This window comes from Nostoc sp., from assembly GCF_036917615.1.
Taxonomy (GTDB): Bacteria; Cyanobacteriota; Cyanobacteriia; order Cyanobacteriales; family Nostocaceae; genus Nostoc.
Map to the genome: position 1 here is coordinate 1 of NZ_JBALCZ010000065.1, position 57,671 is coordinate 57,671.

A 57,671-nucleotide genomic window follows, 5' to 3' on the forward strand; every position below is an offset into this window, starting at 1 on the left:
AGCTAAGAACATCGGGAGCCGTGTACACGGAAACGGGTACGCACGGATCTAACTGAGAGGTGCGGGGAATAATATCCCCCATCGACTCAACCAAAGCTTGGGCTGTTGGTATCCACGGCACAGCAGAGCCTCACGAAGCATTAGTGCAAGTTGGAGATATAACTGTTTGTAGAGATTTCAACAAAGATTTTAAACGGACTGGCGACAAACTTGATACAGGTGATGATTTTTCTGTAAATCAACACTGCGGCTTTGATTTTCCCCAGAATGATATTCGCCTTGCTAGTGCGGGTTGTTTAGTGGGACGTAGCCGTGAAGGACATAAAGAGTTTATGGCGATTATTAAACAAGATCGCCGTTATCTCGCTAATCGCAAATATACTTTCTACAGTACCGTGATTCCTGGGGATGATTTATTCAAAAAGTTTCCAGGATGAGGTGATAGGTAATTGGTAGCAGTTGTCGTTGTGATGCAATGTTTGGTAGGAGCACACATCTGTGCATTGGTGTCAACTTAAGGTAAAAGCCAATAAGCGAGAATGCTTTGAGACATTACCTCGTTACCTCGTTAAGAGTCTCTGACTCTTAATGCCCCTGATTGAGGCTCCGCCTCCCTTATACCGTTTCACTTTAATAATGATACAAATACGTTGGTAGGGGCACAGCAATGCTCATTGGTGTCAACTTAACGTCAAACCCTTGTCAAAACGTGATATTCAGTTCTCTGGCTTCCCATCATGATCCGCGTTACCCCACCCTAACCCTCCCCTTGTCAAGGGGAGGGAACTGGATTTTTTTGTTTCCCCCCTTATAAAGGGGGGATTAAGGGGGGTAAAACGCCTGTGGTATAAGCGTTTGAGCTTAAGTTGACACCAATGAGCATTGCTGTGCCCTTACGAGAAATCTATATGTATCAGGGTTTGTGTAAAATGGTATTACTCGCGGCAGCAACCCAATGAAAGGGCATTTCCAGCCTCTGGCTAGAAACGGGGTTTTAAAGGGGTTTTGGTTTAAGTTGACACCAATGACAGGTGTGCATCCCTACTTAACGTGAGACAGCAATTTTGTCTAACCTTGTTCTTGTGGTTGCCCGATCTCTGCCGTCAGCTTCTCTTTATCTTGCCTGCGTTTTTTGGCGTAAAGTTGAATAGTGACTGCCATGAATATAATCATGGCAAAAATAGCCCAGGCAGCGATATCTGTAGGTAGATTGTTTTTAAATACAGCCAGCAGGACGATCGTTACTAACATAACTGTAGGTGCTTCATTTAAAGCACGTAATTGCTGACTATTCCAGCCACATTCATCTACTGCTAACTTCTTCATCAGCCGAGCGCAGTAATGATGATAGCCAATTAAAATGGCAACAAACAGTAGTTTGATATGCAACCAACCCTCTTTCAAAACGTCCGGTTCAGTGGTTAGTAAACCGATGGCCATTGCGATCGTCAAGAACATTCCTGGGTTAGTGATGATATAGTAGAGACGCTTTTCCATAATTTTATACTGATTTTTCAGTATCGTTCGCGCTGGTTCAGGTTCTTGGTTAGCTTCAACATGATATATAAAAAGACGTACCAGGTAGAACAAACCAGCGAACCAAACTACAAATCCGACAATATGAAATGCTTTAAACCATGAATAAGCCATGAATTCTAATCTCCATCAATGTGGTTGTGATCCATTTTGAATGGTAATAAAAAGTTCACAAATGCAGACGTGGATAACATTTATAAATCTCGCAAAAATCCCGAATCTATTTTTTAGCACAGATAAATATCTATGATTTATCTGTGTTTATCTGTGGATTTATTTTTATAATATCGATTTTTGCCAGAGGTATATTGTCAATGAGCATCTTTCCGACGCACAAAGGGTAAAAGGTCTTCCAAAATCGCCTCATGGTAGTGTTCTTGAGGATAATGTCCGACGTTATTAAGTTTTATTAATTCGGCATTTGGTGCAGAATCTGTAAAATTTTGGGCAATATCTACGGGTAACCAAGGGTCAATCATGCCCCATTGTATCAGAATTGGCTGTTGCCATTCTTTAAAGCCAGATTCGATTTCTGTCATTGCTGAATCAAGCTGTAAATTGCGAATACTTGCTAAGAGACTTCGACCAGATGCAGAAGCTTTCAAAAATGGTTTGCGATAAATATCTAAATCCTTATCTCCGATGCGATAACGGCTACCACCTTCTAGCGTTCGGTCAACTAATAGGGGGTCTTGGGTCATGACTTCACCTGCCAAAGGTAAACCCATTTGTTTAATTTTCCAGGGTAATTTAGCAGCAGTTGAAATTGGTGTATTTAGGATAGCTAAATTGGCAATTTGTTCTGGGTGACGTAAAGCATATTGTAGTCCTACAGAACCTAAAAAGCCTTGTACAACTAAAGAAAAATATTCAAGTTCTAGGGCTTTGATAAATCCTTCTAAAGCTGTGATAAAAGCATCGGGAGTGTAAGCAAAATCTCGTTTTTCTGGTTTTAAAGAATTGCCATAACCAATCCAATCTGGAGCGATCGCTCTTGTACCCTGATTCGCTAATGCAGGTATAATATTACGCCAACTATAACTTTGTGAAACTAAGCCATGTAGCAACAACACAGGCGCTAAGTCAGTTCTACCGATTGGTAAAGATTCGCGATAAAACCATTCCAGTGAATCTACATTGATTTTATGTTCTGTTATTGACACGCTATTTTCCTATGGATTTTTAATGTAAAAGCTTCACGCAAAAGCGCAAAGATGAAAAGATGTTTTTTATAAAAGGGATTGGGCATTGGGCATTAGTTATTCTTTTTCCCCCTGCCTCCTCTGCCTCCCTTGCCTCCCGTGCTCCCTCATCCCCCCACTGCCTAAGAAATAATCATCTCACGAATTGCATAAGCTGTGGCGGGTGCTAGTAAAACGCCGTTGCGATAGTGTCCGGTAGCTAGGAGGACATTACTAAACCCTGGCAACTTACCAATAACTGGGGCTGGGCGTCCTTCAGGACGGGGACGTAACCCCGACCAAGTGCGGAGAATAGTTGCTGTAGCTAACTCTGGGCAAAATGCGATCGCTTGTTCTCTAACAGATTCTAGTAGTTCTTGATTTGGCGGTATCTCACCCTCCGGGTTCGCCAGTTCCTTTAACGGGGGGAAAATACGCAACGGACTGGACTCATCGCCATTGCTAGGAAATTCCACTGTTGCACCCACCCAATAATCTCCCCCGCCCACAGGAACAATATGAACATCGTTACCTGTAATCGCTGGCTGGAAGTCGGGATTGCCTAATGGATATCCTACACGTAATTGCAATGCTTGCCCCAGTACAGGGCGGATATCAATCAGTTGGTTTAATTTTGCTGTCAATGGTGTTGAACCTAGCCCAGCTGCGATTACAAACCAATCAGCGGCTATTTTTCCTTCTGTAGTCTCAAGTTGATTGCAAAATTGGGGGGAAGACTCAGCTGCTGAGATTTGGGCATCCAAAACAGCCACACCAAATTTGAAAGTTACACCGTTATGCTGGGCAGCCTCAACTAAAGCTAACGTGAGGGCAGTTGGATCAATTTGACGGTCTTGAGGAGAATAGACAGCGCCAGTAATTTTTTCGTCAACTTGAGGACACATATTTTGAAGTTTAGCAGTGTCCCATATTTCTAAATGCCAGCCTTGAGAGTGGCGAATTTCTACAAGTTTTTCCCATGCTGCCAAATTTTCCTTTTCCAAACCAAGACTGAGAATTCCCTGGCGATTAAAAGGGATTTTGCGACCTGTTAAAGCTTCTAATTCAGGAATCAAAGTTTCATAGCGTTGGATGCTAGTTTGTCGCATCTGCCAAGCTTTGCCCTTAATTTTTTGGCTGATTGCGCCCATCAAAACGCCAAGTGCAGCGCCTGTAGAAGCTTGTGCTGGTGGTTGTCGATCGCAAACTGTGATTTTCAGCCCTTTTACTTGACTCAGTTCATAGGCGATCGCAGCCCCGATTACACCACAACCGATAATAACTACATTCATGACTTGTGCTTAGAGTTAGAAGTGAGAAGTTAGGAGTTAGAAATGAGAGTTAAAAATTCCTAACTCCTAACTCCTAACTCCTAACTCTTAACTCTTAACTCCTAACTCTCTTCTGCTTTAGGAAGCAGATCGAGGAATTTGTCAATCTCTGCGAAAGCAGCTTGGGAGTTACTCAAGGCAGTTTGAGGATTGCCAGCACTAGTAGCTCTATCAAGTTTAACCAGGTCGTTAAACAAATCTCGCGTTATTTGACGTGCTGTGGGTTGGTCTTTGGGTAGAAGGTTGGGAGTGACATAAGTCAGGTTCAGCCTTGCTTCTGTTACCGGCCCATGTATAAAGTTACGCACGTTGATCCAATCACCTCTTTGAATCAGGGTTTTCAACTCTTGTGAGCGATCGCGTACAGCCTGAATTTCAGGAACGTATGTCTGAATTCTTTCAAGTTGCGTTGCTGTGTAAGTCGGAGGTGCCACCGCGACACCAGGACCGCCACAACTAATCAGGAATGTAGCCAATAATACTAGAATAAATGAAAAAATCGAGCGTTGATGCGCCATACACTGAACTTAATTGCTTTTTGTTTGCCGATTACCAGTGTCATTTTAGATCGCTAGCGCAATTTATCGTTCACTCTCGAAATTTTTGTTATTTGGGGAATCACTCTCTCGGTAAACTTTTACTAATTCTCTGAATAACATCCGCGCTCCTTTGGCTGCAATTCGGTTTGTGACAAGTTTCACCGGGCGATCGCGAATTTGGACAAATCGGCGCGAGTATTGAGAAAGAATCGATCACAAGTGGGAGCGAACTGAAGATGAATTCCAAGGGGTAAAAACTAACATAAAAGAGCCTCAAAGCTTTCTTCAGAGAAAAAACGACTTTAAAATCTGGGAATAACTCACTGGAGATTCTTGTCAGCCAAGGATTTTGCAGAAAATCTTGATACTTTTTACAAAGGACTGAGTTTCATCTGCTTTGGAGGTATTTTTAAGTATAATTACTTAATAGGTGTTACCCAGTCCCAACAAGAAGCGATTTTTGGCATCTGTTACCAACCAGGATTGTTAGGAAAGTCTGATTTAGAGTTGCTAAATTTCAAAGGTCTTGATAAGCTGAAACACCAATATTATAAGCTTTCTGGCGGTTTTACTGTCTTCACATTCCCCCAGATGCTGACACAATATAGGAGTATTTTTTAGTGAACGCAGCTGAACAGGCAACGAACCTTGAACTCGCCAGCAAGATTGCTACGGTGGTTAATTTGTTCAAATTCGAGTTTCCTGATGCCAAATCTGATCTCAAACCCTGGAAAAATGACCCGGAGACTAGGGAATTAGTCGATCCAGATTCTATAGATATTGGCTTTCACTTTCCTGGTATCAGCAAATCTTGGCGAAGTCGCAGTATTTTGATTCAAATCCGATTTTATCAAGATCCCATCCACAACTCACGCCGGGCGATCGGCGTGGAGGTAGCTGGATTTGATCATCGCGGCGAAGCGTGGCGACTTTCTACGGTAGAAAACTGGAGTATTGTTGGCGCATCTTCGCCTTCTGGTGAAATTGGGGATAAGCTCAAACAGATTTGCCGACAGATCTTAGAAGTTTTTAATAAACCAAGTGAATGAAATCAACTTGTTAAAGAGTGCGATCGCAAATGCAGTGAAGCAAAATAATGCGATCGCAATGACTAAAATTGCTTCTCTAGGATATGCTCTGCGAACGGAGCGATCGCAATAACTATAAATATTTTGTTTATCTACTTAATGAGCCTCTGAACCCCATTAATGAGTCTTTTAGCTCCATTAATGAGCCTCTGAATTCCATTAATGAGTCTTTGAACTCAATTAATGAGCCTCTGAACTCTATTAATGAGTCTTTTAGCTCCATTAATGAGCCTCTGAACTCCTTTCATTATTCATTTACAGCAATTTCAGATCCCCGATTTCTTAAATAAATCGGGGATCTAAATCTAGCTTAAGTACGTAACCCATCATCCAGGTTTTCGGTGCGTTAGCCTACGGCATAACACACCCTACGAAACTACGAGGCTACCAGTTACCTGCAAGTTGAGCAGTTGCAGCAAACATTGAAGGATCAATTGAAATGCCCAATCCTTCAGCGACACGACGACCATAAGAAATATCTGCCCGGAAGAAGTGGCAAAGTTGGCGCATTTGGACATCCTGTCTCGCTTGAGAGAGACTGCCGACGATATTATCAGCAAGACGCTCTTGCTGCTCAGAAGTCATTAACCGATACAGATTACCTGCTTGGGTGTAATCGTCGTTTCCTTCACGATGACTGTAACGATCAACTGTGACATCGCCCAAATGACTAGGTGGTTCTGCATAAGCTGGATTTTCTTTGGGCGTACCCTCAGCACTATTTGGTTCATAGTTAGGAGCGCTACCGTGGTTGTTCCCCGGTGCCATAAAGCCATCTCGCTGATAATGCATCACTGGACATTTAGGCTGGTTGACAGGTAGTTGCTGATAGTTACCACCCAAGCGATACCGTTGAGCATCTGGGTAAGAAAAGATGCGAGCTTGAAGCATTTTGTCTGGAGAGAAACTAACGCCCCCGACCACTGCACTAGGGCTAAAAGCGGCTTGCTCAACTTCGGCGAAATAATTCTCAGGGTTCCGATTTAGCTCTAATATCCCGACTTCAATTAAAGGATAATCTGAGTGCTTCCAAACTTTGGTTAAGTCAAAGGGATTATCTGGATGTTTGGCTGCTTGCTCCTCAGTCATTACCTGAATACACATCCGCCACTTAGGATAATCTTTGTTAGCGATCGCTTCAAACAGATCGTGAGTCGCATGATCGGGATCTTCGCCTTTAATCTTGGCTGATTCATCCTCCGTCAAGGTTTGATGCCCTTGCAGAGTCTTAAAGTGAAATTTACACCAGACGCGATTGCCTTGAGCATTAATCAAACTGAAGGTGTGGCTACCAAAGCCATCCATGTGTCGAAAGGTTTTCGGAATTCCCCGGTCTGAAAACAGGATCGTCACCTGGTGAAGCGATTCTGGACTAAGTGACCAAAAATCCCACTTTGCATTCTGGTCTTTGCAATTGGTTTGGGGATTGCGCTTTTGAGTATGGATGAAATCAGGAAACTTCAAGGGGTCGCGGATGAAGAAAATAGGGGTATTGTTGCCTGTAATATCCCAGTTGCCCTCTTCAGTATAAAACTTGATAGCAAAGCCTCTGGGGTCACGCTCGGCATCTGCTGAACCCTTTTCTCCCCCAACTGTAGAAAAGCGCAGCAAGACTTCCGTTTTCTTGCCAATCTCAGAAAAAAGTTTAGCTTTAGTGTAGCGGGTAATGTCATTGGTAACGGTAAAAGTACCATGAGCAGCAGCACCTTTGGCATGGACAACGCGCTCAGGAATACGTTCCCTGTTGAAATGAGCCAGTTTTTCTAGGAGGTGGAAATCCTGTATCAATACAGGCCCACGCGAGCCAGCTGTGAGTGAGTTCTGGTTATCACCAACAGGAATACCGTCAGCAGTTGTCAAATTTTGGGGTTCAGTCATGGATAAAGAAGTTCTCCGTTAATTTTCTCAGATTGCCAAAGTGCATTTTAGTCAGCAGATAGACAGATGTCACTGATGGAGTTAATTAGTTCATAGTCATAACGAGTTTATAAATTAAGCATACTCGATATGACTATGAATTGCCAGGAAAATCTTTTGTATTTTTTGGATGTGTATGTATGCATATTTATGCATTAGTGTCAACTTAAAGCCAGGGCAAAGTTCATTCGCGGCTCAGACAAACGTTTGCCCTACAGCCCTTCTCAGAGAGGAGACGCTGTTCGCCTTCGGGCATCCTACGGCATCCCGTTCGCGTAGCGTCTCCATCAGCACAAGGATAGTCAGCCTACACTGAACAAGGGGCTTAAGCCCCTTGTGTGGAATCCACGCAGGTGGGTATTTCGTGTAGACGCGGTTTCTAACCGCCCTTTTTACTTCTGATTTAAATGTTTGAGAATCAACGAGCAAACATCTGTAGGCTCAATTTGATTTTCATTAACTAAGTGAGTTTGATGGGTGATAAATAGAGCACCTTCGGCTAGAGAAGTGGTAATGTGTCCGTGAGAGCCACGTACTAGGGAAGCATCCAGAGGAATCACGTCCATTAAATAGCGAAAACCCAGTTGTTTCTTAAGTAGCTTGAGAGCAATTTTTCCTTGAGGAAATTTAATCTGCGGATCAAGGAAAAGTTCTACAGGATCGTAACCAGGTTTGCGGTGGATATCTACAGTTTTAGCAAAATCAGGCGCTTTTGCATCATCGAGCCAATAATAATAGGTAAACCAAGCGTCAGGTTGAGCGATCGCCACTAATTCCCCTGATCTAGGATGATTAAGATGGTAGGTTTGTTTACCTTCTTCATCCAATACCTGGGCTACGCCCTCAGTTGCTTCTAAAAGCGATCGCACTTTCGAGATGTACGCCGGATCATTCACATACACATGAGCAATTTGATGATCAGCAACGGCAAAGGCAATGCTAGCGCCAAAATCGAGCAGTTCTCGCCCCAATTCTTCTCGTACAGCAATTAAACCATTTTCCCGTAATATGCGGTTGACATCCACTGCTTTGGAGACTGGCGTAATCCCATACTCAGAAAGAATAATTACCTGAGTATTACGTGCTTGATAATATTCAATTAAATCACCACAAACAGCATCAATTTCTCGCAAATCAGCTTGAATCTGTGTTTCATTCCTACCAAACTTTTGCAGACAGTAATCTAAATGTGGTAGATAAACTAGTGATAGTGTAGGGCTGTAACGTTCCTCAATCCATTTTGCCGAATTAGCAATCCATTGACTAGAACTAATGGTAGTTTTTGGCCCCCAAAAATCGAATAGAGGGAAGTTACCTAAATCAGATTGGATTTGCGATCGCACATCAGCCGGATGGGTATAAATATCGGGTAATTTTCTCCCATCTGCGGGATACATTGGGCGCGGTGTAATGGCATAATCTACTGAGGAATACATATTGTACCACCAAAAAAGGTTGGCACAAGTGAAGTTTGGATCAATTGATTTAGCTATTTCCCAAACTTTGGGAGCCTGTACTAGCTTATTAGATTGTCGCCAAAACTTCACTTCACATTCATCGCGGAAGTACCAACCATTAGCGACAATTCCATGCTCATCAGGCAATTTTCCTGTTAAATAAGTAGCCTGAACCGAACAAGTCACAGCAGGTAACACTGTTGCGATGGGAACTACCTGCCCTTTATCAGCCCAAGAAGATAAAAACGGCGTGTTTTCTCCTAGTAAGCTAGGCGTTAATCCCACGACATTTATAATAACTGTTTTTTTCATAAACTTAGTTCCTTGTTAATTCGTGGCAAATTTTTTTAATACCCACTCATATTCCCGCTGAATAGAAGTCAGTAAATCTATCTTCATTTCTAATGGCAATACATCCCAAGTGTAAGTCTCAATTTCTAGATGTTGACAAGCATTGTTTGTTTGAAGTAGATGCAATGCAGTAGCAATGTCATCTTGAGTAGACTGTAAAATTTGATAATCATGAATAAAAATTGGGACATGGAAGTGAGTGCGCCATTCTTCAGCTAGAGATTGTTCTAAGTGTGGTAATGCAGTTATTAAGTCAGGATAGTGATATAGCGTACCGTCACTACGACGTTCTATTACTTGGTGAAGATAGGTAGATTCTGCAAAAGGACGTAAGCGTTCAACTATCAAACTACGCTTCTCAATATCAGCAGGTATTTTTACTTTAATTGCTGCACTGATTTGAATTTTGCCAATCTTAATTCCTGCCGATTGCAAACGCGCAAACACAGACTTTGGCTGCTCATATTCCACTGAAAAATGGCAGGTGTCATAGCAGATACGAACGTGTTCTAGCAATTTAGTCTCTGCTAAACTCTGCTCAATATTTAATTTTTCTGATAAGTAATTACCGCCAATTGGCAATAAATAATTTTGATAGAAATCAATTATTTCTGAGGTATTTTCAATTAATCCATCCGGCTCAGGTTCTAAATCAATATGGAGTATTTTTCCTGTTTCTTCACGGATACGAATCATTTCTACAACAACTGATCCTATATTCAAACAACTCTTTTTCAGAACTGTCTCGAAAGTTGCTTGGTCTTTTCCCCACCAAGGTTTATAGGACAATGGCAGTGTAGAAATTCCGCCATCCAGTCCTTCTGGTAACAGAGTAGCTAAAATTTGTGTCAAGTTTAATGTATAGTTTACCCGTTCTTGTGTAGACCAATCTGGTGCATAAACTTGGTCTTTTACCACCTGTCGATGGAATCCCCCATAAGGAAATCCATTTAATGTAAAAACATATAAATTGTGTTGAGTTAGCCACGCTTGAAAGTCAGCTAAGTTATTACTTTCTAATAGTTGTTTGGCGGCTGCATCTGCTAATCTCAAACCAATGCCAAAAGGTTCTGTAGGTGATAAACGTGACTTGAGATTGGGAATATAGTTTTCTAAATTGGCGAAAACCTCTAGCCAACTTTCGCCAGGATGAATATTGCTGCAATAAGTTAAATGAAAGTTGCTGCCTTTTGTAATTTTCATTTTCTAGCTTTATGCCCTATATACGCTAATAATCTGTTTTTTTTGGCTTATACCATTTCACAAAATACTTGCCACATATTCATGAGTAGGAGCGCACATCTATCATTGGTGTCAACTTAAGCTCAAACCCTTTTAAAACCTCGTTTCCAGCCTCTCACCTCATTGGGCTGCTGCCGCGAGTAAGAAGGCAAAGCCGAGCCTACTAGGAGGCATTAAGAGCCACACGCTCTTAACGAGGCAATCTCTCAAAGCTCTGTATAGACTGGTTTTTACGTTAAGTTGACACAAATGCACATCTATGAATTCCTACAGCCGATTCATTTGTTGTAAAGATTGTTGAATATGGTATTACTGGGTGTGTACATTCAAATTTAAGTAACGGCAAATATTTGTGCTAACTTGCTCGAAATTGGCAGCAAGATTAGAACTAATAAACCGTAATACAAACCAGCAAAACCAGATGCAACAGTTGCATCTAAGACTATTAGAGATAACACGCCTCCTTTCACAGCAGTTCGGATATTTTCGGCTATCGGTTCACGCGCCGCTTTGATAAAATTAGGCACTACTCGAATAGCTAATAAAGCTGCAAAAGGTAGTGCGGCGATCGCTGTATACTCTCCTAATAATCCTAAAGCTAAAATTGCCGTCAAAACTATTGCAATCAGCAGTAATGCTAAAACTCCTGTAATCTTCTTACCTCCGTGAACTTCTCCCTGACTAATTGCGGTGATCGCAGCAATATAAAGAACAGGAATCAGCATTAAATACCAACGTTCTCCGATGATTGCGGGTACAGCACTTACACCTAATAATAAGTTACTACCACGGCACAAACCCATATTTAAAGGGCCAAAAAAAGGATGATGTTTGGCGAGTGAGTCATATAAAAGACATGAAAGAGTGATAAATATAGCGATCGCAGCACTCAACCAGGATACTTGAAAAGCGGCTCCAATGCCGATTCCAAACAGTATACTCCCCAATAAAGTAGCATTTTGACGAGATACGCGACCACTGGGAATTGCTCTATTTGGTCGCTCTTTTGCATCTAATTCAGCATCGAAAACATCATTAAAAACTATACCGCCGCCATATAAACCAGTTGTCGCCAATAACAACCAAGCTAATGGAATTAGTATCGCAAAAGTTGCTTCTCCATTGATTAATTTAGCAAAAATCATCCCAGAGCCAGAAGCCGCAAAACCAACAAGAATATCTGCCCAAGCAGTAACAATATTAGCCGGACGCATCAATTCCAGATAACCTCGCCAGCCTTGAAAATTTAAGCTTGCAACATTCACTTATCTGCCTCCCTGGCTAGTAATTTCTCAAAATAAATCGCATATTACAAATGAATCAGATATTTATGCAAGAGACACTCATGAACTATGATTCACAACTCAGGATGAAAATTCCTCTTCGCCACTCCCTACTCCCGACTCCCCACTACCAATTTTCTACTCAATCAACACATAATCTGAAACTGATTTGATTCCTGGTTCCTGTCCCCGCAACACAGAATTACCACTGAACATCTGACGTTGATCAACAGATTGGGAATTGAGCCAGTCTGATGCTTGCATCTGCCCAGTTTGACTGTAAGCAGCGAGGGCGTTTTCATAACAAACTGCTCGTACATGTTCTTCAGGAATGCCCCTGTCTAACATCAACTGAGCAGTTTTCGGGACTGCCAAAGGATCGCTAATACCCCAATCAGCGCTACTATCTACAATTATGCGATCGCATCCATACTTGCGGACAACTTCTACCATTCTGGCATTACCCATCTTTGTCTGTGGGTAAATCGTAAAAGCTGCCCAAAAACCGCGTCCTAATACTTCCTCAACGGTTTCCTCATTGTTGTGGTCAATAATCACTTGTGAAGGATCTAAGCCATATTCGACGCACCGATCCATACTCCGACTAGCACCCGCCTGCTTATTTCGGTGGGGAGTATGAATTAATACCAGCATATCGAGTTCTTTGGCTAATTCTAACTGTTTACAAAAGTACTTATCCTCTGCTTCTGTCATGTCGTCATAGCCAATTTCGCCAATAGCAACAACTCCTTCTTTACAAGCATAAAGTGGTAGCAGTTCTATAACTTCTGCTGCTAGCGCTTCGTTGTTGGCTTCTTTTGGATTTAGGCCGATTGTGCAGTAGTGTTGGATGCCAAACTGACTAGCACGAAACCGTTCCCAGCCCACAAGACTACTGAAGTAGTCTTTAAATGTGCCAGCGTTGGTTCGGGGTTGTCCTAACCAAAAGGCTGGTTCAATAACGGCAACAATGCCATATTCCCGCATTACTAGGTAATCGTAGGTAGTACGGGAACACATGTGAATGTGAGGATCGATAAACATCATGGTGTGGTTTAATGAGCGATAAATTTTATTAGGGATAGGGAATTGGGTACTGGGTATTAGGTTTTAGGTATTGGGTATTTGGAGAACTTTTCCCCAGTCCCTTTCATTTGTAAACAAAGAGGCGTTAGCGCAGCCCGCCGCAGGCATCGCGGCTAAAACTGCTCCAAGTCAGATTACCTTGTTGAATGGATGACTGTAAATCTGGGTAACGGGAAAGTAATGCTTGCGCTTGGGGTAAAGACGACTCAGCGCAAGCTAGAGCTGCTGCTTTTTGCTCGTCTATATCCCCATTAGCCAGTACTTTTTCCAAATCTGTAATGATTGCGCTATCCGCAAACCGCCCTACAGGTCGCCAAAGTTCTGGGGTAACTGAGCGTTTAGCTGCCCAACGTTCATGGGCATAGTTTGCCAACATCCTCGCCAATTCTGGGTTAGCACGCCGATCTAGTCCCCAAATTAGATGCAACGGACTGCCGACAAATACAGCCTTCAGCACCATCTGATTCCAAGCAGCATTATCTAAATAATCCGCTGGATAAGGGTTACGCAGTGCTATAGCTTGGAATACATTACTCATATTGCTGCGAATTCCCTCAGCAGCGCGATGGCGATATAACTCTGGATGTGGTAGTAGGGGCAAACTTTGATAAAGCACAACTAACTCCCCCATATCGGCAGTGGAGAAGACTTGATCAAGAGTTTGCACATACCCCTGAGCATGATCGTGGGGCAAAGCTAGAAGCAAGAGTGTGCGACCCGCTTGATCTACACTCCAATGACTAGGATACCAACCGGGAATCACATCCTGTGCTGCTTCTAAGTCCTGGAATGTTAGCTGCAAATCCTGTTTACCTAGATAACGCGGCACAGCACTAAATGCCGTATAAAACACTCGTTCAGGAGCGCCGCTAGCAATCTGTGCCTGCTTCTGTTCCAGCCAAGCAAAAGCTTTCTCTGAAACAGACTTTAACAGCCAGTGATACAGTAACTTGTTTACTTTACTCATGATGAATTCAGGAGAAGTTGCCCAACGTTTTTGTGGCAACTAAGTATAAAATCTACCACTAAACTTGATACTTTGTGATTCAAACAGCTAGATAATATACTACTGAGATCAGAAATTCACTGAATCTATAAAAATCTCCCGACTTTAAATAAGATCATGTAAAGATATCATTTTGATTAGATAAATTCTCAAATTATCTTACGGAAAAAATTAGAATTTTATGTAATCATCATATTCATTGCCAACCTTAGATATAAAAGCTAGGTATGAATAAAATTGTAAAGTATGTGTAATTTTTGATTTTATTTAGTAGGGTTAACGCACTTCAAAATCATGATTATTTTATGAGATAAGTTTCTTTAGTAAATCCTTTTAAGATTGAATAAATAAAGGGATTCGCTTTGTTTATTTTTCTGCCAATTCTAATTGCATTCATGTAAATATTTACAGTTACTGAAAAAGTAATAATATTCAAATGGCTATTCAACAAAAAACCGCTCTTAATCTGCAACCAATTAACCAATGTGTCCGTGTGACCTTCAACTATGATGTTCACTTCACTAGAGGTCTGTTTCAGTTAGATAATCCTTTACTCGCACAAGTAATTGCCGCAAATGGGGAGACAACCCCAAAACAAGTGCTAGCAGTGGTAGATGGAGGATTTTTACAATACCAGAATGGGTTGCTAAAAAAATTATCAGTTTACGCCCAGTATTATGGAGATGTGCTCACCTTGAGCGGTGAGCCGATAGTAGTTTCGGGTGGAGAAGCAGTCAAGAACGATTCTAGATTTATAGAGCAAATTCATCAGCGGATTAATGTAGCTGGATTGTGCCGTCACTCCTACGTGTTAGCAATTGGAGGTGGAGCCGTCCTAGACATGGTAGGATACGCAGCAACAACGGCTCATCGAGGAATTCGGCTGCTACGAGTACCGACAACAGTATTAGGGCAAAACGATTCGGGTGTAGGGGTAAAGAACGGAATCAATGCCTTCGGCAAGAAAAACTTTTTGGGGACATTCATGCCACCTTATGCTGTCTTGAATGACTTTGATTTTCTTACTAGCCTTGATGATCGAGATTGGCGATCGGGTATTGCAGAAGCGGTGAAAGTCGCGCTGATTAAAGATGCAGATTTCTTCGATTTCATTATGACTAATGCCGATGAATTGGCTAATCGAGACATGGACATAATGGAAAAGCTGATCTATCGGTGTTCCCAGTTGCACTTAGAGCATATTGCTGGTAGCGGCGATCCGTTTGAAATGGGTTCATCGCGTCCTTTGGATTTTGGACACTGGGCTGCTCACAAACTAGAGCATTTAACTAATTACAGCTTACGTCACGGTGAAGCTGTAGCGATCGGTATAGCTTTGGACACAACCTACTCATATTTAACAGGGCAACTCTTGCAATCTGAGTGGCAAAGGGCTCTAACTACACTCAAGAAATTAGGCTTTACTTTGTACGTATCGGCACTGACAGAGCAATTAGATCAACTAGACCATCCGCATTGTCTATTTAGGGGGCTTACCGAGTTCCGTGAACACTTGGGAGGAAAATTGACAATCACCCTTCTACAAGGAATCGGGCAGGGAATAGAAGTTCACCAGGTGGATTTGTCTTTGTATAGAGATGCTATTTTGATGCTGAAAGATTGGGAACCTTTGCATTAATTCTCCTTTGGATAGAATCAGCAGAAGCGATGTCTAACGACAAGCCGCTACGCTCGAAGTGCTTATTAATGCACAAATTTACACTTGATGGAGATTGGGTTGGCTTGGAGTATTGGAGTTACATGGACTACAACCCTTGACAGCAGCCCAATAACCAAATTCAATATGGCTTGAGATGAAGCCTGCTAAGTGTCCCATTTCGTACAGAACGATCGCTAAATTATTTTTATCAAAGTGAGATATTTTTAAACTACGCCCAATTGCGATTCTTTTATGCAAATATATTGCTTAATTTTTAAGGCGATCGCTACTTCATTGTTTGGAATTATCAAATACTTTTTACTTCCTCTTCTTCTTCCTTGAGAACCTGGTAAAGTTCCCAATTTTGTTGCAGATTTTACCAAAACTCTGAACTATTTCCAAAAAATTTTGATAAACTTATTGCCGTACTAGGTGTATACCTCGCTTTTGATTTATAAGCTCATTTATTCGCTAATATAGAGCTTTCCATTCACATGCGTTACAACATTATATCGCTAAGTGTAAGAGGTTGTTTAAAAAGTGTTTCGCTGTGATTTTATGCACTTTTAGATCTCCCCTAACCCACACCAGTCGCTCCACTTGGGGAGATCCCAAGACCGCGCTGGCTCCCCTTAAAAAAGGGGGAACCGGAATCAAAGTCCCCCAATTTATCGGGGGATTTAGAGGTATCTATAACTTTTGATACCGAGAAGAGGACTTTTCAAACATCCTCTTACAGGTGTACCTCATGAAAACGAGAAACGACTATAAGGAACGTGAAGTGCATCTGCAAGTTCTCTTTGGGTTATTCCGATTGGGTCTTGAAAATTTTTAAGTAATATTTCACCGAATTTTAGATTTTAAATTTTGGATAAAAAGAAGATTCAAAATCCAAAATTTAAAAAGGTTTGTTCGCGCAGCGTCTCGTAGAGAAGCCCCCTAATTTATACTCGCTTCGCGAGAAGCAAGCTACGTGGAATAAATCTAAAATCCAAAATTTTTGCATTAAATGACAAGCCGACTTCGGCTCCCTTCGACGCCGCTCAAGACAAGCCGCTCAGTGCATCGCCTGACTTGATTGCTGGGGTCAATCTAAAATCTAAAATCTAAAATCCAAAATTGCTTGACCTGGATGTGATGGGGGTCTATAGTTTGGAACTCTCATCTGTTATTATTTCCTCAACCCACGCCACTTGGTGTTCACAATGAAAACCGCGATTCTCCCAAGCTTGCATATCTACTTGGGCAAGTCTTGTCACATTTGAGCATTGCGGTTGAATAATTTGACTTAAAATCGCCCAAAATAGGCTGCGTGTTACATCTAGTCCAGTTTTAGGCCAAGATTCATGATTACCAGGAACACCCAACTCCTGAACAATCTCTGTCTCTACCCAAATACCATGAGCGCCCAAAAGAATCTGTGCCATCCATTTGGCTCTGGGTAAATGACTTGACGAGGTAATCAACATGACTTTATGCACTCCCCAACGCCGCAGAATTGGAATACCATAATAAAAATTTTCAAAGGTAGAATTCGCGCATTTTTCTAACCAAACATTTTCTAACACTGCTAATTCTCGTTGAAAAATTAACCATATACAGGGGTCTGGGGAACCATGAGAAATTAAAATTGGGGTTTGCGGGTATTGTTTTGCTTGTTGGGCAACATAAGTTTCTCGATGAATACTGCCACCAAGCACCAAGAAGGCATCTACTGGCTGCAAAGAAGCAAAAACTAAGGTTATAGTGGTAAAAATCAGCCAAGTGCCCAGGACAAAGTACAATCCACCAGTTAGTTTTTGTAACACTTGCCACAGATTAGCAGAATTTCTTTTAATAGAAATTAATGATTTGATGGTAAATTTGCCTTTCATGACTTAGGTAATAAAACCTGATTTAATAGCTGTCTAACAGTGCTGCAATTGGGTGATCAAAGTGCTATCTTATAAAGGTAATGAAGAAGTGCAAACATGACGCTGATCAAAGTGTCACATGTTCAGTATAGCCTTCCGGAGAAGGCTAACAAACTGAGAAATGGTTGTTAAGAATGCAGTATTTTCGGTACCATTCAACGATAAGAATGATCAAGGGAGCATAGCTGAGTTTGGGGTATAAAAACTTAAAATTTTCTGGAAAGCCTGATTGCTAAACTGTCAACAACACAATTATTCCAACTGATATACATGAACCAATCTGCGAAAAGTTACTCACCGCTCCAAGTAGCCTTGATTGGTGGAGCGATCGCCACAACTGCTACTATGTCTGTGTTCGGCCCCGCTTGGACTCGTGGTGTCCGTGCTGCCCTAGCCTTACAAGACAGCCCAAAAGTGATAGTTGACCAAGTTTGGCAACTGGTGAATCATGAATATGTTGATGCTAAATTTAATCAACAAGATTGGCAAGCAACCAGGCAAAGCCTGTTGAGCAAAGACTATTCTACTCGTGAAGAAGCTTATGCTGCCATTCGCGAAGCTTTACAAAAGTTGGGAGATCCTTACACTCGATTCATGGACCCCAAACAGTTTGAAGCCCTGACTAGCCAAACATCTGGAGAGGTTTCTGGCATTGGCATTCGGATGGAAGTGAACGAAAAAACTCAGCGGCTCACTGTTGTCGAAGCCATAGAAAATTCTCCGGCGCTGAAAGCTGGGATCAAAGCAGGCGATGAAATTTTGGCCATTGACAGCAAACCTACTCTCAAAATGAAAGTGGATGACGCCTCCAAGCTAATTCGCGGCAAAGCGGGTACTCCCATCAGGCTACGACTAGGACGGGCGGGGCAAAATCCTTTTGAGCTGAAGCTGACGAGGGCAAGTATTGAAGTGCCAACGGTACGTTATACCCTCAGGCAAGAAGGAAATCGCCGCGTTGGCTATATCCGTTTGCGGGAATTTAGCGCCCACGCCGCAGATCAAATGCAACGAGCTATCCGCGATTTGAACACTAAGAAAGTTGATTCTTATGTCTTGGATTTGCGGGGAAATCCTGGCGGGTTGTTGCAGGCAAGCATTGAAATTGCCCGAATGTGGTATGATAACGGCGGCATTGTTAAGACTGTAGACCGTGTGGGCGGCACTGAGGAAACTAAAGCCAATAGCACTGCTCTAACAAATCGCCCTTTGGCGGTCTTAGTGGATGGTAATTCAGCGAGTGCTAGCGAAATCCTCACAGGGGCACTCAAGGATAATAAGCGGGCGGTAGTCGTAGGTGGTCAAACCTTTGGCAAAGCCTTAGTACAATCAGTTCATGAACTCGCAGATGGTTCCGGATTGGCAGTTACCATTGCCCATTACTATACCCCTGCGGGAACAGATATTAACCATAAAGGGATTACGCCAGATATCAAGCTAGATTTGACAGAGACACAAGAGCGTCAGTTGGCTTCTAATCCAGATTTAATCGGAACTAAGAGTGATCCGCAATATGCCCGGGCGATCGCAATTCTATCAAATAACAACTTTGCCCAGCCGCCGGCAAATCACCCCACTCGACCGATGAGTCGCGCTGGTGACTTGAAATTATAGATTGACGCGAATGATTTGTTAGCAGGTGTTTATATAGTAGTATTCCCAAATCCAGATTTTTGGAGTTATGAAAACTGCTTGATATACCGTTCCAGGATTTTGGTTTGGGAATACTAGCTAGTAATCCTATCTCCAAAATCTCAGATTTATGAATCATCAGCCAGTTGATGCAACCACCGCCACCAGCTTTTTACCAATGGTGTCGGTGGTTGTTCCTATTTATAACGGTGAGGCGGATTTACCAGAGTTAATCAATTGTCTATTCTCTCAAACCTACCCAAAAGACCGGGTAGAGTACTTGTTGGTGGACAATAATAGTAGCGATCGCACTCTCGCCATTCTCAAAACATCTGCCGAAAATTGCCCAATTACAATTCACCCCTTGAGCGAAAACCAAATTCAAAGCTCCTATGCTGCTCGTAATACTGGGATTCGCGCCGCTGTGGGTGAAATTATCGTTTTTACCGATGCTGATTGCCGTCCGCAACCGCAATGGTTAGATGCATTAATTCCGCCTTTTGTCAACTCAGAAGTGGTAATTGTCGCTGGGGAAATTTTGGCACTACCAGGCACAACTCTGCTAGAACAACACGCAGAGCGTCAAGAAACTTTGTCGCAAAAGCATACCCTTGAGCATTCCTTTCGTCCCTATGGTCAAACCGCTAATTTGGCGATTCGACGCATTGCCTTAGAAAAAGCGGGTTTATTTCGTCCCTATCTTACCACTGGTGGCGATGCAGATATTTGCTGGCGAATTTTGGGGGAAAACATCGGGCGTTTGGAATTTGCCCCAAATGCGATCGTTGGGCACCGCCACCGCGCCACACTTCAAGAACTGCAAAGTCAATGGCGACGCTATGGACGCTCAAATCGCTATTTGCACGAACTGCATGGTGTAGATTTGATGCGAGACATTACACCCAAAGAATGCGGTTATCGCTTAGTACGTTGGTTATTGAAGGAAGTACCAAGGGATATTAAGAAGGCGTTGGCGCAGCCCGCCGCAGGCATCGCCGGTCAAGCCACCCTTGTAGATTTATTAAATACTCCCATTGGTTTGTTCACTGCTAGGGCGCGTGCTGCTGGGCAACGAGACACCAAGCTGCTAGAGAATGCCAAGATAATTGATCGGTTGTAACAATACTAGGGGGCTGGAATATGAGCAGTCAGTTGTGTAGAGAGTGCAAAATGCCCCTCAGACTGTAAATCGCTGGCTCACAAACTCTCGTTTGCCTAGCCTTCTAGTACAGCGCGGCGGAAATAAACAACCCATTCCAAATCAACGAAACGCTTACGCTGTATTCATTTTGACTTTTGACCCTTCTTTGCGAGACGCTACGCAAACGACTGCGCTCAGGGTCAAGGCTGAGCGAAGCCTTCACTTTTGACTTTTGACTTCCGCCTTGCGGTACTAGTCCTTCAGCATTTATTTTTGCTTGCATTGGAATGCTTCCGTTCTGTATGACATTCCATAGCATCCCATGCTACTAGGCAGCTAAGTAAGAAAAAACGCTCTTGTCAGCCCAAAATCATCACCTAAAACCTTTATTATTTCGTTAAAATCACAAAATGGAATCTATCTTAAGTAGTATTTAAAAAAATAGGTACAGCAAATATACTGTTACTGAGAAAATTTTACTTTGATAAGTTGTATTTAATAAAGTAAAAATCTCCACAGGTAGGGCTAGCTCCAACTTTGTACTTTGGTCATTAATGGACAAGTTTGTGGTACTAAATAGGGCAAAGAGTTGATTTGAGCGTGGACAAATTTGATCGCTGCCTTATCATTGATAGACAAGTTAGTAAATCAAGAAAACAAGTTCTGCCATATTTCCATATTTATTTACAACCTGTCCGCTCTTTCAAGTAACCCCATCCTCCCCTATTCAATAGGGTCTGAAGCCTCCAGACAGGCATGGGGTTTGCTTCCCCGACTCTCTTTATTCATAGCATAGCTACGCTTGATAGTTTTGTAAGTTAAGCAACATGAACGTGAATGGATTTAGCCAACATATAGAAAAATTGCGCTCACAGGTCGAGGGAATATTAGAATGCGATACAACTAAGCCAATCTCACAACAAGAGATCATCATAGAGGCTTTCGAGGAACTCAACATTGCAATGGAAGAACTATTGACAGCCTGCGAGGAGTTAGAGGTAACACGAGCGGCAGTAGAGAAAGAGCGTCAACGTTACCAAGATTTGTTTGAGTTCGCTCCAGATGGTTACTTGGTAACTGATACCGCAGGGATAATCCAAGAGGCTAACTATGCAATAGCAAACTTGCTCAGTGTCCATCAAAAGTATTTAGTAGGTAAACCATTAATTGTCTTTATTGCTCAACAAGACCGCTAGTCCTTTAGCTCTCAGATGAATAATTTGCAGCAACTAGTGAACTGGGAAATTAACCTACAGCCACGGGGAGGAACGCCTTTCCCTGCTATGATTAAGGCGTCTGCGGTGTACAACCTTGAAAGAAAGCTGGTTAGCTGGCGTTGGCTGCTGTGCAACATCAGTGAACGCAAACAAGCTGAACAAATGTTGCACGAAGCTTACGATAAGTTAGAAATACGGGTGGCGCAACGGACAGCGGAACTGGTAAAAGCAAATGAGGAATTGGAGACTGAAAATAGAGAGCGTAAACGAGCCGAGTCACAACTGCTGCACCTTGCGTTACACGATGCACTGACGGGTCTACCAAACCGCACTGAATTTATGAACCGCTTAAGACGTGCGCTTAATTATTCAAAACGGCATTCAGATCATCTATTAGCTGTAATGTTTATCGACCTGGATCGATTTAAGGTGATCAATGACAGTTTTGGACACTTAAATGGAGACCAATTACTGCTTGCTACTGCAAATAGGCTAGAACTATGTATACGCTCCATAGATACAGCCGCACGGCTTGGGGGAGACGAATTTACAATCCTGCTTGAGGGAATCCAAGATGTGTCAGACGCTATCACAGTAGCTGAACGGATTCAACAGGAATTGGCGTTACCCTTTAAGCTTGACGGACAAGAAGTGTTCATAACGGCAAGTATTGGCATCGCGTTGACTTCGATAGTAGACTATGAAAACCCAGAAGACCTTTTGAGGGATGCTGATACAGCAATGTACCGAGCCAAGGTGCTGGGTAGAGCGCATTATGAGCTATTCAACTCAGATATGTATGCTAATGCTCTGGCGAAATTGCAGTTAGAGAGTGATTTGCGCCGAGCAATTGAACGGCAAGAATTTCGAGTTTATTACCAACCGATTGTTTCGCTCACAAATGGCTTTATTTTAGGCTTTGAGGCTTTGTTGCGCTGGCAGCATCCAGAGCGTGGTCTGCTTAATCCAGCAGATTTTATTCCTCTGGCAGAAGAAAGTGGACTAATTTTCTCCATTAGCAACTGGGTGTTGCATGAAGCCTGTCGCCAGATGCAAGCTTGGCGGGTGTGCCATCATTCCAGCTTCGTAGAGAAAATCAGTGTCAATCTCTCCCTCAAGCAATTTTCCCAGCCGGATTTGATTGAGCAGATTGGGCAAATCTTGGACTCAACTGGTCTTGATGGTGACACTCTAATGTTAGAGATTACTGAAAGCGTAATTGTGGAAAATGGCGATCAGGGAACTGCCGCACTCTTACAACTTCGAGAGATGGGCATTGAGTTATCAATTGATGATTTTGGTAGAGGCTACTCCTCATTAGGTCATCTTTATAACTTTCCGATTAGTATGTTGAAGATTGACCGTTCTTTTGTCCGCTCAATCGGCGCTAGTAGTAAGAATTTAGAAATTATTGAGATGATTCTCACATTGGCACACAAACTGGGTGTGAATGTGCTTGCTGAAGGAGTAGAGACAAAAGAGCAACTAACACTTCTAAGAAAGTTGAGCTGTGAATATGGCCAGGGACATTTTTTCTCAGTTCCATTAAATAGTTTAGCCGCAGAGGCATTAATTATGGAAAATCCTCGGTGGTAAGGGTTATTTAAAAAAATTGAAATTTATAATTCGTAATTGGTAATTCGTAATTAGTTAATGCGACTTAGAGCATGTTTGAAAAGTCCTCTTGTCGGTAGCAAAACGTTCTAGATCCCTCTAAATTCACGCCACTTGACGCCAGTCCGCTCAAGTCGGGAGACCCGCCCATGCGGCTGGCTCCTCTACTTAGGGAGACCCCTGTTCTGGCAGTGGCTAATATCATGTCCGCCTAATTAGTTATAATTCGCGCATCTGTGCAAAAACCAGGAAACCCTCTTTCCCCCTACTCCCTGCCCCCTGCGGTCTTAATGATAAGTCTTTAACCGGACACGATATAAGAGATAAATTGGGGGACTTTGATCCGGTTCCCCCCAATTTATCGCGATAACCAGTACAGTATCATTTATTTATGGGGTTCAAAATGTTTGACTTTTGAATGAGTGACTTTTGACTTAAGAGAAGGGGCCGACACCTGTGCGCCCTTACGGCTTGCAGCTGCCATCAACACAGTATGACGATTCATAGGTATTAGAACGCTTACCGAAGAGTGCATAGCGATTATCGCGGATTTGTTCGTAAAAGCGATCGCCTGCCCACTTCATCCCCGGTAATGCTCGATAAGCGTCTACAAATATACTTCCTGCTGGCAATAACCGCCCAATTTCTTCTGCGGCGTTACTACCTTGCCAACGTCTTTCAGGTTCATTGCCATCAATTAAAATCATCCCCTGTTCACAGTCTTGGGCTGTAATTCCCCATCGTAAAAGTGTCTGCTCATCTTGCATAGGAGCGTAGCGAAACAGCTTTCCTTGGTCTAAGGATTCTAGCGATCGCACTAGGGTAACGCAGAGATTACAATTTCCGTCGTAGATTACGTAGTAATTCATAAAAATAATGGCTCTTTGGCAATTGACTTGTCAGATGTGTTTAAATACAACTTTGGTATTCTAGCTTAGAAAACCGTGGCGCTGTACTAGTCTCACCGAAGCAGTGCTAAGTAATCCGATTCACCTCAGCCAAAACAAAATTTGATTTGTTAAATATGCATAATATCGTCGAGTTTCAGTTGTAAATTTGGCAAAATTTCAGACGAAGTAGTATCCCCTAAACGATATTGTTCCTGCTGGTACACACCGTTAACTAACTGACAAACCGTAAATGTGGGTTGTTTGGGATTGCCGATAAATTGCAAACCACCCAAGCCGCGAAAGTCCACAATCCAATATCCTGGAATATTAAGAAAAGCGTATTCTTCCACTTTTCTTGCATAATCATCTTGCCAATTTGTGCTTACAACTTCAGCAACAAGCTTGACTGTACTACCGTTACAAATAATAGTTTCTTTTTGCCAGAGTGGTTCTTTACTAAGTTCGGCTTTATCTAAAATAATTACATCAGAACGCAGTGCTGTGCAAACTAGTTGTGAGCCATACGTAAAGAGTTTTCTGCAATTCTAGTGAATTGCAGAAAAACTCTCTAAGAGATTCTAGTGAAGGCAGAACTTCAGGGAGCATCCCAAATGTGTAAAAACATGAATTGTCATTATAAGCGAAACCTAGTGAAGCAAGGCAATCGCAACATCTGTACTTTACGATTGCTTCATTCCGCTTTGCTCCATTTGCAAAGACAATTTTTCATCTTGGTAAATTTGCGAAATTGGGATGCTCCCGAACTTCAAAACTAGGATTTAACAATAGGTGCTTCCGAAAATTCTGACATTTTTACTTTTAGCTCAGATTCCTCAGTCAAACTAGAATCAGTTGCGACTACAAGCACGAAGCTATAATCTGTAGATGTAAAACTACTGTTAAAAACTTGTAAATAAGCTGTATCCTTTGCTGAAACGAACATTTGAGAAGCGTAAAAATAGTAAGCATTACCTTGGTTTTGGAATCCTACAGATACAATAGTACCGCTTGGTACAATCCACTGAGACCATTGTGTATATTGTCCTTTACAAGTAAGTAGGTCACTTGTAACATTTTGTAAGGCATTTATTTTCTCCGAATAAGCATTGGTTCTTTACAAATGCAATTGTATAATTAACTAGACTTAAAATTTCCTCAATTACATAAACTTAGCAAAAGATTACAATACAAGGGACTGATAAGGCTTTTGGAAAACTTTTCGGTCTACTGAATGTGATAGTTGGAAGATAAATGTGCCAGTTGCGTAAGTCCTGATGAATTGTGAGCGCTCTTGCCTTACTAAAGCAATACTGAGTGTTGAATAAAGAAAGGCTGTGTTAATTTTTGCAAGCGATCACATTCACAATGCAAGAGGTTACGTTTAGATAGACTAAAAGACTTGTCCTCAAACATCGCCCTCGGTTTCCAGTTATCATGCCTTTGGGATGGTATTCGATAGTTTTTTTTCATTAATCAGAAAATATTCATGAAATACAAACTCTTGGGCAAAAGCGGGTTAAGAGTCTCTGAACTCTCCTTGGGAACTATGACTTTTGGTGAAGATTGGGGTTGGGGTGCATCTGTTGACGAAAGCCGTAAAATCTTTGATAGCTATGTAGAAGCAGGGGGCAATTTCATTGATACTGCCAACGGTTATACCGATGGAAGCAGTGAAAAAATTGTTGGTGAGTTGATCGCTAAAGAACGAGAACGTTTTGTAGTTGCGACAAAATATTCCTTTCCCTTGCAGATGAATGCTAAGACGGGCGACCCTAACGCCAGTGGAAATCATCGCAAGAACTTAATCCAGTCTTTAGAAGGTAGCCTAAAACGGCTCAATACCGATTACATTGATTTATTCTGGTTGCACGCTTGGGATTTCACAACGCCCATTGAAGAAGTATTGCGATCGCTTGATGATGTAGTCCGTCAAGGTAAAGTACTTTACATCGGCATTTCTGACACACCCGCTTGGATTGTTTCCCAAGCAAATACCATCGCTAAATACCAAGGATGGACGCAGTTTGTCGCCCTGCAAGTTGAGTATAGTTTAATTCAGCGGGCACCAGAACGAGACTTGCTACCGATGGCCAAAGCTTTTGATTTGGCAGTAACGCCGTGGTCGCCCTTGGGTGGTGGTGTGCTAACAGGGAAGTACAATAAACCTCCTCAAGAAGGGGGTGAACAAGGGCGATTCAAAACTACGGGGGGAGAGGTTTCTGAAAAGAATTTAGCGATCGCTCAAGTTGTCAGTGAAGTTGCAGCCGAAATTGGACACACACCCTCACAGGTAGCATTAGCTTGGTTACGCGCTCAAAGTGGTGTGATTATTCCGATCATTGGGGCACGTAAGTTAACTCAGTTTCAAGATAACTTAGCTTCTTTAGATGTCAGCCTCTCGCCAGAACATCTGCAACGGTTAGATGAAGTGAGTCAAATTGAACTGGGTTTTCCCCATGACTTTTTGCATAATGATGTAATTCGCGATCGCCTTTTCGGTGGTACATTCGATACCATAGAAAACCACCGCAGTTAACCCAATAGTCATAAATCGTAAGATATTCCGGCATTAATTCAATCTGTCGTGAGAGAGTTTCGCACATCCAACCACTATCTATAGAGTTAGATATAAAAGGTATTAACGTAGAATCATGAGCGATAACACCATTTCATCACGTCTCTACCCGACCCGGATTGACATTCCCCCGCAAGCGCGAGTGCAAATCGTGGTACTTCTCAACCAAACCTTGGCAAGCTACTTTGGATCTGAAAACCTAGACAAAGCAAGCGCACTGGAATGTTAAAGGAACTGACTTTTACCAGCTACACCAATTGTTTGATGAACTTGCTGGTGAATTATAAAAGTACATCGATATGGTAGCTGAACGCGTCACAGCTTTAGGCGGATACGCTTTTGGAACAGCCCGTGCTGCTGCTAGTGATTCGATTTTGCCAGAATATCCCTTTGATATTTTGGATGGTAAAGACCATGTAATAGCTTTAGCAGATCGCTTTGCACCCTATGCTAAACATATCCGGGAAGCGATCGCTAAAACTAATGACTTAGACGATGCTGATCCCGCCGACCTTTACACCGAAATTTCCCGCACCATTGACAAACGACTCTGGTTCTTAGAAGCTCATCTGCAAGTAGCAGAAATTAAAGCAGAGAATGACAAAGCAGGTATTACTCAAACTCAAAAGATACCTGCTGGTGTAATATAAACACTTTTAAGAGATACGCTTTCTGACTCAGTAGTAGTAGTAGGGTGCGTTACGCTAAAGCCTAACGCACCATCTCATAGGACATATTGATACAGAATTGATATAAGGTCTGTGATTGCTAAGAGTACAGCATAATCGACTATTAAAGGTGCGTTAGCCTACGGCATAACACACCCTACTAGCACGACTGATTTAAATTAAAATCTCACAGTATCTTTTTGGTAAGTACGCCACTTTTAAGTGCGTACTTTTCATTTTATATGTACATGCTTTACTATTGAAATAGTTCAAAACTAGGTCAAAAAATTCAAAAATATCTTCGACAATTGAAGAAAAAACTAAAATCACAAGTTGAGCGATTCCTAACTAAATATTCATTAACAACGAGGTAAATTTATGTCTCAAAATACAATTACCCACTTAATTCACGATCGCAATGCCCGTGGTCACGCTCAAATCGGCTGGCTCGATAGTTATCACACATTTTCCTTCGGTAGTTTTTACGATCCCAACCGGATGGGATTTCGTTCTCTGCGGGTGATTAACGACGATAGCATCGCCCCCGGTGCTGGATTCCCTACCCACAGTCATCGTGACATGGAAATCCTCACCTATGTCTTAGAAGGTGCTGTAGAACATAAAGACAGCTTGGGTACAGGGTCAGTGATTCGCCCCGGTGATGCACAGATTATGAGCGCTGGTACTGGAATCAGCCACAGTGAATTTAATCCCTCACCAACTGAACCACTACACTTGCTACAAATCTGGATTCTTCCTGACGAAGAAAGGTTGACACCAAGATATGAACAAAAAGCTTTTCCCCTAGAAGAAAAGCGTGGCAAACTCCGCTTAATTGCTGCTAAAGATGGGCGCGATGGTGCTGTAACAATTCACCAAGATGTTGATTTATACACATCTGTTTTAGAGGATGGTGATGTCGTTAATTATCAAGTAAAACCTGGTCGTTACGCCTGGTTACAAATAGCGCAAGGCATAGTTAACTTGAATGGCGAGGAACTCAGAGCCGGTGATGGAGTGCAAATTAACGGCGAAGAACAGCTAGAAATTAGCACCAACATCGGCGGTGAATTCTTGCTTTTCGATTTGGGTTAATATCCTAAGCAGCTTTTGAAAAAAAGGAAAAATTTACCAGCTAGTATTTTAGAGCGGGTTTTCAACGAATTACTAACAAACCAGCCAACTTGGAAAAATAAGGAACTTCGTTATTTTTTGTTAAAACAGCCAAATACACCAACAAGGTTTTTAGCTGAGTTAGCAAATATTGATTTAGAAGCATTAAGAGCAAAGAAACTAGAACAAGAGAGAAAAGCAGGATCAACGCCAGCAATATCTGAAAAATGGGTTCAGGATGAGATTAGATTTCTCACTGATGTTGCCGAACATCCGCAAGTTTCAGTGGAAATTTTAGAACGATTGGCACTGTATCCCAATTCTAATGTCAAGCTTGCTGTTGCCCAAAATTCTCAAACCCCTGAACAACTAAAACTAAGAATTTTAGCAGAGTTAATACTTTATGCTGAGGATGATATTAAAGTCGAAATTGCCAAAAATCCTGAAACACCAGTGTATGTTTTAGAGGTAATAGGGCAAAATGAGTCTTATCGCACCAAGCTTTTACGGGAAATTCGGCGAGTTTTAGCTTCTGAGTACCCAAAATTCTGGAAATAGGCCAAATCAAACAGTAGATATGCTCAAAAGTGCATTTCCGGGCGATCATAATGATGTGCTGCGTTCCATAGCTGGTAATCCTCGCACACCTATAGAAGCATTGGAGATTTTAGCAAGAAGAGAATTTATTGGTGCAACACCTGATCCGCAAGCGTTTATTCCACCTACAACCGATGATAGTATAGTGCGATCGCTTGCATACAATCCCAGCTTAACACCGCAATTGCTGGGCATTCTGATCCAAGATCCTTCTGTAGAAGTGCGTGTTTGTTTAGTTCGCCATCCCAATTTCACAGAGGCTTTGTGGTTGCGTTTGGCAGAAAATACAGCAATATCCGTGCGTGAAGCTGTTGCTGCTGCAATCAATGCACCTGTAAGCGTTTTGGAATTACTGGCGCAGGATGAACAAGTAGAGGTACGAACCAAAGTAGCGACTAACCGTAATACACCAATTACTGTTTTACAACTTCTCGCAAGTGACGAAAACCCTAGTGTACGTACTGCTGTGGCTAGTAATTCTCAGCTAGCTGAAACAATATTGACACAATTGGCTAACGATGAAAAAGTCGAAGTTCGCCGTGCAGTCGCTCAAAATCCCAACACCCCTGCACCCATCCGCGAAACCCTCCGCGATTTGATTGTGCAACCCACCACCCGCCAAACCAGTCCCACCTTGCGCGGACTCAGCCGCCTCTACAATCCCAGCACTGATGATATAACAAGCATACTTGCAGAATACGCGAGTTCAGAAAATGCTTTTGTCCGGTTGGTGACACTGCTTCATCCCCTAACTCCCCGTGAAGTATTGACACAAAAAGCGTAGTCTGCATCCTGGCTGGAACGCTACGCCGTTGCAGATAACCCCGCGACTCCAAGCGTTTTACGCTAGCAACTTGCTGAGGATAGCAATCGAATTGTCCGCGCAACCGCTAGAGTTGAGTTGTGAATAATGGAGGATGTTGCAGATGGCATACAGTGATTTCACACTCGCCAAAGTTCGAGAGACTTTTCAGCTTGTAATTAATGAAAAGCGGAATCTGTTCAAAGAAGTGTCGCCTATTCAACCTTCCGCTACCTTTACAACGCTTTTAGAAGAATATACTCAACTAGCAACTGCCATCAACACGGAAAAAGCTCGTTCAGAATTACTAATTATGCCAGTTTTAACGGAAGTTAGACGGCAGTTAAATTATCAAATTTCTCTGTTTTCCGGTACAGATTTTGATGTAGATGCTAGTAAAGGATTGAATGGGTTTTGTGATTTCATTCTCTGTGGTTCTGAAGAACAGTTTTACATTAAAGTTCCTGTGATTACAATTATTGAGGCAAAGAATGAAAATATTAAAAGTGGTTTAGGACAATGTATTGCCACTATGATAGCTGCCCAATTATTCAATCGAAATACTCAACAAGAAGTTAAGACAATCTATGGAGTTGTCACTAGTGGAACGAACTGGCGGTTTTTAATGTTGGAAGGAATAACAGCATACATTGACATAGTTGAATAATACATCAATGATGTTGATAAAATTCTTGGTATTTTGTTGCAACCATTTAAATCTGCTTTGCTACAAGCATATTCATAAAACAGTTATTCTCTGAATTTATCGGGAGATACAAATGTATTTAATTACAAATGATTTAAAACCAGAAACTGAACAGCTTTTAGCTACTCTTGAGATTGTTTCAGAAGGATTATGGTATTCTAGTGAATCCGATTACCATTACGCGCCTTTCGTTTGGGATACCCAAAGTCAGGGAGAATTTAGTATAGTTCGTGTTTTAGAACATCTCGGATATTTCCAAGAAGTTGAACCTGAATGGTTAAACCAATACTGGCAAAGTCAAATTCAACAAGCAAAAGATAGGAGGCAATCTGATTTTGGTTTTGCTCCTAAATATCCCAAAATTGACGAAATTCAGCAGATGTCTGAGCAAAGCTCACATTTTTTTAAAATTTTACAAGAAAATACTTCGGTCATTAAAATCATAAAATTTTCGGCTTCAATAATGTTAATTCTTGGACAAACCCAAGAAGGAGATTGGATTGGAATTTTCCCGATAGTTGATTATCGGGTTTGGTATCCTCGTACAACTGTTTATCCAGAAATATATACACCAACAACAGCCGGGATTAGCTTGAAAATAAAATTGGAACCATTATTGTCTGAACTTAAAATTTTCAATGGCTATCATTGGTCTGATTTGGTTTGGGAAAATGCACAAACAAAGGAAAAATTATTTTGAAATTACTCATATCATCAAAGTATATAGAAATTAGAGATTTTGAAGGATTAGGACAAAACAATCTTGGCAATTTCCTATTAACGAAGCTACAAAATGTTTTAACCTATACTTTCAGCGATCGCATCAGTGGATTCTCAATCTATATAATTGTAAAAACACCAGAAAATGATTTTCTCGGTGTTGAGACAACCGCTATTTGGACGTAACTCGATTACAACTGCAATCAGATAGAAATTACTGCCATATTTATTATTGAATTGTGACAGTAGCAGCGACTGCAACTTTATCAATCACATATCTGTAATTAAATTACACCTAACTAATATACTATGCACTCGGAAACAGAACAACTTCTTGGTACATTAGAAATACTCTGCTCGGATTGGTTTCTTTGGGAAAGCGCAAGCCAAGGTTAATTTAACATTTGGAATTTGATGATTTCCGAAGGTTTTGTTAATGTCACTGACATAGAACTTGCTTTTAAGCATTGGCAAAAAATTGAAGAATGGGAAACTCCTACTAATCAGGAAACTTCTGATTATGAATATGCCCCGCCACGTTCTGAACGCAGGGACAACAGTTGGAACGAAAGTATCGCTAATCAACGCTAAGGTTACTATCAACAACTCCAGCAGTTAATTAAAAATAATCTGCAAAATATTCAAGCATATAATTTATCTGTTCCCAAAACAGCACATCAATACTTTGAGTGGGAACATCGATATTTTTCCGTTTCCATTGTGGTTGGTGAAATTAGCGATCGCCACTGGTTTTGTCTTGCCCCCACAGTCACCGATCAAGTAAGCTATGATGATCGCAATCAACCCACAACACAAATTGTCTGCGAAGAATCACCAAGCGAAGCAACTCAAACTCTGATAACTGAAGTTAAAATTTTGCTTGATAATCTCACCCCAATTACCAACTACGGCTACTACCACGGCGGATACAACTATACTTATCAACATCAAATTGTGAGTGCATACGCTAAAACTAAAACATCTGCTATTGAACTTGCACTACAAACCGCAGCAATGGTGATCGTAGAAAAGCTAACTGTTGAGTGTGCTGATAATGAGTATAATAGCCGCAAACTCAGCCAGTTTATGAACCAATGTTTAAGCGATCGTACTCTCTACAGTATCAGTTTTTGGGATGTTGGCTACACCTACGAAGTCGGACAAACCCCAGCAGGAGATTGGATTGGGGTGCGATGCCTTCGGCGGGCGGTTACGCCATCGCAAAACCAATTTGAATACAATCCTTAAAAAGAGCAGCAAAAACCTAATGTCTAAAAAGTCCGATTCGCAGTTCTAGGTTGGGTTGAACGTTCGCCAACAGCGTCCCATAGGGAAGTGAAACCTAACAAACCACGAAAAATGTTAGGTTACCCTTCGGGATCTTGCTACGTTCCTCAACCCATGATAAACTCCAAGCGACTCTAGCTTCCCTAGAAAAGTTACAAGAGAAGGACAAAGAAGAACTATTACTGCCAGAGAAGGTTTACTTTCTGCTAGATTAGCTTCAATCGGCTCAGAAGAAAGGTTATAGTTTCTTATAAAACTACCAAAACAACTAGGCAGGAACCGCCAAAAAGTTCTTAGCTTGGAAAAGATGTATCAGACTTTAAATAAGTATTAGAGGTGGCTGTAATGCCGACGATTCATTTTGTGGATGGTGAAAAAGGCGGGGTAGGAAAGTCTCTCTTTACTAGGACAATGATTCAGTATTGTCTGGATAAGAAAATCCCGTTTGTACCAGTGGAGACAGATAGATCGAATCCAGATGTCGCAGGGGTATATAAGGAGATATGTAAGTATGCTGTGTTTAGTGAGAATGAACGACAGGCAAATAAGGCAGATAGAATATTTGAGTGGGCGATAGAGAAACCAGTCATTGTGAATTTAGCCGCACAATCGCATAGAGCAGTACAAGGGTGGATTGACTCTAATCAATTAATTGAACTAGGAAGTTCGCAGGGAGTGATGTTTTGCAAATGGTTTGTATCGACAGGAGGATACGACAGCATCAACCTGTTTACTCAGTCAGTGAATACCTATGGTGAGAGAATCTCTCATATTCTGGTGAGGAATTTAGGGCTGTGTGATGATTGGGAGCATATAGAGTCAGACTCCAACTTTCAGAACATAGTAAATAAATATCAGATAAAAGTTCTAGATTTTCCGAAGTTAGCATATAGAGAAAGAAACATAATTGACCAAAATCACCTGACGTTTGCAGAGGCTAGAGAGTATAGAGAATTTGGGATAATTGGGAGACAGAGAGTAATGAATTTTCTGAAGCTTGCTTATGGTGCTTTTGAGAAAGTAGGTATCTGGCATGAAAAAGTTGAATAGCAGTCATTAGTCATTGGTCATTAGTCATTGGTATCAATGATTTTGGACAAACCTCAGCAGGAAATTGGATGGGGGTGCGTAGACACGTTAGCGTAGCCTTTCGTAGAGAAGTGGCTTGTCAACAGACATCGCAAAGCGAATTTGACTACAATCCTTAGAAAGAGCAGCAAAAACCTAATGTCTAAAAAGTCCGATTCGCAGTTCCAAAATCTCTTTGCTTCACCCAAATCAACAAACTGGGACGAAAGATTAGCCCAAGTCGCCTATCGCTTTAACCGAGAGTATCAAGGTGAAACCTTTGAACTCCCAACCGAAGTCCAGGCGATGCCGATATTCCGTGAGTGGATTGCTGGGAGTTTCTCAGGGAGAATTGCTTCCCCTTTTTGGGAAATTGCTAAACCTCAAAAAAACCAGCACTGTATAGATATTGGCTGTGGTATCAGCTTTTTAATCTATCCTTGGCGAGATTGGCAAGCATTTTTTTATGGGCAAGAAATCAGTAATGTGGCACGCGATACCCTTAATTCCCGTGGTCCACAGTTGAATTCCAAGCTGTTCAAAGGTGTTGAGTTGGGAGCCGCTCATCAGTTAAGCTACTCATCAGAGCAGTTTGACCTAGCGATCGCCACAGGATTTAGCTGCTATTTTCCACTAGAATATTGGGATGCTGTACAAGCACAAGTCAAGCGGGTGTTAAAACCAGGTGGACATTTTGTGTTTGACATTCTCAATCCAGAACAGCCTTTAGCGGAAGATTGGGCAGTTCTGGAAACCTATTTGGGGGCTGAGGTATTTCTAGAACCTTTGGCTAAGTGGGAAAAAACGATTAAGGCGGCTGGTGGTAAAGTAGTAACGCACAAATCAGGGGAATTATTCGAGTTATATAAGGTGCGGTTTTAAAAATACTGTTACTCAGGGATAAGTGGACTTGATGGATCTAAAGAAGTTGTAAAAACAAAATAGATTACCCCAGCTCCGAGAATCATTACAGCGAGACTAAACAGCAACACCCAGCGGTCTGTTGGTTCATAAGTATCTTCTTCGATATCACGACGGACAGCGAAATAGTGCCCCGTTGAGAGCCATACTGTGATTAAACCCACCAGCGAGAAGACTAAACCTAACTTCCAGCCGGTGCCGGGACGGGGTATCAAAGGTGCTTGGAAAGCACGCAAACGCACGATGACGACACCAAAACCTAAAAGAGCGATCCCTGTCCGCATCCAAGCGAGGTAGGTACGCTCATTTGCCAAGTGATCTCGGACTCTGGAAGGATTCAGTCGGCCTGGCTTTTTTTTATCTTTATCTTCTTCTGTAGGTTTCAATAACTGCATCAATAACACCCTTATCCCCAAACAGGCTCCTCTCAAAAAAATGCGGAGGTGATAGCAAGTCTCCTTCCAGATGACTTGCACCCAGCGCAATAGTTGCGCTCATGAAATATACCTCTTGTGATTGTACATTTTTTTCAAAATTTATTGTAATGCAGATATCTAAATAAAACAAGCCTGACCGAATAATTCGTAATGACGCTCTTTACGAGACGCTCTTGCTAGCTTGCTTCTTTGCAGGAGTACGAATACTCGTTGGCGGCAGCCTCTCGTAGAGAAGAGGCTACGCTAACGTAATTCGTAATTGATGGTATAGAGCAAGTATAAGTAATAAAAGGTCATCAACAAAACAGCCAAGATCAGAGAGGTTTTTCACCAGTGTTTGTCCTGTTTATCTTCTGATTTTGGCTGTTACCCTATTTCAATTCACAACAATCATTCAAAAATAGACTATGCAGTTCTATTTCAAGACTGATTGCTAGGCGCATTAGGAACTCGTGTATCTATGAGAGCCTGCGATATATCTGGGATAAACCACTTAGCCTCATTGCTGTTAATAACTTTCACATTAGGAACATTCAATTCAATCGCAGCAGTATCTGGATTTGTCTTAACCACCAACTGAGTTCCATCAAGGATCTTGAGAGCAGCCGGCCCTGTCAATTTTTGACCTTGCCCATTAGGATTAAAAGTGAAATTTGCTACCTTGACATCATTCCCTAGATAGATGCCATCACAATCCCAGTTCTTTTTAGTGGACTGACCATTAGCTAGAAAATACAGATTATTGTCGTATACGGTATCTTCATTGTCTTCATCATTTGGTCTTTTGCCGTATACTGCTATGGTATTACCTGTTTGGTTATCGCATTGACCCCAGTTGGTTCCCGTCTCTAAAGCATATTTTTGCAGTGTTAATTCCTCCATTCTCTTTTGAATTTCTTCTGGTGTGAGACCTTCAACTTGAGTTGGAGCATCTTTTGTCTGGGAGAGTTGCTTAAGAGCTTTAGTGACTTCGATATAGTCAGGGTTTTTGCTAAATTTTGGTCTATCAGCAAAAGAAGGTTGAGCAAAGGCGAGATTAGCGAAAATCAGCAAGACAATTAGCAGAGATTTCCAGATTTTCATATTTTGGCTCCTGTTAATGGATAATATATTTTTCAGTTTGAAATTCCTTTTGGTTAGAAAATTCATGATCCACCTATTTTTAGATACTTAATTTTTATTGTTATTCACTCGACGGCTGAGTATTGAAACCTAAAATCAATGAAAATATATAACTAGAAACTACAGATAAAAGAGTCCAAATAACATTTTCTGTAACAATAAATATACCCAGTCCAATCAATATACAAGGCACAAAAGTGTTGCCATTCTCAGTTAAAAAGTGAGCGATCGCAGGCAAATAGGTTAACTTATAAGCGGTATAACACCACACACCCACTAACGTCAAGAATACACTTAGTATTGTCAGCAGACTATCTAATTCAGAATTGGCAAACAGGGGCACGTAGACGCTGATATTATCACTACCATTCGCAAATGCGATCGCAGCTACATTGCATGTTTGCGGAGAGACAAAACTAGCAATTATAGAGGGACAAGACGGCTCGGTTTCTTCTTCGGCTTCCTCTGGTGAATCCTCTTCGCGTTTTAGTAAACTACTCACACCAATGATTATTGGCATTAAACCAAGTAGTCTAATCCAGTCCTGCGGTATAATTAGTCCACCGAAGAAACCGGGAAGGCTAGCAATGATCAATGCAGCAAAACCGAGATACTGACCAGCAAGGATGTGACGACTGCGGAATGTTTTATTTATTTGTGAAAAAAGCAACGTCAGAATCACAATATCATCGATGTTGGTGGCAATGAATGCCGTTATCCCTGTGGTAATTGCAGTTACTAAACCGCTCATTTGTAGAAGTCCTTATTTTCATGCTTAGTCATTCAATTTTGGATTTTAGATTTTAGATTTTGGGTTGGATTGACGATATCCAAAATACTGGCATCAAAAATCTTATATTGAGTAGGAATGCTAAATTATGATCTGTGTCGTTGTCACTGACGTGTCATGTGCTTTGTTCTGCTGGAATTTTAAACCTTGCTTTAGCTGTTTGAGTTCGTGCCGAAGCCTTGATTTATACTTTAGTCAAACTAACCGATAGAATCAAATGCTTTTGTTTGTCAAAATGATAAATGAAAGTGATTAAAAATTTGACACCAAGTTATAGGGATACCATAAATGGCAGGAATGACGCTTGAACAGCTAAAAATATTTCTGGCTGTGGCGCAGCAGTTACACTTTACTCGCGCAGCAGAGGAGCTTTATATTACACAACCTGCCGTCAGTGCAGCAATCCACAACTTAGAGCAAGAATACGGAGTGAAACTGTTCCATCGGATTGGTCGCCATATCGAGATTGCTGAAGCTGGTAAATTATTGCAAGTGGAGGCGCAGAAAATTCTCGATCAAGTTTCCTTGACTGAAAGGGGATTGCGAGAATTGAACAATCTGCAACGGGGTGAATTGAAATTAGGGTCGAGTCTGACAATTGGTAACTACTGGCTACCAAGCAAGATTAGTGAGTTTAAAAGCCGATATCCCGGTATCCAGATTCACTGTAGCCTTGCCAACACAGAAGAGATTTGTGTCGGAACGGCGACAGGACAGTTTGATTTGGGTTTGGTAGAAGGAGATGTGAAGCCAGCGCTCCAGGGGACTTTGGAGTACGAAATTGTGGGAAGCGATCGCTTGCAAATTGTCGTAGGTCAAAAACATCCTTGGTTTGAGTGGGGAGAAATTGATTTAACCCAATTAACTAAAACCCTTTGGGTGATGCGAGAACCAGGTTCTGGAACCCAGCAAAGGTTTGAGGAAGCCCTCCAAAATTGGGGAATCAATCTCAGTGAACTGGATGTAATTTTAGTATTCAACAGTGGAGAGATGACAAAAGCGGCGATCGAAGATGGTGTAGGTGCAATTGGAATTTCTGAGTTGATGGTAAAAAAAGAAATACAGCTGGGAACTCTGCGGGTAATTCGAGTTATTGATAACAGAGAAGGCAACGGTGCGATGCCTACGGTGGTCACTGAGCGCAGCCGAAGTGCGGGCTACGCCTACGCAGAAATAGTTCGACCTTTTTTCAAGCTCAAGCATCGTCAGCGTTTTCAAACTGCTCTTTCCAAAGTCTTTGAACAAATGTTGGTATCGTCTATGTTAGATGGCTCACATCAACACCTATCAAAATCAATTATTTAAAGCAATACTTTCGCCAATTTAATCAGAAACAATCAAGGCGTCAGTCGTACAGAATAAAGCCATGAATTCTATACGACTGACAGATGAATTGAAAAACACTGTAATATTAAATCCGCTTGCAGGGAAGTCCCCAGTGCCCAATCCCCTTCACACCTTTTGCATATTTCTACTGATGGGGTCAAAACCTCTAGAAAACCGCGTGCTTTCATCGTAGTAAGCGCCAGTCAGATTCGCTCCATACAACTTGGCATAGTTGAGTTTGGCTCCCCGGAGATTTGCTTCATTCAGTTTGACACCGCTCAAATTAGCTCTGGTCAAGTTCGCTTTGGCTAAGTTAGCTCTACTCAAATCCGCTCCCCAGAGTTTAGCTTTAGCTAGGTTGGCTCCACTCAAGTCAGATCCCCATAAATTGATTCCAGGCAAATAAGATCCAATCAGCTTGTTGTTACTCAAGTTGACGGCTGGAAAATATCTTTCCCCGGCGGCAAAACGCCGTTTTAATTCCTCAGCATTCATGCGTCACGTTGACCTTGCTTAACAATACAGAAGTTATTTGTTCCCATTCCTGGCTTAGTTCTCCTGGAAACTCTGGCTGACCACTGCGCTGATACCAGTAATGGGCATTGTTCAAATCGCCTTCTTTGCGGTGCAGGTAAGCATGAACCCAAGCACTATCGGCATCGCTGGCATTTCCAAGTATTTCATGAGCTTTGCTCCAATCACCTTTTTTGTCATACCACATTGCTTGCAGCCCTTTTGGCAGTGTCTGAGGACATAGGGGCTGCTTTTCGATTAATCGCAGGAATTCCTCTGTATTCACAATCGCCACCCAACAAGAATTAAACTTCTATATCTAAGATACTCCTCAACTTAAGGTTAAGGGGAGCAGAGACTAGAGCTTTTTTTAACTTTCCAAGCATCCTCTAAGCTTTGTGACCTTTCTTACAATCCCCCTCAGTTTCTACACATCCTCGAAACAAACGCCAACGAATTTAACTGTGGACAGCTTCTATTTTAACCCCCATAGTAGATAAAGGTTGTTTATTTAATATCTGCAATCACTTCCAATTTACTAAGATGCACAGAGCTAATAGAGAGCCATTTATTCCTATTAATATTCGGGCGGGCAGTCATTTTTTTGCATTAGCTAGGAAATTTATCTTATTAACTATTACAGCTAATTTATGACAATGCAAGCGATTAGATAGATTTTAGGACTGTTCCAATTCATGAACAAACTATTTTTAGTTCACTTTAACTGTAAAATAACCTCAACATCAGATTATATTTAATTATTTCTTTACAGAAAGAGTCATGGTCTTTAAAACAGCAACCGAACACCTGATCGCTCTAAAAAGTGTCAGCAAATCTTATCAGCAGCCCAACGGTCAGCAGATTGTCATCCTGGAAAATATTAATCTTGAGTTGCATCCAGGGGAGATAGTCGCGTTGCTAGGGCCTTCAGGTTCAGGGAAATCTACTTTAATGCGAATAGTTGCTGGGTTAATCGCCCCCAGTCAAGGTGAAGTTATATATCATAATCGTCCCCTAGTTGGTTTAAATCCTGGGGTAGCAATTGTTTTTCAAAGTTTTGCCCTTTATCCTTGGTTAACTGTACTGGAGAATGTGGAACTAGGTTTAAAAGCAAAAGGAGAAGCGCCAGATTATCGACGGCAAAAAGCGCTACGGATGATTGATATTATTGGTTTGGATGGGTTTGAAAATGCCTATCCCAAAGAGCTTTCTGGGGGAATGCGTCAGCGAGTTGGATTTGCTAGGGCTTTGGCCGTAGAACCAGAACTGTTATGTATGGATGAGCCGTTTTCGGCATTGGATGTGCTAACAGCAGAAAACTTGCGGTTTGAGTTATTAGATTTGTGGTTAGAACGTCGCATACCCACCCAAGCCGTTCTCATTGTCACCCACGGGATTGAGGAAGCAGTAATTATGGCGGATCGGATTATTGTTCTAGGACGCAATCCGGGAAGAATTCGGGCTGATTTACCTGTGACTCTACCCCATTACCGCGATCGCAAACACCCAAGTTTTCAAGCCCTGGTAGATCAGGTTTATACAATCATCACGAACCCCGAATTAGAAAAAATTGAGTCTCCACCTACTAGTTCTGTACAACCTGCAACACCACCAGCAAAATATCAGTCTTTACCAGCCGTGCGAATTGGTTCTATTGCCGGTCTTTTGGAACTTTTAGAAGATCGTCAGGAAAAAGACTTATATCGGCTTGCTCAGGAATTGCAATTAGAAGTGGATGAGATTTTACCAATTGTGGAAGCTACAAAATTAATGGATTTTGTAGAACTTGCAGAAGGTGATATTAACCTGAAGCCAGTCGGGCAACAATTTATCAATGGAGGTATTGACGATCGCAAACAAATCATGCGATCGCAACTCTTAACTCATATTCGCTTGGTACAGCAAATTTACCGTCTTTTGGAAGCGAAAAATAATCAACGCATTCCCGAAGAATTAGTTTTAGATATCTTAGAAAGTCACTTTAGCCCACAAGAAGCCGAACGACAATTAAAAACAGTCGTTGATTGGGGTCGTTACGCCGAGATATACGGCTACGATGAGCCATCGGGACAAATCTTTTTAGAGCAAGTTGTTAATGCTGATTAGTCAGTTGTCATTGTTAACTCTCACCATTCCCAACTATTATGACCCGACCCCTCACTCCTGCTAATAAAACTCAAGGACGTAGCTATTGGACTTGGCAAGATGGATTGCTAATTCTGGTAATTTTATCTTTCATTGTGGCAATTATTAGAACCGCTTCTCAATTTAGCGGTACCTTTGAACCTGAACTCACAATTTCTATAAACATCAATGCTTTGCCAGGATATACAGCCCAAACCTTGATTCGTATGGGGCTGGCTTACTTTTTTTCTCTAATTTTCACCCTATTGTATGCTTATACTGCTTATCGCTCCCGAATTGCAGAACGGATTTTAATTCCGATGTTGGATGTTCTGCAATCGATTCCAGTATTGTCTTTTTTACCAGGTGTGGTATTAGCTTTGATTTCCTTATTTCCGGGCCAAAGAATTGGTGTAGAACTAGCAGCTATTTTGCTAATTTTCACTGGTATGACCTGGAATATGACTTTTAGTTTTTACCAATCTCTGCAAAGTATACCGCAAGAATTACTAGAAGCAGCGAGGGTTTATCGGCTTAATCCCTGGCAACGCTTTTGGACATTAGAGTTACCATCGGGTGTAATTGGTTTGGTATGGAATAGTGTAATGTCGGTGGCTGGAGGTTGGTTTTTTTTAATTGCTATTGAGTCATTTACTTTAGGGAATAAAGATTTTCGTTTACCAGGATTAGGCTCTTTTTTAGCCACAGCAGCCAACAAAGGAGACTTTAAAGCTATATTTTGGGGCTTGGCGGTGCTGATTGGGATCATTGTAATAACTGATTTTTTTGTGTGGCAACCCCTGATTGCTTGGGCAGAAAGATTTAAGTTGGAGATGATTGAAACTGAAAATGCACCCCAATCGTGGGTATTGGATATTGTCAGGCGCTCGCCTACTTTACGCGCAATTGGCGATCGCGTTTTTCAGCCATTACAAACAGCCCTAGACAACAGTTTAATTCGGTCGTTTACCGTGCGTTCTGTACCTGTAAATCCTAAAGGCAACCTAAACTTGCCGAGTTTTTTAAATTGGGTATTTGTTAGCGGCTTCACCTTAATTGTCCTGTGGGGTACTTGGGAAGCCGTATTACTATTACGGACTTTAGGCTGGGCTGATTGGCAACAGGTAATGAAAGGTGCTGCCTTAACCGCGTTGCGGGTAATCATTGCTTTGATATTATCACTGTTGTGGACTGTACCCGTGGGAGTAGCAATTGGTCGCAATCGGCGGCTGGCTCAAGTGTTGCAACCATTGGTACAAATCGCCGCTTCTGTACCGGCAACAGCTTTATTTCCGGTGCTGCTGCTAGGTTTAACCCGCATTGCTGGCGGTTTACAGATTGGTGCGATCGCTCTCATGATGTTAGGCACAATGTGGTATATCCTGTTTAATGTCATTGCTGGGGCACAGTCGATTCCCTCAGACCTCATCGAAGCCGCTTCGGTGTATAAACTATCCCCTTTGCAACGCTGGCGAACCTTAATTTTACCTGCAATCTTTCCTTACCTAATTACAGGAATTATTACCGCTGTTGGCGGCGCTTGGAATGCCAGTATCGTCAGTGAGTATGTCACATTTCAAGGGCGAGTAATTAGTACTTCTGGATTGGGAGCAACGATTTCTCATGCCACAGCAACAGGTAATTTCTCCCTGTTATTAGCTTCGACAGTGATAATGTCGCTATTAGTAGTGTTGACCAATCGTTTGATTTGGCGACCTCTTTACAATCTAGCTCAAGAGAAATATCAATTATTGGTTTAAGTAGGTAAGCGTGAAGAATTAAAGGTTTGTAGTTAGCGGCTCCAGCCTAGAAGTTAGGGGGGATGAATAAAGTGCCTAAAATCACAGCCAAACACTTTTAAACAACCTCTTATATTCCAATACGCTTGGGTTAAGGCTTGATCCTTCCTAACCTCTTTCAAAAGCAGGGAATTAGAGCAAGCCTCTTCCTTCATATCTATTTGACTGGAATAATTTCAAACTCGAAAGTACTGATCAAACGGTCATCAATATAGACCTCTATTCTATGCTTACCAACTGGATCGCCAGGAGCGATCGTCCAAAAATTCTCAATCACACCCTGTGGAGCCGACTGTGTGCGCCGTGTCACAGATGTAGTGCCGTCTGCTGATATTGAGAAGTCTTCACCGTTCTCTGTACCCCAACTTTCTGGAGGTTTTGGTAAATGCAAGACTTCGCGCCATTTCACTTCACCTTGGTAGTTTTTGAGTTTAATTCTCCATCCGTAGGCGTTTCCTTGCTGAAGTGGCACTCTTGTTGTCCGGAAAATGGTAACGTTACCTTTAGAGTCAACTCTCTTCAGCCCGAACTCGGTGTTACTAACAGTAATCTGTTTTGTATTCGTTGGCGCAGGAGATGATATAGCATTTTCTACCAAAACAGAAGTAGCGTTGATTCGCTCAGAACCTATAACCCCAGATATTAGCCAAGAAGAAGCTAGCACAGCAGTAGTAGCCCAAATTCTCATTAGTATAGTTTTCCTGTCAGATTCGTACTTATTCAAGTAATCTGACATGTTTTCCGGGTCAAGGTTACCTATGGTTGGACAAAGACGAAGTTGCTTTTAGGAATTTGGCGGATTTAACCGATAGCCCATCCAATGTCAGGCAAACCATTGCGCCCCTTCTCCATCGGCGATGGGCGGTAATTCCGGTTAAAGACAACGGCATTGGCATTCCCACCACTGGTTTGCCACATATTTTTGATCGTTTTTATCGTGTAGATACTGTTCGCTCTCGCCAAATAGACGGCTTTGGACTCGAACTTGCGACGCCGATAGCGTACCCCTACGGGGAAGCAAGCTACGCGTAGAGTCTCGTAGAGAAGCGTTAACGAGTATTCTATTCGTTCGTGCAGCGTCTCGTAGAGAGCGTCATAGCCCGCCGCAGGCATCGCAGGGCAAATTGTATAAGGTTATGGGAGGGCAAATCACCGTAAAAAGTATACTTAGTCAAAATAATTGATAATTAATAATTCATAATTACAATCAGTGTCCGATTTTACTCTCCACTGTCTTGTTGACCACTAAATTTTTGATTTAGTGTGGGCTACTGTACAGTGTTTTTAATTATGAATTATGAATTATGAATTAGTAATTATTCGGTCAAGGCTCAACCTTTCAAATTAACCTTCCCTCAAACTTTGAGGCATCTTGATGAGATGAAACTTTTTCAATGCTGTGATAACTTCTTCGCCATTTTTCCAGATGTTCTATAGATATTGATTTAGATGTGACGTTCACACCATTTCCTCGCCAAGCAACTTCTGGATCTGTTGTGAAAACCCCACACTCTAATTGATCTAGCCTCATATTCCAATATTCACTAAATCGACCTTTTAAAGTTATAACTTGCTCAAATACCTTGTTTCTATGTTTATTTCTTCTTTTTCGTTCTGTAGCTCCTGTTGCTTCTGTATCAATAAACTTAGTTTCAACTAAAAACAGACTACCTTTAAAGGTGAGGTAGACGAAATCACACTTCCCTAAATCTGTATAATCTGAAATTGGAGATTTTTCAAATAACAGCAATTCAGCGCACGAGGGAAACAAGTCTTTAATATTCAGAAATAAATAGGCTTGCAAGAGAAGTTCCTTATCATAAGGAAACAAGATAACTCCTTCAAAGAATTTTTGAATGTCCTCGTGAGTTTGGGGTTGAATTTTTTTACAGTATGAAACAAATTTATGTAGCTCGTTTACGATCATCAAGTTCCTAACTCCTTCCCCCGGTCGCAGCCTCAAGGGTAATAGCATAAAAAGATACCACTACCTTGAGGAAATTATCATCCGCATAAGTAACTAAAAAAACGACTCTAGCCCTGAATCATTAAGGATATTTACTGGTGACAGTTCAGCAATACTGATATTTATGCTGCTTTTTTGTATTAGTGGACTTTTCACTCCTGGCGTCAGCTACCAGTCAGCGATTTTATATGAGCAGGAAAACTGGCATTTTGCAAAGCTTGAACAGTTATTCTAGAATCTTGTACGCAAAATTGCCAACCCAAGCGAACAAGTTTACGAGAATTTTCAGTTTGGATAATTCCGATCACTGGCATTTTTGCCTTTTCTTTGTCTCCTGACTGTTCTTGCAAAATTGTTTTCAAGCGATGTAGTTCTTCGATATTACCTGCTTGCTGGGGATTTAACTCCACCATCACCATTTGTACTGTTTCCACCGGTTCTGCATCTTCAAGGATAAATTGAGTTTGCTCATCGCGTCGATCTACTTTTCCCCAAATAATCAATCTAGTATCAACAACGAGTAAAGAACTAATACGTTCATAAGTTTTGGGAAAAACTACAGCTTCTGATTGTGTAGTTAGGTCTTCTATTTGCAAAATTGCCATCTGATCGCCTTTTTTAGTAACCACTTTTTTCACGTTATTTAACATGACAACTGCACAAAGCCTTATTTCTTCTCTTTGTTCTCCCAGTTGCGAAAGGTTAATTGCAGTCAAAAGTGGTGCTATTTGCCGTAAGGATTTCAGTGGATGATCTGATACATAAAAGCCTAATAATTCTTTCTCCTTCTGCAACTTTTCCTGTGGGTTAAAATCCATTACAGCTTTAGATTTGGGAGCAGTTTCAAAGGCATTATTTGCTCTTTTATTCTGAGTCGAGGAAAATCCGTCGCCTAATAAATCAAACAGATTCCCTTGACCACTAGCTCTGTCTTTAGCACGAGATTGTGCCCAATCATACACTAATTCTAAGTCGTTAATTAACTGTTGGCGGTTGGGTTCAATTTTGTCAAAGGCTCCACAATAAATCAGCGATTCGAGAGTGCGGCGGTTAACAGCACGTAAATCCACACGATCGCAAAAATCAGCGAGGGATTTAAACTCTGCTGTCTCATTTCTCGCCTCCAAAATACAGGCGATCGCATTCTGTCCCACGTTACGCACCGCCGAAAATCCAAACAGAATCTTTCCTGCTGTCGGCGTAAAATCAACACCAGAACGATTAATATCTGGCGGATCTATGGAAATACCCATATTTGTACAGTTAGTAATATATCTCTGTACCTTATCAGTATCGCCACTGTTAGCTGTTAACAGTGCCGCCATATATTCCAATGGGTAATTAGCTTTTAAATATGCTGTTTGATAAGTTACATAACCATAGGCAGTCGAATGGGATTTATTGAAACAATTGGAAGCTATTAAGCCATTTTTGATCGCAAAATTATGGTCAAGCTCAACTCCAATGTCATAGACATTTTGTTGGCCTAAATATTTACGTCTGGCTATTTTGATCATCCTAACCTATCCCCGAAAAAAAAATTTGCGAAATTAATTAATTGAAAAAACGATGACAATTGTAGCTCTAGTAATACCTATAGTACATAATTATATCACTAGAAAACACTGCTATACTCTTACACAAAACTAGCCAAAATATCTCAAAATTTTGGTAAATTATGACATAAACAGTTAATAGCCGTATGGTTGCAGTTTTGAAAGTTTATTAAACACATTCCAATACAGATTAATCTGCTTAAGTAAGTCGGCGAGAAAAATTCAATGTATATGAAGAAATATATTCTTGTTGTAGGGTGTGTTACGCCGTAGGCTAACGCACCTTGAATCGTTGATGGTGCGTTGCGCTGCACGACAACGCACTCTACATTTAAATTTCTTAACATAGCTTGAAATATTAGCACCGACTTACTTAGTCAAATGCCTGGGGAGTCGGGAATAAGCTGTTGATCTCTTAGCTGGGGAGAAAAGTTTTCCCTTCTGCACCCCGCCCCTCTGCCTCTTTCCAATGCCCAATGCGTCAGTTACTATCGTTGAAAAGCAACTCGGTATAAAAGGGTGTGGGTAGGTGAAAGTAGCGCTGATCGTAATTTTGGCGGTGGTTGTAGGATTATTTGTGGTAGTCGAGATCGGACTGCGATCGCTCTTTGGCTTTGGTAATCCCTTGATTTACATTGGCGATGAGCAGATTGGTTATTTATTGGCTCCTAACCAGCGTACCCGTCGTTTTGGTAATCGCATTGAAATTAATGAGTATTCTATGCGAGGTAGTCCGCTCAAACAGACGCCTGCACCTTATGGGCTGCGAGTCCTAGTGTTAGGGGATTCTATTGCTAATGGTGGCTGGTGGACAGATCAGACTAATACAATATCCAGCCTGATGATGCGTTCTCTGGCATCATCTAATAATAGTAATTATCAAGAAGCAGAAGTGTTGAATGCTTCAGCTAACTCTTGGGGGCCAAGGAACGAGTTAGCTTATTTACAAAAGTTTAGCAATTTCAACGCGCAAGCGGTAGTGTTATTAATTAATACCGATGATTTGTTTGCTACTTCTCCCACTTCTTTACCAGTAGGACGCGATCGCAACTATCCTGATAGTAAACCTCCTTTAGCATTAGTGGAAGTGTGGCAACGTTATATCGTCAAGCAAAAGCCAATTCCCGAAATGAAAGCAGTGGATAATGAAGCAGGCGATCGCGTTGGGATTAATCTGGAGGCGATCAGCAAAATTCAAGCCCTAACTCGCCAAACAAACAGCCAATTTCTGCTATTCATGACTCCCTTACTGCGAGAAATTGGTGAACCAGGCCCCCGCGATTACGAAATTAAAGCACGCCAGCGCTTGAACGATTTTACCAAAGCACAGCAAATTAACTATATAGACTTTTTACCGATATTCAATTCAACTACCAACCCGCAAGCTTTGTATCATGATCATATTCATCTGAACTTGCAAGGTAATAAATTTGTCAGTGAAGTTATGGAGCGATCGCTTTTGGAAATACTAGGGGAGGCATCACTTCCTCAATAATGACATGAACCACTAATTTAACTGAACAATATTGCGTTATATCCCACAAACTAATTTGTCGGTTTATGCCTCAAGCGATTGAATGATACTCAGTAGCGGCTCAGGCGTATATGGCTTAGTTATAGTATCCCACATTCTGCACTTCGTTTTTTAATATGTAAATATTACAAATATTGGCCTAATGGTAGTTCAATAGTGATGTCTACGACGAGCTACTCCTAAGCCAAAAACCTCACAAATAGCAGTGTTAATATTTAATAATATCAACCATCCCGCATTCGATTGCTCACTCAATACAAGTCATTTTGGTAACCCACATTCCGCACTTCAAAATGCAATACATTGATGTTTCAAATAATATTACTAGTACGAACCGTTTGAAGTCGGTAGGACTTACGCAAAACTACACGCGTTCTGGGGCAATTTATGTAGACGCATACTCCTACGGAGAAGCAAGCTACGCGGAGCGTCTCGTAGAGAAGCGGTTTCCCGCAGGGTATTGCCCCTACCTAAAAATCTTTCTTTTCGGCTATTGTTTGCGTAAGTCCTGGTCGGATTTGTTTTGATGAAGCGACACAATTTAAATCCACTTATTCCCGGCATTACTACATCAGTAACAATCGCAACTGGCTTTGATTCTAAGATTATTTATAGAGCTTTTTTGGCACTATTCGCCTGAATGATATTGTAGCCCCTATCGCTGAGATAATGACTAATTAATTTCAATTCACTCAGACAATTTTCTATAACCATAATGGTAGCGGTCCAGGTAATACTCTACCTTAAATCTCCAAAAAAATATGTTGCTTAAGTGGAGTTATTTTTTAGATGAGGAAATTAAACAATATGTTGAAAGATTACTTTTAGTAGATCCCCTTGTGTAAAAGGCTTGGCTAAATAGCCTGATGCTCCGACCATCTTAGCTTTAGCTCTATCTATAAATCCTGATTTTGCTGACACCACAATCACAGGTGTATTTTTAAAATGTGAGTGTTTACGCAGCAAAGTGCAGAGTTCATATCCGTCCAAATTAGGCATCGAAATATTTAACAAAATTATGTCGGGTTTTGTGCGAACAATCTGCATTAAAGCTTTCAAAGAATCGGTAACTCCCACAACAGAAAATGTTTGCTCATCTAAATAACTTTTAATAGCATTCAATACCGTCAGACTGTCATCAATACAGAAGATTGTGTAGATTTTTTTGTCAGCAGGCGGTTGGATGATTCGCTGACCCCTATGATCATTAGTATTAATAGAGTAGGCTGCTGGTTTATAGCCGTTTGTTCTAGGTAACTTTGGTGTAGTTTTGGCTTGAGGTTGTAGCTGATTTATTTGGAACAATTGTGGGGGGTGCGATTGATTAGTTGGCGATGTCTCATGATAAGCTAATTCTCTACGAGAGGCTTCTCTACAAGAAACTTCGCCAACGCCAATGTCAACGCCAACGCTTCCGGGCGTTTGACATCGTTCAACTAGTAAGCGGAGATTTAGATAACAAAACTTTGGCATGTCATCCAGAAAGCTCTCGGGAATAAATTCATAACTCCCCTGTTCTAAGTTCAGAAATGACTCCAGAACTTCTAGCGCCAATTGCTCTATCAGTATCGCCGCTTGAGAAGGACTGATATATTTCTGATTGACTAACCAGCAAATAGCCAGATAATCTGGGTTTGGCATTGCCTGATTTTCAATACCAGTTTCAAATATTGCCCGCAACTGTTCTTTGATTCCGCCAGGGAGAGTAGAAATTTGCTGACTCAAGCGTTGCAAATTCCTGTAAAGCGGCTCAAACATTTTCTCTGAGTAGCAGGCATAAATTAGTTTACCCTCGTCCATATATATTGACCAAGAGCCTGACGTGCTAAACACCTGCAAACAACCAGTAACTGACTTACCAGTGATTTTTTTCAATAGAGATAGGGGCTGGAGCTTTTGGAAAAATCTGTATCTACTAATCGGAAGTGTCTTCATTGGGATGGCTTTGGAATAAAATTAACATTTGCAGGCAAAATTAGTGAATTACCTTTTCGGAATTCACCGCGACTTTGTTGGGAGCACTGTCAGATAAATATAGCGGTCACATTTGAGTTAGTACAGAGATTCCACACCCCCCAACTCCTAATTCACCAATCTCTGTTAAGCTATAATGCACGAAATACAACTAAACCAATTCATGCTATTGCCCAATAGCAAAATTGCCCGACTGGTTGCCAGGATATAGTATTTCAAAAATTAGATTGGTTTTCTGTATCTTTTGCTAATCTAGCCAATTTAACAGTAACTCAAGTGCGACGCACAGACCATTGGCTCTCGCCCATCAGTCACAAAAGCATCATTGTTATCCGTATTTGGCAGCTTAAAATTGCAGATACTTTAGTTCTCTTGCAAAAGTTTTTTTGCCCCTAATGCTAAAGTCTGGAGCGACCAAAATCTCCTGTAACGTAGAGGTAAATCGCTCTCCCTCAAGGCTTTTAGTCCGCGCTGACCAACTATGTTTTTGTAGCCGTGACGAAAGTCGTCCGGTACTTTTGTTAGAAGTTTATTCTTGAGAGAAACTTCATCAAGAGAAAAAGTATTATTAAAAACTAAGCATTCAAAAAGTTCAATGTCTTACTTAGGTTTGTGATTGTAGAGCAACTCTTAGTGTTGGGATTGGGCAAAATTATCACTTGCACAACAAGAATGGTAAACTCCGACCAAGTATGAGTTCGCTGATAATTGCCGCCATGATGGTGTGTGGTGAGATGCACGGGCGACCAGATCAGCAGAAGGGAATCTCTTCATAAGTACTGGAAACGGGTTCTAATGTTGTGTGGGGCTAAATAGTCACCTTGCACAATTTGGAGTCACAAATTCAAGAATTTACAGTTAATTCTTGATTGGTAGTACATACCTGCAAAATAGCTATTTTCAGCTAGATGGTAGATAACAAGTAACGTACTCACTAAAATTCAGGTTACTATAATTTTCAAAAAAAGTTAGCAGAAATATATAAACTTCATGATAAATCAGTAAAGTCAACATGAAAACTAATTAATATAATCTTCCAGTATTTATTTGTTCAGATGTCCTGAAAGGCTGAAAATGTACAGTAAAAGATAATTTTGTATGCTTATTAAATTACACTTATAAATGAATCATTTTATGGTAGCAATTTGCCCGAAAAATCTCAAGTTTTAAAAGTCACAAATATAAATATAAAATTGTCCGCGTTCGCATTCATTAACCGATAAGGTATATGTAGCAAAAAGACGCAAAGAATTTATTTGCGTCTTCGGCGTGAGATTTAGAAGTAGACATTCTCTCCGTTAGACTTCTCCATCTACTTAAAATTGCTCCCGCCAGCACCAGCTTAAAAGTGTGCCGCCTACTACCAGCTTAAGTACTTCCAATACCCAATAACTGCCGTGTAGTAAATTCATTGTTGATGGAATAGCAGCAGCAGCTTCAAATAGGTTGAGTTGAACTCCTATAGCGCACATTTGGGGAGTTAAGAAATAGGTATCAAGCATAGCTATAGTTAGTAGCAGCCCAGATAAAACAATACTGCCAATACGCCAGTGATATCGGGTTTTGCCCAAAGCTAGTGCCCCAGTCAATACTACAGCAGCAGATAATAATTCCATCCGATTGAAGTTCCAAAAAATCGTATAGCCTGCTGTCGTAAAACCAGCTTGACTCATCATCCCAGAAAGATAAGGCTAGGCATAATTACCCAGTCTAAAACTAGACTAGCACTGAGCCAAAAGCCCAAAGTCAATATGATCGCGGTTTGCCAAATTGGCCGTTTGAATTCAAGGTTAGAAATAGCAGTCATAAAATAATTGCGCCTGTTTATATTCTTAGTTTGTAACTTCATTGGCAGTTTGACAAGTAATATCAACTAACCTTTACAAAGCCATTTCTCTTAATTCATTCTTAATCCAATACCAAGATTTTTTAAACTTAGTTAATAAATATTAAGATATTTTAAAAATTAATTTACATATATTTTGTCTGTTAGAAATACTCAATTTTTTTATATCGGAGGAACCAAGAATTTTTTATCCATGAATAATCTCTGGGCCGACGATAATCCTGCCATCACCTAGAATAGTATTTTGGAACAACGCATTGTTAATGTAACCGAAATCACTTAGGTAAGACCCTGTGAGGTTAGCATTTTCAAATCTGGCACCAACTATGTCAGCATCAGTCACATTAGTACCCTCCAAATTAGTACCAATGAATCTAGCCAGACTCAATTTGGCATAGCTGAGGTTGACCCCACTCAAATTAGCCCCACTCAAATTAGCTGCCAACAGATTAGCTCGACTCAGGTTAGCGCCGCTCAGGTTAGCCCCACTCAAGTCAGCCTCTTCCAAATTAATCCCACTAAAGTCTCTCTCTCCAGCAGCATAACGCTTGAGCAATTCTTCAGCATCCATAACTCACCTCTTGCATCAATTACCTTTTTTACCTCGTTCCCAGTTTCTGACTGGGAATGGCTAATGTGAGGCTCCGCCTCCCGAATTTGCGTCAGAGCCGCTTTTAATGCATTTCCAGCCTCTGGCTGGAAACGATAAAATAGTGGTTTATATGTAGTATAGGGAGATACCTCTCAAAAATAATAATTAAAGGTTTGTGGTGAGGGCTTCAGCCCTCTGGTGCGTCCGCTACATTTAAGTTATTTTTGGCAGTAGCACTCACTGTTGTTGAGTGCGAATTCTTCCACAGGAATGGAGCGTCAGAAATGGTACTTATTTTTCCTGAAATGTCCAGACTCCTTTATCCCAATCGGAATCTGTTGGAGGTGATTGTAACCAATGCTGACAACGCAACAGATGCAACATAGCAGCTTTGTCATGGTTGTCTGCTGCCAAGACTTTGGCAAACTCAGCCCTGGCAAGGGAAAACTCCCGCTTGAGGTAATACTGGCGCCCTTTGTCATAGTGCTCAATCACTTGCAATTTTTCGCTTTCAATAGGATTAGAACGCAAACCCACTAATTCATATATAGCTACTGGCTCATTTCTGCCCTTGACACGAATGTAATCTAGTTCCCTAGCCCAAATATAATCTTGGCATGGTTTAAAAGTGTTATGGCTAATAATAATATCGCAACCATACTGTTTACTAACACTTTCTAATCGGGAGCCAAGATTAACGCCATCGCCAATGGCGGTAAATTCCATCCGTTTACTAGAGCCAATATTCCCACTAATCACGGTATCAGAATTGATACCAATGCCGATCTTGATTCCGGGCTTATTAGCTGCGTTGCGACGTTGATTAAATTCGTGCAACCGATCGCGCATTTCTAAGGATGTTTGCACTGCCATCCAAGCGTGTTCTTCCAACGGTAGAGGAGAACCAAACACAGCCATGATGGCGTCGCCGATATATTTGTCAAGGGTGCCTTTATGTTTAAAGACTGCCTCCACCATTGATTCAAAATATTCGTTGAGCATACTCACCACTTCTTCTGCTTCCAAGTTTTCCGTCAAAGTGGTATAGCCGCGAATATCGGAAAATAAAATCGAAACTTCTTTGCGATCGCCTCCGAGTTTAGCGTCATCCAATTTCAGCAATTCTTCGGCTAATTCCTGGGTCATGTAGCGGTACATTGTACTCTTGAGCCGCTTTTCATCACTGATATCTTCCATCACCACCAGCACCCCACGCACTTGCTCTTGATCGCTAGCATCGGCAATTGTGTTAATCGATAAATTAATACTGTGTTGCTTTACACTAGTACTTAGGAGTGTGCGATCGGGGTAATATTGCTGGCGGTCTTTTAAGTCAACTGCATGTAAAGCATCCTGATACCACTTGCTAAAGTCACCTTCTTTGATAGCGATGACATCATTAACTAATTTACCTTCTAACCGGTCTTCTGGCTCCAGTCCTAGCAAACGCTTGGCACTTTCATTGGCGGCGATAATTAATCCAGTTTTATCAGTCGAAACAACTCCATTGGAAAGACTACGCAGAATATCCCGTTGCATTTGTTCTTGTTGCTTGACTGTGGCAAACAACTGGGCATTTTGCAGCGCTACTCCCGCTTGAATATTAAAAGCTTCCATGAACTCTTCATCGTTGCGGTCAAAGCTAGCTTGGAAGCAGTCGGGAGCTTTCGGCCAATCAGCTGGATTATAAGGCGGAAAATCACCAGTTTTCTTTTTATTTACGAGTTGGGTAACGCCAATTAATTGTTGATCGGCGTTAAATACTGGCATACAAAGCAAGCTACAGGTACGATAACCATTTTGCTGGTCTAGTAGTTGGGCTGTCTCTGAGTCAGGATCGTAGTACAAATCAAAGGCAATATTCAGCTTCTTGCCAGAAGCCGCCACTAAACCAGCAAAGCCTTTACCTATATGTACTCGCAACTCCTTAGTTGAACCATTGTCCTGGGTGATTTTCGTCCACAATTCATCGCGATCGCGGTCTATTAACCATAGGGTACTGCGATCGGCATTCATCAGTTCCTTGGCTTCATCCATTACCCGCTTGAGGGTGTCTTCTAAGTCGAGACTGCTTTGAGAGAGGGACTTGATCGCCTTCATCAGCGCCGCCACTGCTCTTTGTTTTTGAGTGGCTACATAAAAAGAGCGCGAAGATTCTAAAATCAGGCGAATTGAAGGTGCAAATTCTTGAAATAATTGTTCGTCAGCATAGATAAAACCTTTGATATCAATGCGCTGTCCAAGTGGAGCATCGTGATTATGATCAGATTTTAATTTATTCAGTAATTGCACTACCGCAACTAACTGTCCATGTTCATTCAACAATGGCAAAGCCAGCATGGTGTAGGTGCGATAGCCAGTTCTTTTTTCTTGTTCTTGGGCAAAATGCGATCGCGGGTCACTATAAAAATCAAACGGAATATTGATAACTTGCTTGAAGGTGGCGACTTCCCCAGCAATGCCTTTATCAGCGGGAATGCGGATTTCTAAAGAGCGATCACCCTCCCCCTCAGCCAGAATTGACCAGAGTTCTTGTTTTTCTTCATCCAATAAAAATATTGTCGTCCGGTCTGCCCCCAGTAATTCCCCGGTTTTCAAGGTAATCGAATGCAACATTTCTTGCAGAAGAGTTTCAAACCCGTGAGAATCCAGCATTGACAGGGTTTGATGAACAATCTGTAATTTTTGCTCGACATCCTGAACGACCTGTTTAAAAGTATCCTGAGTCAGGGGAGCAAGAAACGTAGAAAAAGTTCCTTGTCTTGTGGCAAGAGCACCCACAGGAGCAGAATTTGCTTGTAATTCGCGGTTTTCTTGGTTGTGAACACCAATAATCAAATCGGTGGTTTCCCCACAACTTCCTTGATACACTGACATAATCGGTATTTTATATAGCAGGATGAGATTTTAGATGTAACAATGAAATTTAATTTATGTAAGTGGTGCTAAAAGCAACAGTTGTTTGATATTATCCATAGTTTAATCGCTTGTTTAGCTAGCGTCATCCTGTGGAGTCAGGTGGAAGTCGATTATCAACAAGCGTGGTATGACCAGAGTGCAAATGCAGTAATACTCCGAATGCCTGCTACTGTTTACACACAAGTGTTCTAGAGTTGCCTGACAAGCTTTTGATCCTCTATGGAATAGGACTTACGCACGAGTAACGGAATAACGTAGACGCAAAGCGGCTTGCCGCAGGCTACCGCAGAGGCGCACAGAAGCCAGTGCGTTGCGGTGAATCCAGCGCTCTCCTTCGGGAAATCCGCCGGAGGCGACTGGTGTTAGCGTAGCGGTAGCGTTAGCGTCCCTTGCGCGTCTCGTAGAGAAGCGGTAGCGATAGCGCAGCGTTAGCGACTGTGCGTAGCGTCATCCGAAGGGGGGTTCCAAGAGTTGTAGCAACTGGCGCGACACACAGAGAAGTCTGAGCGTCGGCTGATGGAGTTGTCGTGCGGCCAAACACTTCCCCGTTGATAACTAATTGGGTTATAAACTGCATTTTGAGATGAAAGAGTCCTTTAGATTTTAGATTTTGGATTGAACAATCTAAAGTCCCAAAGACGCTCGAACGCGAACAGCGTGGCGCAGACAAGACTCGGTTTAGCTGCGCGATCGCAAATCCTTGCATTGAAAGGGCAGGAGGCAGAAGGTAGATGTACAGTAAGTAGCTTTACTAGTCCCCAGTCCATAGTATCTTTTTTAACCATTCTCGGTAAACACTGGATACAAGGTATGCCACCATCGACAAATAGTGTTGCACCATCAGTAAGGTATTGTGCGACATAATTCTACATAAATTAGTCATGCTTTCGTCACAATTTTGCAATAGCTTTGCAATAACTTTGTCAATATAACGTGTGATGCTAAAGCTCTGGGTTAAAAAATCGGCTGACTCTATACTAAACACCCACACACTAGAGTCTACTGAAGAGAATCACTATAAGGGATTAACCCTTATAAGTAGGATGAATCTTCTAATCAAAATTGTCAGAATTCTCATAGTTAGAAGGAACAAAAAGATGAATTGGAAAGTACTTGCTTTGCTCCCTGCCTTGACTTTAGCGACTGCTGTGCCTGCTTACTCTTTAACCAATAATAAAAGCCACAATACGACTACTGCTACCCACATTGCCCAAAATATGCAGCAAGGCAACAGCATGAAAAAGGCTAATGCTATGCAAAAGCCTAATGCTATGCACAAGTCTAATAGTATGGCAAACCATAGTAGCGTACTGACAGTAGGTAGCAGAGGAGAGGCAGTTAAAACTGCTCAGAATCTTTTAAAGCAGCAAGGATTCTATACCGCAAGTGTGAATGGTGTGTTTGATAACAAGACACGTTCAGCGGTGATCAAATTTCAGAAGTCTAAAGGATTAAGAGCAGACGGAATGATTGGACGCCGGACTATGGCATCTCTCAAATAAAATGGTTTCAGCTTCCAATACCTTCGCCAAAAAAAGAGGATGAAGAGATAGGGTCGATGCATTCGTGACAGTTGAAGATGAAGTCAGTTTTGTCAGTAATAATAACGCTGTTAATTAAAGCGGTGCGTGAGTATCGAATTGAATATCATACGGAGGATTGAGGGTAAGAATGAGTGGCATTAGTGATTAGCTTATATACTACGCCGTCTCTGTAGGGTTTGTGCGAACGCGCAAAGGGCACTGCCCTTTCAGCTTCATCTCCTTGCGTGGAGTCCAATGCAAATTAACGTCTGTCTAATTCTCCAATTAGGGGGATGTTAAGCAGCCGAATTTTAGTCTACTCTAAATACCCTAAGAAGGGATCTTAGACAAAGAATATCTGCATAGATAAGAGTTAGGCGGCTTATGCTTTAGGGGATGAGCGAAAGACAAGGAGGGGAAGCCAGTGTCCGAGTTTGCAGACAAGGTAGCTATAGTCACCGGCGCGGCGACCGGTCTGGGCGAAGCCATTGCCGTCAAGCTATACGAGAACGGTGCGAGGATCATCCTTGCGGACATCGACGTCGTCCGGGCGCATGAAGTGGCCGGGCGGCTGGATTCGTCTGGCAAGCGCGTACATACGTGATCGAGACGGACGTATCCGATCATCGCGCCGTCGAGGCGATGGTGGCCAAGACGGTGGAGCGCTTCGGCGGGCTGCACATGGCGGTCAACAATGCCGGCTTCACCGGACCACACGAGATCAGCACCGCCGACTATGAGATCGAATGGTGGGTGGCATCGCGTGATCGCAGCCAATCTCGGCGGCATCTTCTTCGGACTGAAATACGAGATTCCGGCAATGATCCAAAGCGGCGGCGGGGCAATCGTCAACATGTCATCGGCCGCTAGCGCGGTCGGGATCGCTGGTATCGGTCCCTACGTCGCCGCAAAACACGGCATCGTCGGACTGACGAAGGCGGCGGCACTGGAATATGCCAACCAAGGCATCCGGGTGCTCGCAATTGGGCCGGGCTATGTTGACACGCCCAAGATGCGCGAATTGCCGCAGGAAGCGCGGGCGCAGATGGCCGCCTCGCACCCTTTAGGTCGCCTCGCACAGACGGAGGAGGTCGCGGACATGGTCAGCTTCT

General features: G+C 41.8%; 53 protein-coding genes and 5 pseudogenes (1 of these 58 running past the window's edge). 30 read left to right on the forward strand and 28 right to left on the reverse strand.

Annotated elements, in window-relative coordinates; translation table 11 throughout:
• Positions 1–92 precede the first annotated feature (92 nt).
• Positions 93–437, forward strand: a pseudogene (locus tag V7K85_RS22960) (peptidoglycan-binding protein); the annotation flags it as partial.
• A gap of 631 nt (positions 438–1,068) precedes the next feature.
• On the opposite strand, the gene hemJ reads toward V7K85_RS22960, so the two are convergent.
• The 4 genes from hemJ to psbQ form a co-directional block, all read right to left on the reverse strand.
• The gene (hemJ, locus tag V7K85_RS22965; protein WP_334816870.1) at positions 1,069–1,650 is read right to left on the reverse strand and encodes a protoporphyrinogen oxidase HemJ; all 582 of its coding nucleotides are present in this window, start codon (positions 1,648–1,650) and stop codon (positions 1,069–1,071) included.
• Between the two features lie 197 nt (positions 1,651–1,847).
• Positions 1,848–2,699, reverse strand: coding sequence for an alpha/beta fold hydrolase (locus V7K85_RS22970; protein ID WP_334816872.1), 852 nt, complete (start codon positions 2,697–2,699; stop codon positions 1,848–1,850).
• 161 nt (positions 2,700–2,860) lie between these two features.
• Positions 2,861–4,009: an NAD(P)/FAD-dependent oxidoreductase gene (locus tag V7K85_RS22975; RefSeq protein ID WP_334816874.1), complete on the reverse strand. Its 1,149-nt coding sequence runs from the start codon at positions 4,007–4,009 to the stop codon at positions 2,861–2,863.
• A gap of 101 nt (positions 4,010–4,110) precedes the next feature.
• Positions 4,111–4,566: a photosystem II protein PsbQ gene (gene psbQ, locus V7K85_RS22980; RefSeq protein ID WP_334816876.1), complete on the reverse strand. Its 456-nt coding sequence runs from the start codon at positions 4,564–4,566 to the stop codon at positions 4,111–4,113.
• Positions 4,567–4,920: 354 nt separating this feature from the next.
• Here psbQ and V7K85_RS22985 point away from each other — a divergent pair, with 354 nt between their 5' ends.
• Positions 4,921–5,208, forward strand: a complete 288-nt coding sequence (locus tag V7K85_RS22985; protein ID WP_334816878.1) for a hypothetical protein — start codon at positions 4,921–4,923, stop codon at positions 5,206–5,208.
• On the forward strand, positions 5,208–5,636 hold the full coding sequence (locus V7K85_RS22990) for a hypothetical protein (RefSeq protein WP_334816880.1): 429 nt from the start codon (positions 5,208–5,210) through the stop codon (positions 5,634–5,636). Before V7K85_RS22985 ends, V7K85_RS22990 begins: the two co-directional genes overlap by 1 nt.
• Before the next feature lie 423 nt (positions 5,637–6,059).
• Here V7K85_RS22990 and V7K85_RS22995 read toward each other — a convergent pair whose 3' ends face one another.
• The 6 genes from V7K85_RS22995 to V7K85_RS23020 form a co-directional block, all read right to left on the reverse strand.
• Complete coding sequence (locus tag V7K85_RS22995; protein WP_334816882.1) at positions 6,060–7,553, reverse strand: catalase; 1,494 nt, start codon at positions 7,551–7,553, stop codon at positions 6,060–6,062.
• A 431-nt stretch (positions 7,554–7,984) separates the two neighbouring features.
• A complete protein-coding gene (locus V7K85_RS23000) occupies positions 7,985–9,361 on the reverse strand; it encodes an alkaline phosphatase family protein (RefSeq protein WP_334816883.1) in 1,377 nt (458 codons plus the stop codon).
• 15 nt (positions 9,362–9,376) lie between these two features.
• Positions 9,377–10,603, reverse strand: a complete 1,227-nt coding sequence (eboE, locus tag V7K85_RS23005; RefSeq protein ID WP_334816885.1) for a metabolite traffic protein EboE — start codon at positions 10,601–10,603, stop codon at positions 9,377–9,379.
• A gap of 371 nt (positions 10,604–10,974) precedes the next feature.
• Positions 10,975–11,907, reverse strand: coding sequence for a UbiA-like protein EboC (eboC, locus tag V7K85_RS23010; RefSeq protein ID WP_334816887.1), 933 nt, complete (start codon positions 11,905–11,907; stop codon positions 10,975–10,977).
• Positions 11,908–12,063: 156 nt separating this feature from the next.
• On the reverse strand, positions 12,064–12,972 hold the full coding sequence (locus V7K85_RS23015) for a TatD family hydrolase (protein ID WP_334816889.1): 909 nt from the start codon (positions 12,970–12,972) through the stop codon (positions 12,064–12,066).
• Positions 12,973–13,096: 124 nt separating this feature from the next.
• Positions 13,097–13,978 (reverse strand): EboA family metabolite traffic protein, encoded by an 882-nt coding sequence (locus V7K85_RS23020; protein WP_334816891.1) that lies wholly within the window; start codon positions 13,976–13,978, stop codon positions 13,097–13,099.
• 475 nt (positions 13,979–14,453) lie between these two features.
• On the opposite strand from V7K85_RS23020, the gene V7K85_RS23025 reads away from it, so the two are divergent.
• Complete coding sequence (locus V7K85_RS23025; RefSeq protein WP_334816893.1) at positions 14,454–15,656, forward strand: 3-dehydroquinate synthase; 1,203 nt, start codon at positions 14,454–14,456, stop codon at positions 15,654–15,656.
• Positions 15,657–15,734: 78 nt separating this feature from the next.
• Here V7K85_RS23025 and V7K85_RS23030 read toward each other — a convergent pair whose 3' ends face one another.
• Positions 15,735–15,935 (reverse strand): hypothetical protein, encoded by a 201-nt coding sequence (locus tag V7K85_RS23030; protein WP_334816895.1) that lies wholly within the window; start codon positions 15,933–15,935, stop codon positions 15,735–15,737.
• Between the two features lie 887 nt (positions 15,936–16,822).
• The gene (locus V7K85_RS23035; protein WP_334816897.1) at positions 16,823–17,551 is read right to left on the reverse strand and encodes a YdcF family protein; all 729 of its coding nucleotides are present in this window, start codon (positions 17,549–17,551) and stop codon (positions 16,823–16,825) included.
• 309 nt (positions 17,552–17,860) lie between these two features.
• On the opposite strand from V7K85_RS23035, the gene ctpB reads away from it, so the two are divergent.
• Positions 17,861–19,201 carry a carboxyl-terminal processing protease CtpB gene (gene ctpB / locus V7K85_RS23040; protein WP_334816899.1) on the forward strand — a complete coding sequence of 447 codons (1,341 nt, stop codon included), beginning with the start codon at positions 17,861–17,863 and terminating at the stop codon, positions 19,199–19,201.
• Between the two features lie 148 nt (positions 19,202–19,349).
• Positions 19,350–20,339, forward strand: a complete 990-nt coding sequence (locus tag V7K85_RS23045) for a glycosyltransferase (protein ID WP_334816901.1) — start codon at positions 19,350–19,352, stop codon at positions 20,337–20,339.
• Between the two features lie 103 nt (positions 20,340–20,442).
• Here V7K85_RS23045 and V7K85_RS23050 read toward each other — a convergent pair whose 3' ends face one another.
• A complete protein-coding gene (locus V7K85_RS23050; protein WP_334816903.1) occupies positions 20,443–20,643 on the reverse strand; it encodes a hypothetical protein in 201 nt (66 codons plus the stop codon).
• 544 nt (positions 20,644–21,187) lie between these two features.
• Here V7K85_RS23050 and V7K85_RS23055 point away from each other — a divergent pair.
• Both V7K85_RS23055 and V7K85_RS23060 read left to right on the forward strand, forming a co-directional pair.
• The gene (locus V7K85_RS23055; RefSeq protein ID WP_334816905.1) at positions 21,188–21,556 is read left to right on the forward strand and encodes a PAS domain-containing protein; all 369 of its coding nucleotides are present in this window, start codon (positions 21,188–21,190) and stop codon (positions 21,554–21,556) included.
• A gap of 15 nt (positions 21,557–21,571) precedes the next feature.
• Positions 21,572–23,173, forward strand: a complete 1,602-nt coding sequence (locus V7K85_RS23060) for a putative bifunctional diguanylate cyclase/phosphodiesterase (protein ID WP_334816907.1) — start codon at positions 21,572–21,574, stop codon at positions 23,171–23,173.
• Positions 23,174–23,655: 482 nt separating this feature from the next.
• Here V7K85_RS23060 and V7K85_RS23065 read toward each other — a convergent pair whose 3' ends face one another.
• Both V7K85_RS23065 and V7K85_RS23070 read right to left on the reverse strand, forming a co-directional pair.
• Positions 23,656–24,060 carry a thiol-disulfide oxidoreductase DCC family protein gene (locus tag V7K85_RS23065; RefSeq protein ID WP_334816909.1) on the reverse strand — a complete coding sequence of 135 codons (405 nt, stop codon included), beginning with the start codon at positions 24,058–24,060 and terminating at the stop codon, positions 23,656–23,658.
• A 149-nt stretch (positions 24,061–24,209) separates the two neighbouring features.
• Positions 24,210–24,584, reverse strand: a pseudogene (locus V7K85_RS23070) (Uma2 family endonuclease); the annotation flags it as partial.
• 983 nt (positions 24,585–25,567) lie between these two features.
• Between V7K85_RS23070 and V7K85_RS23075 the strand changes: the two are divergent.
• The 12 genes and pseudogenes from V7K85_RS23075 (at position 25,568) to V7K85_RS23130 (ending at position 34,499) form a co-directional block, all read left to right on the forward strand.
• On the forward strand, positions 25,568–26,617 hold the full coding sequence (locus tag V7K85_RS23075) for an aldo/keto reductase (RefSeq protein ID WP_334816911.1): 1,050 nt from the start codon (positions 25,568–25,570) through the stop codon (positions 26,615–26,617).
• Between the two features lie 115 nt (positions 26,618–26,732).
• A pseudogene (gene dps, locus V7K85_RS23080) lies at positions 26,733–27,306 on the forward strand (DNA starvation/stationary phase protection protein Dps).
• 396 nt (positions 27,307–27,702) lie between these two features.
• On the forward strand, positions 27,703–28,419 hold the full coding sequence (locus V7K85_RS23085) for a pirin family protein (RefSeq protein WP_334816913.1): 717 nt from the start codon (positions 27,703–27,705) through the stop codon (positions 28,417–28,419).
• Positions 28,420–28,434: 15 nt separating this feature from the next.
• Entirely contained in the window at positions 28,435–28,995 is a 561-nt protein-coding gene (locus V7K85_RS23090) for a hypothetical protein (RefSeq protein WP_334816915.1), read from the forward strand.
• A gap of 19 nt (positions 28,996–29,014) precedes the next feature.
• Positions 29,015–29,818, forward strand: coding sequence for a HEAT repeat domain-containing protein (locus tag V7K85_RS23095; protein ID WP_334816917.1), 804 nt, complete (start codon positions 29,015–29,017; stop codon positions 29,816–29,818).
• A gap of 142 nt (positions 29,819–29,960) precedes the next feature.
• Positions 29,961–30,503, forward strand: a complete 543-nt coding sequence (locus V7K85_RS23100) for a hypothetical protein (protein ID WP_334816918.1) — start codon at positions 29,961–29,963, stop codon at positions 30,501–30,503.
• Between the two features lie 112 nt (positions 30,504–30,615).
• The gene (locus V7K85_RS23105) at positions 30,616–31,242 is read left to right on the forward strand and encodes a nuclease A inhibitor family protein (protein ID WP_334816920.1); all 627 of its coding nucleotides are present in this window, start codon (positions 30,616–30,618) and stop codon (positions 31,240–31,242) included.
• Complete coding sequence (locus tag V7K85_RS23110) at positions 31,239–31,448, forward strand: hypothetical protein (protein ID WP_334816922.1); 210 nt, start codon at positions 31,239–31,241, stop codon at positions 31,446–31,448. The genes V7K85_RS23105 and V7K85_RS23110 overlap by 4 nt, the downstream gene beginning before the upstream one ends.
• 228 nt (positions 31,449–31,676) lie before the next feature.
• Positions 31,677–31,853 (forward strand): hypothetical protein, encoded by a 177-nt coding sequence (locus V7K85_RS23115; RefSeq protein ID WP_334816924.1) that lies wholly within the window; start codon positions 31,677–31,679, stop codon positions 31,851–31,853.
• 129 nt (positions 31,854–31,982) lie between these two features.
• Positions 31,983–32,510, forward strand: a complete 528-nt coding sequence (locus V7K85_RS23120; RefSeq protein ID WP_334816926.1) for a hypothetical protein — start codon at positions 31,983–31,985, stop codon at positions 32,508–32,510.
• A gap of 384 nt (positions 32,511–32,894) precedes the next feature.
• Positions 32,895–33,599: a mobilization protein gene (locus tag V7K85_RS23125; RefSeq protein WP_334816928.1), complete on the forward strand. Its 705-nt coding sequence runs from the start codon at positions 32,895–32,897 to the stop codon at positions 33,597–33,599.
• A gap of 177 nt (positions 33,600–33,776) precedes the next feature.
• Positions 33,777–34,499, forward strand: a complete 723-nt coding sequence (locus tag V7K85_RS23130) for a class I SAM-dependent methyltransferase (RefSeq protein WP_334816930.1) — start codon at positions 33,777–33,779, stop codon at positions 34,497–34,499.
• Between the two features lie 8 nt (positions 34,500–34,507).
• Here the strand turns inward: V7K85_RS23130 and V7K85_RS23135 are convergent, their stop codons facing one another.
• The 3 genes from V7K85_RS23135 to V7K85_RS23145 all read right to left on the reverse strand — a co-directional run bounded on the left by V7K85_RS23135 (position 34,508) and on the right by V7K85_RS23145 (position 36,848).
• The gene (locus tag V7K85_RS23135) at positions 34,508–34,933 is read right to left on the reverse strand and encodes a YidH family protein (RefSeq protein ID WP_334816932.1); all 426 of its coding nucleotides are present in this window, start codon (positions 34,931–34,933) and stop codon (positions 34,508–34,510) included.
• 462 nt (positions 34,934–35,395) lie between these two features.
• Entirely contained in the window at positions 35,396–36,058 is a 663-nt protein-coding gene (locus V7K85_RS23140) for a hypothetical protein (RefSeq protein ID WP_334816933.1), read from the reverse strand.
• A 100-nt stretch (positions 36,059–36,158) separates the two neighbouring features.
• Positions 36,159–36,848 carry a cadmium resistance transporter gene (locus V7K85_RS23145; RefSeq protein WP_334816934.1) on the reverse strand — a complete coding sequence of 230 codons (690 nt, stop codon included), beginning with the start codon at positions 36,846–36,848 and terminating at the stop codon, positions 36,159–36,161.
• Positions 36,849–37,175: 327 nt separating this feature from the next.
• Between V7K85_RS23145 and V7K85_RS23150 the strand changes: the two genes are divergently transcribed.
• Positions 37,176–38,192, forward strand: coding sequence for a LysR substrate-binding domain-containing protein (locus V7K85_RS23150; RefSeq protein ID WP_334816935.1), 1,017 nt, complete (start codon positions 37,176–37,178; stop codon positions 38,190–38,192).
• Positions 38,193–38,339: 147 nt separating this feature from the next.
• On the opposite strand, the gene V7K85_RS23155 is transcribed toward V7K85_RS23150, so the two are convergent.
• Both V7K85_RS23155 and V7K85_RS23160 read right to left on the reverse strand, forming a co-directional pair.
• Positions 38,340–38,708 (reverse strand): pentapeptide repeat-containing protein, encoded by a 369-nt coding sequence (locus tag V7K85_RS23155; protein WP_334816936.1) that lies wholly within the window; start codon positions 38,706–38,708, stop codon positions 38,340–38,342.
• Positions 38,698–39,012, reverse strand: a complete 315-nt coding sequence (locus tag V7K85_RS23160) for a hypothetical protein (RefSeq protein WP_334793824.1) — start codon at positions 39,010–39,012, stop codon at positions 38,698–38,700. Before V7K85_RS23160 ends, V7K85_RS23155 begins: the two co-directional genes overlap by 11 nt.
• Positions 39,013–39,506: 494 nt before the next feature.
• On the opposite strand from V7K85_RS23160, the gene V7K85_RS23165 reads away from it, so the two are divergent.
• Complete coding sequence (locus tag V7K85_RS23165; protein WP_334816937.1) at positions 39,507–40,832, forward strand: ABC transporter ATP-binding protein; 1,326 nt, start codon at positions 39,507–39,509, stop codon at positions 40,830–40,832.
• Between the two features lie 38 nt (positions 40,833–40,870).
• Complete coding sequence (locus tag V7K85_RS23170; protein WP_334816938.1) at positions 40,871–42,610, forward strand: ABC transporter permease; 1,740 nt, start codon at positions 40,871–40,873, stop codon at positions 42,608–42,610.
• A gap of 196 nt (positions 42,611–42,806) precedes the next feature.
• Here the strand turns inward: V7K85_RS23170 and V7K85_RS23175 are convergent, their stop codons facing one another.
• A complete protein-coding gene (locus tag V7K85_RS23175; RefSeq protein ID WP_334816939.1) occupies positions 42,807–43,337 on the reverse strand; it encodes a hypothetical protein in 531 nt (176 codons plus the stop codon).
• 158 nt (positions 43,338–43,495) lie between these two features.
• Here V7K85_RS23175 and V7K85_RS23180 point away from each other — a divergent pair.
• Positions 43,496–43,639: pseudogene (locus tag V7K85_RS23180) on the forward strand (ATP-binding protein); the annotation flags it as partial.
• A 349-nt stretch (positions 43,640–43,988) separates the two neighbouring features.
• On the opposite strand, the gene V7K85_RS23185 reads toward V7K85_RS23180, so the two are convergent.
• A complete protein-coding gene (locus tag V7K85_RS23185; protein WP_334689819.1) occupies positions 43,989–44,576 on the reverse strand; it encodes a hypothetical protein in 588 nt (195 codons plus the stop codon).
• A 203-nt stretch (positions 44,577–44,779) separates the two neighbouring features.
• Positions 44,780–46,132 carry a helix-hairpin-helix domain-containing protein gene (locus tag V7K85_RS23190; RefSeq protein ID WP_334816940.1) on the reverse strand — a complete coding sequence of 451 codons (1,353 nt, stop codon included), beginning with the start codon at positions 46,130–46,132 and terminating at the stop codon, positions 44,780–44,782.
• A 568-nt stretch (positions 46,133–46,700) separates the two neighbouring features.
• Here V7K85_RS23190 and V7K85_RS23195 point away from each other — a divergent pair.
• Positions 46,701–47,666: an SGNH/GDSL hydrolase family protein gene (locus V7K85_RS23195; protein WP_334816942.1), complete on the forward strand. Its 966-nt coding sequence runs from the start codon at positions 46,701–46,703 to the stop codon at positions 47,664–47,666.
• 837 nt (positions 47,667–48,503) lie between these two features.
• Here V7K85_RS23195 and V7K85_RS23200 read toward each other — a convergent pair.
• The 4 genes and pseudogenes from V7K85_RS23200 to V7K85_RS23215 all read right to left on the reverse strand — a co-directional run bounded on the left by V7K85_RS23200 (position 48,504) and on the right by V7K85_RS23215 (position 54,994).
• Positions 48,504–49,640: a response regulator gene (locus V7K85_RS23200; RefSeq protein ID WP_334816944.1), complete on the reverse strand. Its 1,137-nt coding sequence runs from the start codon at positions 49,638–49,640 to the stop codon at positions 48,504–48,506.
• Positions 49,641–50,995: 1,355 nt separating this feature from the next.
• A pseudogene (locus tag V7K85_RS23205) lies at positions 50,996–51,486 on the reverse strand (hypothetical protein).
• A gap of 226 nt (positions 51,487–51,712) precedes the next feature.
• Complete coding sequence (locus V7K85_RS23210; protein WP_334816946.1) at positions 51,713–52,096, reverse strand: pentapeptide repeat-containing protein; 384 nt, start codon at positions 52,094–52,096, stop codon at positions 51,713–51,715.
• Positions 52,097–52,408: 312 nt separating this feature from the next.
• Entirely contained in the window at positions 52,409–54,994 is a 2,586-nt protein-coding gene (locus tag V7K85_RS23215; protein WP_334816948.1) for a GAF domain-containing protein, read from the reverse strand.
• Between the two features lie 81 nt (positions 54,995–55,075).
• Here V7K85_RS23215 and V7K85_RS23220 point away from each other — a divergent pair, with 81 nt between their 5' ends.
• The gene (locus V7K85_RS23220) at positions 55,076–55,228 is read left to right on the forward strand and encodes a hypothetical protein (RefSeq protein ID WP_334816950.1); all 153 of its coding nucleotides are present in this window, start codon (positions 55,076–55,078) and stop codon (positions 55,226–55,228) included.
• A gap of 187 nt (positions 55,229–55,415) precedes the next feature.
• Here the strand turns inward: V7K85_RS23220 and V7K85_RS23225 are convergent, their stop codons facing one another.
• A complete protein-coding gene (locus V7K85_RS23225) occupies positions 55,416–55,613 on the reverse strand; it encodes a hypothetical protein (RefSeq protein WP_334816952.1) in 198 nt (65 codons plus the stop codon).
• Positions 55,614–55,693: 80 nt separating this feature from the next.
• Here V7K85_RS23225 and V7K85_RS23230 point away from each other — a divergent pair, with 80 nt between their 5' ends.
• The 4 genes from V7K85_RS23230 to V7K85_RS23245 form a co-directional block, all read left to right on the forward strand.
• Positions 55,694–55,900, forward strand: coding sequence for a hypothetical protein (locus tag V7K85_RS23230; protein ID WP_334816954.1), 207 nt, complete (start codon positions 55,694–55,696; stop codon positions 55,898–55,900).
• Between the two features lie 233 nt (positions 55,901–56,133).
• Complete coding sequence (locus tag V7K85_RS23235) at positions 56,134–56,538, forward strand: peptidoglycan-binding domain-containing protein (protein ID WP_334816956.1); 405 nt, start codon at positions 56,134–56,136, stop codon at positions 56,536–56,538.
• A gap of 445 nt (positions 56,539–56,983) precedes the next feature.
• Positions 56,984–57,163, forward strand: coding sequence for an SDR family NAD(P)-dependent oxidoreductase (locus tag V7K85_RS23240; protein ID WP_334816958.1), 180 nt, complete (start codon positions 56,984–56,986; stop codon positions 57,161–57,163).
• A 132-nt stretch (positions 57,164–57,295) separates the two neighbouring features.
• Positions 57,296–57,671, forward strand: partial view of an SDR family NAD(P)-dependent oxidoreductase gene (locus tag V7K85_RS23245; RefSeq protein WP_334816960.1) — the 5' portion only. It continues 71 nt past the right edge of the window; 376 of the gene's 447 nt are visible here — the first part of the coding sequence; it begins with the start codon at positions 57,296–57,298; the stop codon falls past the right edge of the window.

What these genes read in the sequence shown, in the direction of transcription:
- hemJ (WP_334816870.1), bottom strand. Translation starts at nt 1,650, where the DNA reads ATGGCTTATTCATGGTTTAAAGCATTTCATATTGTCGGATTTGTAGTT.
- V7K85_RS22975 (WP_334816874.1), bottom strand. Translation starts at nt 4,009, where the DNA reads ATGAATGTAGTTATTATCGGTTGTGGTGTAATCGGGGCTGCGATCGCC.
- psbQ (WP_334816876.1), bottom strand. Translation starts at nt 4,566, where the DNA reads ATGGCGCATCAACGCTCGATTTTTTCATTTATTCTAGTATTATTGGCT.
- V7K85_RS22995 (WP_334816882.1), bottom strand. Translation starts at nt 7,553, where the DNA reads ATGACTGAACCCCAAAATTTGACAACTGCTGACGGTATTCCTGTTGGT.
- V7K85_RS23000 (WP_334816883.1), bottom strand. Translation starts at nt 9,361, where the DNA reads ATGAAAAAAACAGTTATTATAAATGTCGTGGGATTAACGCCTAGCTTA.
- eboE (WP_334816885.1), bottom strand. Translation starts at nt 10,603, where the DNA reads ATGAAAATTACAAAAGGCAGCAACTTTCATTTAACTTATTGCAGCAAT.
- V7K85_RS23015 (WP_334816889.1), bottom strand. Translation starts at nt 12,972, where the DNA reads ATGATGTTTATCGATCCTCACATTCACATGTGTTCCCGTACTACCTAC.
- V7K85_RS23020 (WP_334816891.1), bottom strand. Translation starts at nt 13,978, where the DNA reads ATGAGTAAAGTAAACAAGTTACTGTATCACTGGCTGTTAAAGTCTGTT.
- V7K85_RS23025 (WP_334816893.1), top strand. Translation starts at nt 14,454, where the DNA reads ATGGCTATTCAACAAAAAACCGCTCTTAATCTGCAACCAATTAACCAA.
- V7K85_RS23035 (WP_334816897.1), bottom strand. Translation starts at nt 17,551, where the DNA reads ATGAAAGGCAAATTTACCATCAAATCATTAATTTCTATTAAAAGAAAT.
- ctpB (WP_334816899.1), top strand. Translation starts at nt 17,861, where the DNA reads ATGAACCAATCTGCGAAAAGTTACTCACCGCTCCAAGTAGCCTTGATT.
- V7K85_RS23045 (WP_334816901.1), top strand. Translation starts at nt 19,350, where the DNA reads ATGAATCATCAGCCAGTTGATGCAACCACCGCCACCAGCTTTTTACCA.
- V7K85_RS23050 (WP_334816903.1), bottom strand. Translation starts at nt 20,643, where the DNA reads ATGCAAGCAAAAATAAATGCTGAAGGACTAGTACCGCAAGGCGGAAGT.
- V7K85_RS23055 (WP_334816905.1), top strand. Translation starts at nt 21,188, where the DNA reads ATGAACGTGAATGGATTTAGCCAACATATAGAAAAATTGCGCTCACAG.
- V7K85_RS23060 (WP_334816907.1), top strand. Translation starts at nt 21,572, where the DNA reads ATGAATAATTTGCAGCAACTAGTGAACTGGGAAATTAACCTACAGCCA.
- V7K85_RS23065 (WP_334816909.1), bottom strand. Translation starts at nt 24,060, where the DNA reads ATGAATTACTACGTAATCTACGACGGAAATTGTAATCTCTGCGTTACC.
- V7K85_RS23075 (WP_334816911.1), top strand. Translation starts at nt 25,568, where the DNA reads ATGAAATACAAACTCTTGGGCAAAAGCGGGTTAAGAGTCTCTGAACTC.
- V7K85_RS23085 (WP_334816913.1), top strand. Translation starts at nt 27,703, where the DNA reads ATGTCTCAAAATACAATTACCCACTTAATTCACGATCGCAATGCCCGT.
- V7K85_RS23095 (WP_334816917.1), top strand. Translation starts at nt 29,015, where the DNA reads ATGCTCAAAAGTGCATTTCCGGGCGATCATAATGATGTGCTGCGTTCC.
- V7K85_RS23100 (WP_334816918.1), top strand. Translation starts at nt 29,961, where the DNA reads ATGGCATACAGTGATTTCACACTCGCCAAAGTTCGAGAGACTTTTCAG.
- V7K85_RS23105 (WP_334816920.1), top strand. Translation starts at nt 30,616, where the DNA reads ATGTATTTAATTACAAATGATTTAAAACCAGAAACTGAACAGCTTTTA.
- V7K85_RS23115 (WP_334816924.1), top strand. Translation starts at nt 31,677, where the DNA reads ATGATTTCCGAAGGTTTTGTTAATGTCACTGACATAGAACTTGCTTTT.
- V7K85_RS23125 (WP_334816928.1), top strand. Translation starts at nt 32,895, where the DNA reads ATGCCGACGATTCATTTTGTGGATGGTGAAAAAGGCGGGGTAGGAAAG.
- V7K85_RS23130 (WP_334816930.1), top strand. Translation starts at nt 33,777, where the DNA reads ATGTCTAAAAAGTCCGATTCGCAGTTCCAAAATCTCTTTGCTTCACCC.
- V7K85_RS23135 (WP_334816932.1), bottom strand. Translation starts at nt 34,933, where the DNA reads ATGCAGTTATTGAAACCTACAGAAGAAGATAAAGATAAAAAAAAGCCA.
- V7K85_RS23140 (WP_334816933.1), bottom strand. Translation starts at nt 36,058, where the DNA reads ATGAAAATCTGGAAATCTCTGCTAATTGTCTTGCTGATTTTCGCTAAT.
- V7K85_RS23145 (WP_334816934.1), bottom strand. Translation starts at nt 36,848, where the DNA reads ATGAGCGGTTTAGTAACTGCAATTACCACAGGGATAACGGCATTCATT.
- V7K85_RS23150 (WP_334816935.1), top strand. Translation starts at nt 37,176, where the DNA reads ATGGCAGGAATGACGCTTGAACAGCTAAAAATATTTCTGGCTGTGGCG.
- V7K85_RS23155 (WP_334816936.1), bottom strand. Translation starts at nt 38,708, where the DNA reads ATGAATGCTGAGGAATTAAAACGGCGTTTTGCCGCCGGGGAAAGATAT.
- V7K85_RS23165 (WP_334816937.1), top strand. Translation starts at nt 39,507, where the DNA reads ATGGTCTTTAAAACAGCAACCGAACACCTGATCGCTCTAAAAAGTGTC.
- V7K85_RS23170 (WP_334816938.1), top strand. Translation starts at nt 40,871, where the DNA reads ATGACCCGACCCCTCACTCCTGCTAATAAAACTCAAGGACGTAGCTAT.
- V7K85_RS23175 (WP_334816939.1), bottom strand. Translation starts at nt 43,337, where the DNA reads ATGAGAATTTGGGCTACTACTGCTGTGCTAGCTTCTTCTTGGCTAATA.
- V7K85_RS23185 (WP_334689819.1), bottom strand. Translation starts at nt 44,576, where the DNA reads ATGATCGTAAACGAGCTACATAAATTTGTTTCATACTGTAAAAAAATT.
- V7K85_RS23190 (WP_334816940.1), bottom strand. Translation starts at nt 46,132, where the DNA reads ATGATCAAAATAGCCAGACGTAAATATTTAGGCCAACAAAATGTCTAT.
- V7K85_RS23200 (WP_334816944.1), bottom strand. Translation starts at nt 49,640, where the DNA reads ATGAAGACACTTCCGATTAGTAGATACAGATTTTTCCAAAAGCTCCAG.
- V7K85_RS23210 (WP_334816946.1), bottom strand. Translation starts at nt 52,096, where the DNA reads ATGGATGCTGAAGAATTGCTCAAGCGTTATGCTGCTGGAGAGAGAGAC.
- V7K85_RS23215 (WP_334816948.1), bottom strand. Translation starts at nt 54,994, where the DNA reads ATGTCAGTGTATCAAGGAAGTTGTGGGGAAACCACCGATTTGATTATT.
- V7K85_RS23225 (WP_334816952.1), bottom strand. Translation starts at nt 55,613, where the DNA reads ATGCAGTTTATAACCCAATTAGTTATCAACGGGGAAGTGTTTGGCCGC.
- V7K85_RS23235 (WP_334816956.1), top strand. Translation starts at nt 56,134, where the DNA reads ATGAATTGGAAAGTACTTGCTTTGCTCCCTGCCTTGACTTTAGCGACT.